Source organism: Robbsia andropogonis (assembly GCF_000970345.1).
Taxonomy (GTDB): Bacteria; Pseudomonadota; Gammaproteobacteria; order Burkholderiales; family Burkholderiaceae; genus Robbsia; species Robbsia andropogonis.
Genome location: NZ_LAQU01000016.1, coordinates 57,672 through 115,342 on the forward strand (window position 1 = coordinate 57,672; position 57,671 = coordinate 115,342).

Below are 57,671 nucleotides of genomic sequence, written 5' to 3' on the forward strand. Positions count from 1 at the left end.
CCAATCCATCGGGGAGGTGCTTGCACGTGGACTCGAGGTGCCGGTTGGCGCGCAGTGGCTATGGGTACGTGAAGCGCCATTGCGTATGCATGGTGCAGCGCCATCTTATGATGCGGGATTGACGACGATGAGTCTTGTCGATGCGACTGATATGCGACGCGCGTTAGATGAGCGGATGGCATCGTTGCGTTTCATGTCGCACGATTTGCGTTCGCCACAGAACGCCATACTTGCGCTGACGCAATTGCATGACCAAGATCGTCAGGCGTTTGACGAATGTGGCGGGTTGCAGCGGATCGGCGAACTTGCCCGTTTCGCGCTATCGCTTGGTGATGATTTTGTCTTCGACTGTGTTGCCAGCGGCTGGCAGCATCGGGATGCCGCCCGTTTCGATTTGTGCGCGTTGCTGAAGACGTTGGTGCCGCAGTGGAACGTGGCTGCCGTGTATCGCGGCGTGTCCCTGCGCGTGTGGCTGGCGGACGGGCACGCTGCCTGGATGCACGGTGTGAAAGTGTTCGTTTCACGGGCTTTGCAAAATCTCGTCGACAACGCGATCCAGGCCTCGCCCCGGAATGCGGTGGTGGCGCTCTCGGTCAGCACGCGCGAGAACACTGTGGTGGTCACGATTCAAGACGAGGCCGGGGGTTTGCCAGGCCTGGCCGCCTGTCGGGACGTACCGATGACGGATTTCGAGTCGATGGCGGGGCATACGCGCACGGGACAAGGCCTGGGTCTGCGACTCAGTGAAAAGGTGGTCCGGATGCATGGCGGCAAGCTATGCGCGCGTCCGGTATGGGACGACGATACCCGGCCGAGCGCGGATGTGGACGTGGTGATGCGGAGCGGGAGTGGCCGATGCGTTGGTACGGTCTTCGAAGTAATGCTGCCGGCGTTGGCGGTCGGGCGCATGGCCCGCTCCCGAATGGCCGCGGCACAGGTTGGAACGCAGGGGAGCGGGGCGGGGCCGCGGGCACGTATCAGCGGGCTTGAGGCCCGCGATGCGCGTCGCGGTAGCTGAAGCCTGCGGATCGGATATCGATGATATACACATAACGAAGCGCGGCCGTTCAGCGGACGCCATCAGACCAGCGAGGCTGCACGGACGGTTCCGACGGTTTCGCATAGCGGGAGCCACCGTGTATCGGCGGAGCGACGCTTGCACGCGTCGGGAAGCGCGCGCCGGTCGCAAGTAGACAACCGAGCCCATGGCTCAGAATCGATTGACGGATATGATGCGCAAGTCGACACGGATTTTATTGGTTGAAGATGATCTGGTGCAGCGCTCGCTATTGACTTCCTGGCTAAAAGGCGAGGGCTACCAAGTGGAGGCGTTTGAAAATGGGCTGGATGCTCGCGCGCACCTTTCGGATCACTGGGCGGACCTGATCATTCTGGATTGGGACATTCCAGGTATCCCCGGCGACAAGCTGCTGGCCTGGATTCGTGGCCGGTCGAGGTCGATGGTGCCGGTAATCTTCCAAACGGTGCATTCGTCGGAGCACGACATCGCTCGCATCCTGGACACGGGTGCCGACGATTTTCTGGTCAAGCCGTTTGACAAGCTTGTTCTGCTGGCTCGTATTCGCGCGTTGCTGCGACGTTTCACCAATCAAAGCACCGAAGGACGGCGGATGATCGTTGGTGACTATTCGCTCGACAAAAGCAACTTGACGATCTCCGGATGCGGGCACACCCATACGCTCGGGACGAAGGAGTTCGAGCTGCTGTGGTATCTGGCACAGCATCAGGGAACAGCCGTGCAACGCCAGGACATCCACTCGGTGGTATGGGGCTGGGATGGCGGCGCGCAGAGCCGGTCAGTCGATACGTACGTCAGCCGTTTGCGAGCGGCGTTGAAGCAGATAGGCGTCGACTGGACGATCCAGTCGGTCTATGCCAAGGGATATCGCCTGCATCTCCCCGAGCGACCTTTCTCAGCCGACGCGGCGGGCGGCGCGGGCGGTGATGGCGGCATAAAGGACCTCTCGGCAATGGATCGAAGGCCTGACGGCGACGAACCTGCACGGCGGAAGTCCCTGGACACCACGCTCGCGGGACGTAATCATCGCAATGCGCAATGGACGGACATGGCCACGCCTGTCCCAACGTATTGATCCGTGCGGGCTTGGAATATTGCCCTGCTGAGCGTGGCGTTCGTATCCGCATGGGTGGTGCCTTCCTTTGGTGACGAAACCGGCGCACGGTTGCCACATCGATCTCCGGCGTGGCAGGTCTCGCGGTTTCGCTATACCGCGGCGCATACCCCGCTACATGAAATGCTCGACGTCCTGTCGGCACTGACGCATGTGGTCATCGATCAGGACGCGGGCTTGCGCGGTTTCGTCGATGGCCGATTCGACATGCCGCCGCAACGCTTCCTCGACTGGTTGACGGACCATTACGGTCTTGCCTGGTATGACGATGGCGCTGTGCTGCATATTGGCGCACGTGCCAACGATCACCCATTGCTGGTGCGACTCAACTATGGCAATGTCGGCGATGTACGCGCACTGTTGCGTCGTGCCGGGCGTCTTGATGCGCGTTATCCATTTTCAGATGGGCCGATCGATGCGCGCGCCGTTGCGACGAGGGTGATACAAGCGGACAGGATGCCGGACGACAGACTGCTTCGCATCACGGGACCTGCCGCCTATCAAGCCCTGGTGCTGAATGCGGCGCGCTTGGTGGAGCAGGCCGCGCAGCTGCGTGCGATCGACCGGACAGGGGCAGGCGCCGCGATGCCGCCGCTGGCGGTCCGCGCCATTACGCTACGCTATCGGTCCGCGGCCGATCGCATGATCATGGTTGATGGTCATCGCACGACGATCGATGGTGTCGCCAGTCAAGCACGGCGGGTGTTGATTCCTTTTGACGCGGCCCGGCAGGGTGTGATCGAATTCTCCCCGGCGTTGCCGGCATTGGCAGCCGATCCGCAAACCAATACGGTGCTGATCCGAGACCGCGCGGACAAGCTCGACGTGGATCAGGCTGTCGTCCAGACTTTCGATCGCCCCGGTGGAACAGTAACCATCGATGTCGTATCTGTGCGGGTTGCCGATGACGACATGGTGTCCATGTTGCATGCGTTGATGCGATCCGGCGATGAAAAGGACGGTACGTCGGAGGCCACAGCGCTCGCCAAAAATGACGGCGACGATATGGCCGCTGTGGCCCATCCGTCGAGCGCGTTGCGCGATGAGGCGCATGCATCTAACGATGACGTACCACACCCGCCCGATGCGGTGCTGCCGGGAATCGCCGATCCGGCGGCCGGCGCGCAGAGCAGGCATTGGCTGATTCGTGCGGACGATCAGCGCCGTGCGTTGCGCGCGCGGATCGCTATGCTGGTGGCGCGGCGCCACGCATCGATCCAGCTCGACGATGTGATGATTGCCTCGGATGGTGTCATGACGGCGCTGGAACGCATAATGCCGGCGTCAACGTCAACGTCAACGTCAACGTCAACGTCAACGTCAACGTCAACGTCAACGTCAACGTCAACGTCAACGTCAACGTCAACGTCAACGTCAACGTCAACGTCAACGTCAACGTCAACGCGTGGCAATGGCCAATCGCTGGCACCTCCGATTGATACGGTGTCACTGCGCGTGGTTTCCACCGCTCCCCCGAGTGCGAATGCCTCCGTGGTGCAGTCTGTGATGGCTCGGCGCACGACTGACGTAACGGCGTCGGCTGCGCGATTGGCGATCGAATTACGAGCCGGTAATGTCATTCATGTCATCCGCTGCGTCGTGCCTGAGAAACAGACTCTGGTGCTGTTGGACCCGGCGGGCGAAGGTTACATGCGCGTTACGTTGCTGAGGCCGCAACGGCAAGGTTAGCGCCGGCTCTCCGCATCGGTTTGTCATGCCCGCAACCATGTGTAGTCGCCGTTGATCAGGCCGGTAAACATTTCGTCGCTCGATTCGATGATGTTGGATCGCCAATAACGGCCGTGCTCCGCATAGTGCGTGAACAAATCAGCGACAACCGTGCCATCGACATCATCGCTCAACGGCAGACGTAGTATTAGCACAATGCTGCCGGTATCGGTATCCAGTCCCAGTTGTGCCTGGTCCTGTGCGTAGATCAGAAGATTTGCTTCCAGCAACAGCCGGAACACGAGCAGGGTACGGCCCGCTGTGACGGTGCCGTAGTGAAAGTTCACATACATTGCTTCCGGGTCGTTCTCGAAATGATCGAGGCGAACGTCAAAACCCTCCACTGTCAACGTGCGCGTTTCCAGCACGTAGTCGGGATCGGGAAGATCGACGACGGCGCAGACGTCTTTGACCACGTCGGCAAATAGTTCGATGCTCATGTAGACCTCGCCGATCGGGCTAGTCGCGTCCCGACACGCCGAATTCAAAAATGGGAAACCGCGGCGGTGATGCGCCGGGTCTTGGCCCGGAGCCTCCCCGCCTGGTTTCCCGGCAAGGGCGAGACCGCGAGGCGCCAGGCAAGCCAAGCACCCCACGAGCAGCCTGTATCAGCCCTTTTTGGACATGTCCTCCGTGTCCGACGCGCCGGTTTTTGCGACATTCAATACGGAATCCAGCATCGACATCTCGATCTGTGCATTGGCCGCGGCCATCATGGTCGGAATCATTGTCGACAGTTCGCTGGAGATACCGGCGGTTGCACCTGCTGCGGATGAGGAACCGAATGACATAGTGATGCTCCTTGAAAGTGAAGAAGTAAAAGCGAACGATATGGCATGCCCTATTTCAGGGGTCATGACGCAGTCATCTCGTTCTGGTCTACACCGGCTTTTTTGCCGATGTCTTGTTTGCGCGTTACCGCGCGAATGCATCTACATCATGCGTAACGTTGCCCGAGGCGCGGTACAGGCCGTCAGTGCATCGGGGTGTCGCCGTACGCCAGGTCGGCCATCCGTTCCACCATGCGCTGCGCCGCCACCATGCCGCGGTACAGCGTTTGCATGTCCGCGCGCTCGCTTTCGTTGCGGGCCTCGTGGGTCTTGTCGCTTATCCGCTGCGCAGTGGCCGCGAATGCGGCACGGATGGTGCTCACTCGTTGATGTGCATCAATCGATGTCAAAACGCTGGGCAGTTGCTTCAGTTCATGGCGTACGGCTTCGATCTCTTCGTACATGCTTTGCTCCGTTGTTTGGGTGGACAGCGTTGATGGCGATGTCCGGGGTCGGGGAACGTATTGTCAGTAGCGCGGTGTTTGTCGTACGGGTCAGTCAATGCGTGATCGCGCTGGAATGAACGACTCCCGCAGCGATGGATTGGGGGTCTCAAGTTCGTTCGACGCGGTGAACAGGTGCTTTACGCCGTCTTCTGTCTGCACGTATCGTGTGTCGCCTATGACAATCATCTCGGAATACACATTGAGGCCGGTGGTCGGGGGCAACTCGCCGACGTCCACGTCGATCCGCGTCACGTTTGCGTCCAGGTCCGCCTGTACGCGGTTCAGGTCGTCACGGAATTTCGAGATGGACGGCACCTTGCCGGTAATAGCAAACGCACCGTTGCCGATATAGCCAACCCGCAAACTGTCCGTTGCCAACGACTCCGAGAGGTTGGCGATATCGGTTTGCGCCACGTCGTACTGCCGGGCGATATCGGCGCCGGGGAACTGTTTGAAGACGTTGCGTGCGGTGATGTCATCGCCCGCCGTGCTAACCATCCCTTCCACAATCACGGCTTTTTCCCCGTGCGCCCGCACGTGCAGGCCTGCCAGGCGGGCTGCAAGCAGGGCACTCTGCACGCGTTGCGCCAGTGGCGTGCCGGTATCAGCGGAAGCAGGCGGCCGATGAAGCGTCTCGTACAGTAACGTAGTCAACACCACAATGACTGCGGCACCCATGGCGCCGGTGCAGACGTTGCGCAACCAGTGCTGCGCGCGCGTGGGTGGTTGCAACCAGGCGGTGCCGCCTGCATGGTTTTGGTCATCGTTGTGTGCGGACGTGGACCCTAATTGTTCGTCCGGCGCGTCGTCATCGTTCGCACTGTATTTGTTCGTATACATGCCGGCCAGCAATTGGATATCGGGTGGCCAGGGTTGATCTTCGTCACCGAAACACAAGGCGGTGTTTCCGAATGGGAAAGGGACAAAGTCCGGGATCAAAATGACGGACGGATCGAACGCATCGGCGTCATTGGCAACGGTGTCTTCATGAATTGCATTGTCGGAATATTCGTCTTCGCCATATCCCCTGCCGTGCCTGCGCGCGTTGGCCAACGCGCCGTACGTGTCATCGGCGTGCGGTGCCGCGGCTTCGTGATGTGCATCGAGCGCAGCAGGGCGGTTGTCAATCCGCTTGGCGCTGATGACACCATCGTCGCGCAACGAAATCAGCACTTCGTCGTCGTCCCAATCCGTGATGCAGATATCGGTATCGTCCGATCTGCCGACGCGATATGATCCTGGCGTCAGTCGCGCCTGGATGCCCGCGTGGGTGCCGGTCAGAATGCGAAGGATCTTCATGCCGATCTTCCAATTTGGTTAAGACTACGAATTTAAAATGACTGTGCTTTGACGAAGGCAGTGTACGGCGTCGATATCGTGTTCCAAGACCTTGATGCGAAGCAATTACATTGTTCACGAAGTAGCCTTTGACCGTCTCGTCATTCCCGCTGCTTTTCATCTCCATGCAAGCGAGCGGAGACCCGTTCGGGCGTTTGCCGCGATGCCACGCCGCTCATCGTGTTGCTGACCTGGCGCAACGACCGTTGCAGCAATGACGGTGGCAATGCGCGGCCGCCACTGAATAAAAGCAACGGTAACAGCGCATGGTATGTTGCACATCCGGGCGCCGCGGCAGCACTGGCCCCTTCAAGCGGAGAGGGCGCATTGACGGTGAATGTTGCAGCAGCCGGTCGCGTGTCGCCAGGCTGTCCGTGCCACGTCGATGGTGATACTGGCCTGGTGATTGGCTTGCTTGCCGATCTTTGTTGCAAGTCGCGATAGACATCGGCAATTCCGTTTTCGTAAAACGCACCCTGGCTGCCCAGCCGCAGCCGCGCTTGCAATGCGTCCCGGGTCAGCGCCAACGCCGGTAGGGTAGTCCGTGCGGCTGCATTGCCTCGTGCTTGCTCGCCGAGTAGGCGATGTTGATCGACCCACGCGGCGCGCATTCGGCCTTTCAGTTCGAGCGGACGATCGGACCATTGCGCGGCAACCGACTGCATGATTGAACTGGACGGCAATATGGGTGCGGCGGAGGAGCCCTGCCTGAATACGGCTGTCCCGCTATGCGGCAGCCGGTTATCGGCGGACGAAAGCGGGGAAGGCCTAGAAAACGGTAAAACGCGACTGTTGTCGTCCTGCTTGCGCCCGCCTTGACGATCATCTCCGGCGTTGGAGCCTTGGTGTGATCCCTTGCCCGACTGTTGTCCGCGACCTTGGCCTTGACGGTCGTCGTGCGCACCGTTTCTGGATTGTTTTCCACCTTGCCGATTGCCGTGAGATGGCGATCCGTTTCGCGACTGCCCGCCATAGCCGGAGATCGGACGGACACGACCGCGGCGGGGGCCCTGGCGGACGCCGTGGCCGTCGTCGTCGGGTCCGTTCCCGTGTCCACCGCCCTTGCCTTGCCCTTGATTGCCATTGACACGTCGGGGTACGACGCCGGCTGCCGCCATTCGTTGCATGATTTCACCATGCCGCGCGGCACGCGGCTCCGGGTCATGGTCGACATGGGAAAATACGACATGCCGGTAACTTCGGGCTTTCGTGCGATGTGCGCGTCGGCGACGTGCCTGGTGCGCTGATTCTTCGGTGAGCCCTGCCACCCGCTCCACAGGCTGATGGGTCGGGTGTCCGGTGCGATCGATACTCATGATGGGATGGCCACGGTAACCAGTTGCTGCGCGAAGCGCAAAATCGATGCACCGCCCCACGCCGCCGTCATGGCTACGGTGGCACATACTGCGATCAGCTTCACGCTATGCGAGATCGTCTGGTCCTGCAGCGATGTGATTGCTTGCAGGAATGACACCAGTAAGCCGGACACCGCCGATACGATGATGACGGGAAGCGTCACGTAGAGGCAGAGCAACATACCCTGCATCGTCAGGCTAATCAAAGCATCGGTATTCATCTCGTATTCCGGTAAGAGGCCGTGTCGGATAGCATTGCTATACGCGATACGTCATGATGAGTCCGTGTATCAACTCGGACCAGCCGCTCATTGCCACGAAGAGCAGTAATTTGAACGGGATCGCGACGTTGGTCGGCTGTATCTGGTTCAGGCCCATCGCCAGCAGAACGTTCGCGACGATCAGGTCGACGACGATGAAGGCGATGTACAAAAGAAAGCCAATCTTGAACGCATCGGTCATCTCTGTCAGCGTAAAGGCCGGGGCCAGCACGATCAAGTCGTCTTCGCGTAGCTGCGACGCCATGGCGGCAGGCCAGACCACTTTGGCTGAACGCAGAAAGAAGCGTTTCTCGCGTTCCTTGGCATGCTTTTGCAGAAATGTACGAAAGGGCTCGCGCGCGGCGCCGAACGCCTGGATCATCATCTGCGAAGGCTCGTTGGATACCTGCTCGTGCTGCAGCGTATCGAATGCGCTCATGCCGACGGGTGCCATGATGTAGATGGATACCAGAATGGCAATGCCGTTGAGCACCATGTTCGGGGGCACTTGCTGCACGCCCATCGCGTTGCGAAGCAGTCCGAGCACGACGACGATTTTGGCGTACGACGTGACGACCATGGCGATGAAGGGGATCATGCTGATCGCGAGAACCGCGATCAGCATCCCGGTAAAGTCACTGAACTGGATCATGGCCGTTTGCGATATCGAGAACGCGTACGCCGAGATGTTCGCCAATGGTCACCAGTTCGCCGGTGCCGATCACCTGGCCATATGACACCATTCGGACGCGGGCATCGGCCAAGGTCGTGGGTAACTCCAGCACGTAACCGCTGCGCAACGCCGACAGTTGGACCAGCGGCAACGTGACGGTCTCGATTTCGAAGCGGATTGGAAGATCGAGGTCGTCGAGAGACTTCGTGGCATGCTCTTGCCGGACCGCATCTTGCTCCTGTGCGCCGTCCTCGCATGTCGGCTCGTCTGTCATATCGCGGTCTTCTAATGGGTCTTTCCAGTCGCCGTCGCCCGCTTCGTCGAGATTGTTCAGACGGGCCAGGTCATCGGCGCGGCTGACCTGGTAAGCATTGGAACCCTTGTGGCCAAGGGTTTCGTCACGTTCCGTTACGTCGCGGGAGGAAGGATGCGAAGGCATGAAGGGGTCCTGGTTGAGTGTGATACGGGTGCCGGACAGCAAGATGGGGGTTACCCACTGGCGCGCGCCAGGGACGCCCCATTCGATACGTGCGGCAATATCGCGATGCGGGGTTGCGTGTTTCGCGTCGACAGCGGTGTCGTCATTCCGCCATTGCGTCGATTGCGCGCGAAACCATGGTGTCAGCGATTGCTGTATCGCACGAAGAACAATGTCGCCGGGACGCAGGGCATTCAGCTGGCGCACGGATAGGGTGCGCGCACCCAGTACGAGATAGCCGGGAATGCGCAGCGCACTGATCACACCGCCAAACGGGATGCGCTGTTGCGAGAACCGGTGTTCGAGGCGTTCGAGCCAGCGCGACGGGATATGATCGATCACGCCTTTGTGATGATGATCGTCGAGCGTGAAATGAAGGTGTAGACGCGCAAGGTTTTGTCGGTCCACGGTGGTGGCGCTGGTGCCGTGCCGGATATCGTTGACAATGAGGTCCTCGAGTCCCAATTGTCCGAATGCATCAAGCAGCGGGGCCAGTATCATAGCCGTTACCGTATGGCGTAGCGCGTCCGGCATACCGATAAAGGACGCCGTGGACGTGCCTGTCTGCCAATGTTGCTCCGGTGTCACGTCATGCCTGGATGCAGGCGGCATGGTCGGCTGAGCGATGGTGGCTGCGCTGGCCAATGCTGGATAAAGATGCGGATCAACGCCGATGCGGGCCGTCCCGCGCTCGTGTTGCAGCGCTATCCACACCCACGATGGCGCTTGCGTCCCTGAGCGCGGTGATCCCGCTGTGCCGTTCGTGTCCGCTGCGTTGGCATTGCTGCCATTCAAGACGAGGCGCCATTGCGAGATGCCGAAGTCCTGTGCCAACGTAGCCGGAACACGCGCGTCACAAAGCAGGCGGCTTAGTCGCGCGCTGTTGGGCGTGAAGCGCGGTAATTGATGGGCGCTGTCACGTAACGGACGCCATGTGCAGACCGTACCGCTGGCGATATCGATCGTGCGACCTTGTCCGGGGCCTTCTGCATCGGGCCGATGCACGCCTGTCAGCCATTGGCCTTCGGTACACGATTCGGTCGCTGCGTTGCCACGATGCTTGGCGAGGGTATTCGTGGGACGGTTCGCGGTGCGGTTGGCCAGTCCGATTGAGCTTGTCAACGGTGCGGGGAGAGTCGCGCCGCCGGAGAGGGCGAGCGGCAAGCCCTTAGGCTTGACGTAGCGTGGCATCGAAGTCATCGCTTTGGTGTGTCCCAACGTTAATGTGGTTGGCTTTGGCGTGCTTGCCATGATTAGCAATTGCCGCGAGATCGCAAACTGGAAGACGCGTCAGGTGATATCGATCTGGACGTCACGTGGCGTGGCGAGTTGGTTCAGCAAAGCAACCAATCGGTTTCGCAGCAAGTGTTTGTGCAGCAAGAGTATCTTTTGGGTCATCTGATCCGATACCTTGAAGCGAAGCATCAAATCAAAATGCGAAAGCGTCAGACGCAAGGCGCAATCCGGCAGCAACGTGGCGGCAAGCTGGATATCGATGGTCCAGTTACCATTGGCGATGATCGCTTCGTCACAGCAGAAGTCGGCGAGCCGGTCTGCAAGGAAGTGCATCAGTCGCGCAACTTGCGCTTGCTGTCGCGCCAGTTGCGCGAGGACCGGCGCGGACAAGCCAGAAAGCCTCTGCTCACGCGCCAATGTAGCCAACCGCAGTGTTTCCGGGCCACCTGCGTGAACCAGGGTATCGAAGTCTCCGGCGTAAGCATAATCGGGATCGCTTGCAAGCTTATTTTCGAGATGACATACGCTATCTGGCACATGATCTTCCGCTGGATTCGCTGCTGTGTCTTGCTGCCTCGATGCGTCGTGCTGCATGTCTCGAGGATCGGCCTTTGTCCCCGACGCGTTGACGTCTGCCAGCCCGCCGGACGATGCATCGCATTTTCCCAGTAGGCGCGCGGCCCGTTCATTGCGTTCACGTGCGACACGAAGCAACCTTTCATAATCGATGCCTGCGCGGCGCAGTTGGGGCGATACGCTATTCGCGGGCGCGTCGCGCCGACCCCGCCCCAATGCGACGTCGACAGCACCGTCACGCGCAATGGACAATGCATCCGCGCCATAAACTGAAGGACCACTGTTGGTGGCCACGTCTGACGGCGGCACGATGCGTGGACGAATGGGTTGGCTCACGCCTGCCTTCCAAGGTGGAGATATGCGCTGCGTCGCATCACGAACGTATGCGACGGTCTAAAAAAAGGCGAATCAAAGGGTGACGCGCCCCAGTGGACGCAATTCAACATGTTCGCCCAGCTCTTGATAAGAGAAGACCGGTAGCCACGCGATCCGGCTTTCAATCATCCGGCGCACATACCGGCGTATATCCATCGATGTCACCAATGCGATGTCATCGCGCGGCATGCTGCCCGCATAGGCGGTGATGCGCTCACATAAGGACTGGATTTGATCCGGTTGCAAGGCGAGGAAGTTGCCCGTCGGCGTTTGCTTGATCGACTGCCGGATATGCTGTTCGACATCGTTTCCGAACAGGACCGCGTCGAGCGTCGCGTTACCCCGGGCCGCCCGGTAGGCGACGTAACGGGACAGGTCGCCTCGCACGTATTCCGCAAGCATCAGCATATCTTTTTCTTTCGGACCCCATATAACAAGGCTTTCCATGATGCTGCGCGCGTTGCGGATAGACATCGACTCTTCGAGCAAGCGGCGCAGCACATCGGCGATCCTCTGAAGCGGCAAGGCTTTCTGCACTTCAGCCACCAACCCGGGGTAATCCGCCCCGAGTTGATCCAGGACCCACTGCGTTTCCTGAATGCCGACAAACAGGTGTGCACGAGCACGCAGTTGTGCGATTGTCTCGTTGGCAATGATTTCTTCGGACCGCCATACGGTGATTGTTGATGGCAATTGCCGTTCTCCGGCCCAATAGCCTTGCGACAATCCGCCCGCAGCCGGTCCCGGTTCGCAGGCGGCGGCTAATTGCGGGTCTGTCGCGGCGCCGGGGACCAACACCTTGCCGGCCGGGAGGGTTACCCGTGATGCTGGTACGTCGTGAATCAGGATTTCGTACGTATCGGCGGGCAAGTCTGCACCGGGCCACATCAGGATGCCGGGAAAGGGCAAGCCCAATAATTCCTGTAACTGCTGGCGTTGCGCATCGAATGCGTCGTTCAACAAGCTGGGCGACAGTCTGCCGATCAGGTCAGGAGACAATCGCACACCTAGCGCACTCGTGAATTGCGGCGCCTGTTTGAGAATGGATGGCGTATCCGCTTTTGCACCTGCTCGTTGCAACGCCGTGACCGACTCGCCGCGGGCGGGCTGCTTCCCGCCCTCTTTGTTCTTTAACTTATAGCCGCTAAACGCCAATACACTAGCCAGCAACAGGAACAAGGGCCAGGGGAAGCCCGGGACTGCGGCAAAGCCGCATAGCATGACCGCGGAGAAATAGAGCGCACGGGCATTGCCGGCGACTTGCATCAAGATTTCGTTGCCGAGGGAGCTGCCGCCATCCTGGCTTTCATCGGAGACACGGGTGATCATCACGCCCGCCGCGACGGAAATAAGCAAGGACGGAATTTGCGACACCATCGCGTCACCGATGGACAGGATGGAGAAGCGGTTTGCCGCCTCCCCCGCCGTCATGGCGTGATAGGCGACCCCAACGGCGATCCCGGCGACCATGTTGACGAGTGTAATGATCAGGCCTGCGATTGCATCACCCTTGACGAACTTCATGGCGCCGTCCATGCCGCCATAGAGCTGGCTCTCCACGGCAAGGCGCGCGCGTTTGCGGCGTGCTTCGTCCGCGGTCAGGATATTCGCGCGTAGATCGGCATCGATGCTCATTTGCTTTCCTGGCAGCGCGTCCAATGTGAAGCGGGCGCCTACCTCGGCAACCCGTTCCGACCCCTTAGCGATGACGATGAACTGCACCGTGGTGATGATCAGGAATACCACCAGTCCCACTACCAGATTGCCGCCGACGACGAGTTCCCCAAAGCTTTCGATGATCGTGCCCGCATCGGCATGCAGCAGGATCGATTTCGTTGAGGCGATGTTTAGCGAAAGCCGATAAAGCGTGGTGAATAACAGTATCGAAGGAAACGACGACAGCAGGGTGATCTGCGGGATATACAGTGTCACCATTAATAGCGTGACGCTGACGCATATATTGATCGACAGCAAGACGTCGATGGCGTCAGGCGGCAGCGGCAGAATCATTAAACAGATGATCGCGATCAACAGAAGCGCTACGCCTATTTCACCGCCACCCGGCAGTTTCAATGTCTTGAACATGCAAAGACTCCAACGAAGACGTTATAAGGAGATGTTAGAAATCGGCGCGGTGGGGATGGTTTCACCGGCGGCGTGCCGTGCCGTGCAATGAGGCGCGACGCTGTCAACCCATCGCAGGATGGCCGCCACCACTTCGAACATCGGTTCCGGTATGGCCGTGTTGGTATCAACGGCATGCAGCGCTCGGGCGACCGGCGGATTGGCGACGATCGGGATGTCATGCCGAGTGGCCAGGCGTCGTAGAAATGCCGCCTCGGCGTCGATGCCTTTCGCGAGCACGACCGGTAGTGGATATTCTTCAGGTGCGTAGCGGATTGCCACGGCATAGTGCGTGGGATTCACCACCAGGACATTCGCGCGCGCCACTGCCGCGGGTCGGGGATCACCGCGCATCAACTCCTTCGCGAGCTTCTTTCGTTCGCCTTTTATTTTTGGGTCACCGTCCGTATTTTTCCGTTCACGCTTGACCTCGTCCTTCGTCATTTTCTGCGAGTGCATGAATATCAAATGCTGCAATTTCCAATCCGTGGCGCCGATCACCAGGTAAATTAGGAAGGCGACGCCGATCAATTTGAGAAAAGCACTCCACAGCATCGCGGATAGTTGCGGCAAAGGTTGGTATAACGCATGCGTGACAATCGGAAAAAGATCGGTAATCGTTTTCCACAGGACGATGCCGAGAATAATGGCCTTGATCGTCATCTTTGCGATGTCGAGCAGGGATTTCCATGAGAAAAGGCGCTTGATGCCGCTGGCCGGGTTGACCGAACTGAGTTTGGGCATCACCGGCTCCATTGAAAACCGGACACCCACCTGCGTCATCGTTCCCGACACGGCTGCCAGCATGCCGATGACGGCAATAACGGTACTGATAACCGCACAGACACCCAGAATATGAAATAGCGCGGACATCATCGCCTGCGTGGATCGGTCTGTTGACATGAAACCCAGCGCAATGTCCAGTATCTGGCGCAGTACATCCAGTACATCGTTTCCCCCCAGTTGCAAGGCGACCAACGCCGCTAGCAGCAATGCGGCGGAGACCAGATCCGGACTCTTCGCGTTCGACCCCTTTTTGCGCGCGTCATCGAGTTTCTTCTGGGTGGGGGCTTCAGTTTTTCGTCAGCCATCGTCGCTTTTCAATGCTGTCCTTGGGATAGTGGGCACGTTACCGAACTGCCTTGCCCATGCCGCTGCGTCGGGCGAAGCCGTGCGGGAATTCGCGAAGCCCGATCGGCGCGACGTCCTGCGTTTGCGTGACGCCGCGTTAGTGCAGGGCTCTGAGGGTATTGCGAATGGCCGATAGATTTCTGATCGCGTGGTATCGGTCGTGCGAAGCCGGGAAACGGCGCAAATGGATAATCGATGCCGGCTTCGCAAACGAGCGGGTCGCTTCGGATGCATGCATCTTGAAAAAACTCCCGCTTGCTACCTTTCGCTCGTCCGATCCACACCCCTCACGACCCTCGTCATTTTTAAGAGACTGGATATGAACGCGAAAACGGAATACAAGCAGTGCAGCCATGAACTGATCGGTGGCTTGATCGAAATTGTCCGAATGGCGGTGATTGATCAATTTCCGTCGCCACGACTAGACGTTGCCGATGTGTCGGCATTGCTGGACGCAATGCATGTGCTGCGGCCGACGCTGACGGAACTCAACCTGTTCGATGGGTTTGTACACGTGGTACGTGGCGAATGGCACGACGCTATCGCATTGTTCTCGACACTGGTGTCGCAGGACCGTTGCATGCCAGGCAGCCGTGCGATGCTTGTCTACTGCCTGAGTGCTAGCGGCAATTCGGATTGGAAGATCGAAGCCGAACAATTACTGCATCAAGATAAGCTGACCCCGGAAGCGCGTTCACTCGTCTATGCGGTCATCGCACGCAATGATATGGAGAAGGCCCGCGAAGATGCATACGCCACTGGCGAATTCAACGAGCCCGAATCGCTGAAGCGGTTACGTGACGACTACGCCAGTTATCCGATACACCAGCGCGAGTCGAGGACGAGGCACGATGTGCTTGGGCCACATAGCGCGAGTGGTGCGCCACAGGAGACCGGCATGCAACCGATGGAGACGATCACCAACAGCGACTACAGCCAATATCTGCGCCTGTGATCGGATGTATTCCATTTTATAGATAGGAGATTGATAATGGATGCCGCTCTTGGTGTGTCCCATTTGCACTCGGCACTGATGACGAAGGAGCCGGCCCTCGCCCCGGATGCCCATGGCACGCAATCGGTCCATGAGCAAATGCAGATCAAGGGCGAGCCGGAAATCGCGTCTCTCGCGCATCAGGGAAACAATTTCGCAGAGATGATGCGCACGTCGCGCGTAGGACCGTCCGCACCGACAGGTGACGCGGGAACGGTTATATCTAAACTCGTCGAGGGTGAGGATGAAGCCTTCACCTATGTGTCGAACGATATGCTGTACATGTTGAACAACGCGAACAGCATGTCGATGGGGGAACTGACCACCGCAATGACACAGGTGCAGGTAGAGGCCGCAAGCATGCAGGTCGATTTGCAGATGAAAATGAGCGTGGTCAACTCGTCCAAGGACGCGATCGAAACCTTGATGAAGAATCAATGATATGAGCGCTCCATTAAAGGCTTTCTCACATACGTTCGCCGATGACGTCGATGTGTCTTGCGACGTGGAGGCGATCGATTCTTTGGCATCCCGCCATGCTGCGCGCATGGTGATCAAGTCGCGTCGTGACGGCCCCATGGTTCGTGGCGTCGTTTTCGGCGCGGCGTTGGCGATGGCGTTGACGTTGAGCGGCTGCAAAAAGGAACTGTACGGCAACCTCGGCGAACGTGATTGCAACCAGATGGTTGCAGCGTTGCTCGAGGCAGGTATCGACGCGGAAAAGGTATCGCCGGACGGTGGCAAGACATGGAGCGCGAAGGTCGAGGAAGGTCAGATGGTCAAGGCGATGGATGTACTGCGCCAGGACGGTCTGCCGGCGAATCGCTACGACGATCTAGGCAAGCTTTTCAAGAAAGATGGCCTGGTCTCCACGCCCACCGAGGAACGGGTGCGCTTTATCTACGGCGTTTCCCAGGAGTTGTCGGACACATTGTCTAAGATCGATGGTGTGGTGGTGGCACGTGTTCACATCGTATTGCCGGATAACGATCCGCTTGCCAATGCCGTCAAGCCGTCGTCCGCCTCCGTATTCATCAAGTATCAGCCGGATGCCAATCTGGCGACGTTGACGCCTCAGATCAAGAATCTCGTGGTCCATAGTGTCGAGGGCCTGTCGTATGACCAAGTCAGTGTGACATCGGTGCCGGCCGACCCGATGGATGTCATTTCCGCCACGCACGCCGCCGATACGTGGTCACCGATGCGCATCGCCGTTGGCGTATTTCTGCTCGCCGGTATCGTTCTTTTGCTGACCATGCGCCGCAAGCCGAAGGACGGAACGACCCCCAGGGTGGGGAAAGGCCAGGGTAACGGCACGTCCTCGATGCCCGCGGGTCAACGGATGTCAGACGCGGCGGCGGGCGGTGAAACTGGCGGGGGCAGGCGTCCCAACCGGGGGGCGCCGCGCCGCGTGGGGTGGCGGGACTGGTGCCGAAACTGGATGCGGGCAGGCTTGCGGCGGCCTTGCCCGGCAATCTTTTCAAACGGGACGACGCGGCCGATTCACGCTAGCCGCGCGCGATATGGACTAAACGGTTGCGAATGGTGGCGGTGAACAATGGCGACGACAGTAGAGGAGTGGCGGGAATCGCAGCCCGCCTGGGCGGATCGCGACGACGCGCCCTGTCGCGATGCCGATGGTGGCCATGACGAGTGGGCGCGAGACGCGGCGGGCCCGAATGACCAGCACGTCGCCGACAGATCGGATCGGGGCGATATGCTGCTTGACGACGCACACTTGTCAGGTGGCAACGCGGACACGACGGTATCGGCAAACGATCAACCGCCATGCCAGGCGAGACGATTGCTTTCCTGCATGCGTCACTACCATGCGAATCGTGAGGCGCTGTTCGATTGGATCGATCCGAGCTGGCTGATGCCGGAAGGCGCTGCGAATACGTCGATGCATTGGCTGCTGGCATGGCCCGAAGCATTGCAACGGTCACGCAGCGCGTTGCGGGAACGGGCTTGCGCGGTGGAGCAGTGGTTAGGCGCCAGTGGTTTCCCGCCGCCAGGGATCGATCGCTTCACCACGTCGGTGTCTCGTATCGCAGCGCTACATCTGGACGATGCATTGCGCGCCCTGCGACTGAGGGCATTGCATTTTCGACGTGCCGAGCTGCGCTACTGGGTTGACCGGGAGAGTCGCGTCACGCTGGGGCAATGGCTTGGCGGCGATACCTCGACGACCGTTCGCTGGTTGTTGCAACAGGCGCATGCGCCGGCAGTGGCGCCACTGATGCGGGAGCATGGCATGCCGCCTCTCGACGAGATAAACGATGTCGCGCTGGCGTGGGAAGGCTTCGCGCTCTTTGCCGCAGGTGGGTTTTGCGAGCGATTCGAACCGATGGCTTTGCTGCGGTTCATGTGGTCGCGAGATGTGCCGACGCTGCCGTGGGTGCACGCGTACGCGGTCGATAATCCGAACGCGCATCGGCATGACGGCTTCCGTGTCATCGATCAATTGCAGCCTTTCTTTGGGGAGCAGACATGGTTATTTGGCTAAGGCGTGCCGGCCTGGAAGGGTGCGGCGACGACGTACCGCAGGGTATTGGCATCGACGACGATATCGTACCGCGCGACGCGGTATCGCGTGTTGTCGCATTGGACGAGGGCTATCTGGCCCTGGAGCGATCGTATCGGGTGGTGCTGGCCGACGCGCATGGAAAGGCTAATGCGGTGCGCGAAGCGGCGGCCAGGGATGCCTGCGACATGCATGCGGAGGCACAGCAAGCATTCGATGCGGCGCGCGAGCGCGGCTTCGAAGCCGGGCGGCATGAGGCATTAGCGCAATGGTATGAACATACCTCGAAGATGCTGGCCTCACGCCGTGAGGTCCAGATGGCGGTGCATCAACGCGTTGCGGATCTGGTCGTCGCGGCGGTGGAGCGGATCGTGGCGGACCAGCCGCCCGCCGTGCTTTTCGGACAGGCACGACAAGCCGTGGAACGCATCATAGACGACAACAGCACATTGCGTATTCGCGTGCATCCGGAGGAATACGACGCGGCTGCCAATGCTTTCAACGATGCTGCCGTTGCATGGCGCGCGCGTGGCCGTTCCGTCAGCGTCGACGTGACGGCAGACCGTTCGTTGATGCCGGGCAGTTGTATCTGCGACAGTGACCTGGGCTTCCTCGATGCGAGCCTGTCAGTACAACTAGAAGCGGTGCGGGCGGCGGTGACACGTGCGGTTGACCAGCACCCGCCCCATGATGACGACGGCGGCACGGATGAACCATGGCAAGTAGGAACATGGGGACACATGCCATCGCCGTCGACGCTATGTCCGGCGCCGCCTCTCTCCAAGGAGCAGATGCAAGGAGCCTTCGCATGACGATGCGGGACCGCGATGAAATCGATCGTGTCGACGATGCTGGCACGGAACCTGATACGACGCAACGCGCCAATCCGCGCGCCGGCATCCACGCGCAGCCGGGCGGCCGACGCCACGCGTCGTCGGGCGCCGGCGATATCAAGGTCCAAGCGCAACTCGCCCGCTTGACGGACGCGATTGCCTGGGAGTTGGACGCACGGCCTGGTTTGACCACCAAGGGCAAGGTGTTGGAGGTGATTGGCACGCTGATTCGAATCGTTGGCGTCGACGTCCGCATGGGTGAGTTGTGTGAACTTCGGGCGCCTGACGGGCAACTGCTGCAACAGGCGGAGGTGGTTGGTTTCTCGCGCGATACGGCGTTGTTGTCACCATTCGGTCGTGTCTCCGACGTCTCCCGTGATACGCAGGTCGTGCCGCTGCGCCGACCGTTGACTATTCCGGTGGGCAATCCTTTGTTCGGGCGTGTGGTGGACAGTTTGGGGCGGCCGATTGACGGCAAGGGCCCAATCGATGCCACGGAGACGCGGCCCATCCACGCGGACCCGCCAAATGCGATGAGTCGTCCTTTGTTGAAGTCCCCCTTGTTCACGGGCGTGCGCGCGGTGGATGCGATGTTGACTCTCGGGAAAGGGCAACGGATGGGGATCTTTGCGCCGGCCGGGGTGGGCAAGAGCACGCTGATGGGCATGTTCGCACGCGGCACGAAGTGTGATTTGAACGTCATTGCACTGATTGGGGAACGGGGGCGGGAAGTGCGCGAATTCGTCGAGGACATCCTGGGGCCGGAGGGCATGGCGCGATCGATCGTTGTCTGCGCGACGTCTGATCGCTCCTCGATCGAACGCGTCAAGGCGGCGTATGCGGCGACCGCCATCGCGGAATACTTTCGTGATCAGGGAAAGAGTGTATTGCTGATGATGGATTCATTGACGCGGTTTGCCCGGGCACAACGCGAGATCGGCCTGGCCGCGGGTGAGCCTCCGGCACGGCGAGGATTCCCGCCATCGATCTTCGCGGAGCTGCCGCGATTATTGGAGCGCGCGGGGTTATCCGAACACGGTGCCATTACCGCGTTGTACACGGTCCTTGCGGAAGACGAGACCGGTGGTGATCCGATCGCGGAAGAAGTCCGGGGCATTCTCGATGGCCATATGATCCTATCCCGTGATATCGCCGCACGGAATCAGTATCCCGCGATCGATGTTGGCGCGAGTTTGTCACGTGTCATGCCGCAAGTGGCTGGTCGGCGGCAATGCGACGCCGCTGGTCATGTGCGGCGTCTGATGGCGAAACACCGCGATATCGAAACATTGATTCAGTTAGGTGAATATCGCGAGGGCGCGGACCCGGTGGCCGACGAAGCGGTCCGGAAGCAAGAGCCGATCCGTCAATTTCTCAGTCAGCGCACCGACGAATCGAGTGTGCCTGAACAGACGTTGGATTGGTTGGACAGGTTGCACCAGGTTTGACGAACAGGGAGCGTGCAATGGCAGTGCAGCAAGAAGAACGCCGCAGCCGACGGGTGCCACCGAAGGGTGACCGGGGCCGCGAAGTCAAGGGTTTTCACGTCGTGATGCAACGCCTGGAGAGGTTGGCACGGACACTGCGCGAGACACTGGCCACCGAGCGCGCCGCACTGGTTGATGCACGAACATGTGAAAGCGAGCAGCGTGCGCGTATAGAGGACGCGGAGGGCGAACTCGCGGGCGTGGACGCGCGCATCGACATGCTGCTGAGCGGCGCTCAGGCGGTGCGGATCGACGATGTATTGGCTTGGCAGGATCAACGCATGACCCAGGCGAAGAAGAAGGATGCGTTGGTCGCTGATCTGCCTCGCCTCGAAGCGGTAGTGCAGGCGTGCGAGGCCGATGTCGCGCGGACACAGCGTGCGATCTTGCAAAACGAGGCACGACTGGACGTGTGTCGCAAACGCATCGACGCCTTGCATCTGGCGGCCCAACGGGTCGAGGATGACGTCGCGGATGACGAGGCCGAAGAGGGGGCCGTGGTGCGCTATATCGCGCGGCAGCACGCCGCACGCATCGCGGAGGCGATGGGATGAACGCCTTGAACGCGGGCATTCCGCAATGGGGCGGGACGTTCATGCAGTTTTTCACAATGGTGGCACTGTGCGGCCTGCGCTTGATGTTGATCATGATCATCTTCCCGCCTACCGGCGACAAGGTCCTGCAGGGCACGATCCGCAACGGCTTGGTCGTATTATGGAGCGCTTTCATCGCACTCGGTCAGCAAGCCATGCTGCCTGAGCTGCATGGCTGGCATCTTGTGTTTCTCTGCATCAAGGAGGCGGTGATCGGATTGTTGATGGCGTTCGTCGTGTCGCCGGTGTTCTGGGTGGCTGAGGCGGTAGGTACCTACGTCGATGACTTGACCGGTTATAACAACGTCCAGATGAGCAACCCCAGCCAAGGGCAGCAAACGACGATTACGTCCACCTTGATGAGTCAATGCGCAATTGTGGCGTTCTGGACATTGGGTGGCATGACGTTTTTGCTCGGCGCGTTGTACCAATCATACGGATGGTGGCCCCTGGAGAGCGCGACACCGGTGCCGGCCGCGGTTCTTGCGACGTTTGCAATACATGCCACCGATTCATTGATGGTTACCGTTGCGAAGCTCGCGGCGCCGTGCGTGATGCTGCTGCTGTTGGTCGACTTCGGCCTCGGGCTTGTCGGAAAGACTGCGCAGAAGCTTGAATTGAATGCATTGGCGCATCCGATCAAGGGTGCGTTGGCCGTGCTGATGCTGGCGCTGATGATCGGTATCTTCATTGCACAGGTCCGTGATCAAGTGTCGTTGGTCCATGTCGCGGCGCAGTTGCATGGCGCACCTGGGTTGAATGGCGCTGACGCCCATGACGCCCATGACGGCGGTGATGGTGACGTGCAACCCATCGATCGCGGTGCGCGGCCCCGTTCCGGGATGGTGGGGAATGCAAATGGTTGGTAGCAGGCTAACGGAGAACGGGATGAATATCGAATCGCCCCAGGCTGTTCCGGCAAATGCGTCCTGGCCGTTGGCGGAGTCGCCTCTGACGGTATCCGCGCAAGGCGCATCGACGTCCTCGCGCGCGGTGGGGTCGGAGTGTGGCATCCATTCGGTCGCGCATGCTTATCTGGATATCGTCAAACGCTATGTAAGCGGTGCATTAGACGCGCGGACATCGGGCATTTCGCCTTGTGCGGCATTGCCGTCTGGCGTGTGCTTCCACGGTCCGATCACCGAGAGCGATTGCATCGCACGACTCGCCGATGCTGATCGGGTTTTTGCACCGTGGCTGAGCGCCGCCGGCAAGACCGCGGCGGAAGTGGCGGGTTTTCCTCCGGCAAAGATCGCCGTGTCGTTGAATCATATGCATCACGAATCACGATGTCTGACGATGTCGGAAGGGGCGCTGCTCGACAATGTGATCGAACTCGCCGAGGACGTGATCGCGCGGCGAATCCCTGGCGATTTCATCGAGACGGGTGTCTGGCGCGGTGGCATGACGATCTTGATGCGCGCGGCGTTGGCGGCGTTTCGCGATCCTGCCCGGCGCGTCTGGGTGGCGGATTCCTTTGCTGGATTGCCGTCGCCAGACCCGGCCGTACATCTTCGTGATGCCGTCTGGAACCATGTGATGGGCCTGGCGAAATGTCTGGAATCCGACATTGATGCGGTCCGTGCGGCATTTGCTCGAGCAGGGCTGCTGGATGACCGTGTTTGCTTTCTGAAGGGCTGGTTCAACGAGACGTTGCCGAATGCACCCACCGGGCCTCTTGCGCTGATGCGTCTCGATGGTGATTGGCATGACTCGACACGCGATGCGCTGGAGGCATTGTATCCGCGCCTGTCGCCGGGTGGTGCCGTGATCATCGACGACTACGGCCTGCCCACTGGCTGTGCACAGGCTGTCGATCTATTCCGTCGCCAACATCGGATCACCGCGCCATTGATTCGTGTCAATCGTCAAGCCGTCTACTGGCGTAAGCCGTTGCCGATCGCGGACGCGTCATCGCAAACAGGCGCATGTCCATTGCGTCCGGAAAAGGGGTAAAAGATGACAGCCTTGCTCGCCGGTCGTCCGTGGGGGCCTGACATGCGTACGTCACGTACAATGCGCTTTCCCGTTGGCGCGGAGCGGGCGATTACTTCGCAAGAAACGCCAACGCTGTCCGCTCGGCTTGACGACATGTGCGCGCGATTGAACGCCTGCTACGTGCCACCGGTGTCGCCGGCGATTGTTGAATTATGCATCCTGTCCGGCAGGGCGCGACAGACCGTTTGCTTTGTGTTCGGGGACCGGATTTCTATCAAGTGGAATATTGAAAACGCGTCCATCACGGACGAGGTGCCGTCCGGGGCAGCGCGATCGACGATTACGCTTGTAGAGCCCGTATTCGCGATCCTGCTCGATGCGCCGGATCGATTCGACCCCCGCCACCCGGACTGTGTCGCGCTGGGAGGCATCCGCATTGACCAGACGCCTTGGCCGGCAGCGTATTTCTTGCAATTGCTGAAGCGACCGAGCGTCACGCAGCGTGACGCCTTGCAACGCGCCGTGTCTCGCGCGCCGTTTTCACTTTCTGCCGTGGATCAAAGAGGGTGTGGGTCCGCGACTAGGACCGAGGTGGAATACGCGGTGCATGATGCAATCGCTGCTAGTCGCCCGCTCGTCCTGCGCAATCTGCTGCGCTGGCCGGAAACACGCTGGACAGTGAACGATTGGCGTGACCGTGAGGCGCAGACAGCGCTAGGAATCAGCGTTGGTGGTCACGTCTGTCGTACCGTGAAAGCGTTCATCGATGCCTGCTTTCCGGATAGTCGCGAAGGCTTGCGCGACAACGATATCGCCCGCGACCCTGCCGCCACGGCCGGATGGGCCGATAGTGCCTTGTCTCCGGGCGCCGCGGCGACGCGCGTTCGACAGCCGCTTTATACCGGAGGCTGCGCGCTTCCGCCGCAATGGGAGGAACGCTTCGCGATGCCGCTGTTTTCTCCCAAGGTGTTCGGGCCCGCGCAGTGGTGGTTCGGCGCATGGCACGGCGACGCGTTGGCAACACGCTTGCATTGTGATACCGAGAATTCGTTTCTTGCCCAGCTCATGGGCCGCAAACGCATCCGACTTTATGGTCCGGCACAGGCCGCGTTGCTCTATGCGATGGACGCTTTCAATGCGTTTCGCCCGTGCCGCGTCGATGTACAGCATCCTGATCTTGTGCGTTTTCCGGAATTCACCAAGGCGCGAGGGGTGGATGTCCTGATCGAACCCGGCGATCTTCTGGTCATACCAACCGGATGGTTTCATTGTGTATGGGCGATTGACGACACGATGTCGATCAGCCGATTCCTTTCGGATCTGAATGTTCCCGGGCGTGACACGGTTTAAGGCGTTGCCGTACCTGCTTCGTAGCATCGATCGGTGAAAGCAGAAGCAGGGGGGACGTGCGCTACCTATCGCGCGCCGTATTTTATTTCGGTACGCCACGTACACAACCTGTCTGTCAAAGGCTGAATAACGGCATGACGCGGACCCGCTTGTCTCCGCCCGACGTCGTCGGGCGATCAGCCTTAAAGACCGAACATCCCAAGAAGACCCCCTAATACATTGCCGACCTGATTCATGCCCCACTCGAAGTTATCTTGGTTTGTGCCGTCCTTGTTCACATGTGAATCATTGGTGGTCTGGAGCATATGTCCATCTTGCTGAAACTGCGAATAGCCGTTTTTCTCGAAATCTTGCAGTTCCCCCGCCTCGGTACCGTGACGCGCTTCATTATCGGATGTGAAGCCTTCGATGTCGTGGTCACCAGCGGCACTGCCACGGTCGGTACCATCATAGGCTTTGTCCGTATCGATAAAATCGACGACTTCCGAGGCCCGATATGCGGCGTCGGGATCGTGTTGCCAATCGCCAACCTGTTTGTCCAGGTTGTCACGCACCCCACTCTGATTGCCAAGATTCTTTAGCGTCGGGTCATCGTCGATGATCTGCTGCGCGGAGCGGGTGTCCCCGTCGGGACGCTTGTCATCGGCTTTTGGTACAGGCGTGCCGTCGCCACCGCCCAGGATGGAAGACCAGTCGACGCTTTGCATCTGGGTTGACGCATTGTTGTAAACCCCCTGGACCGACGAAATAATCGAATTGGTTATGTCGTCCGAGCCGCTCATGTCCGCCGCGAATACACTGCTGTAATCGAAGCCGGGGGTGCCAAAAGTTGAATAATCCGGTGTGACCATATCACCCATTCATACACCTCATGAGAGAAATGAAGAACGTTCCAACGCAAGATTGAAACGGCTAGCCGTCGTGCCGTCCGATCACGTTCTGTCAGCGGCCATGCAGGAACAGCACCAGGCTCATGAAAGGTAAAGAAAGGGGAAGTGAAGATGGTACGCGTGCACGAAGGGGCTGCGCGGCACGCGAAGATTGGACGGTGGTGCGGTGAAAAGATCGCTACGTCATCAGAGCGTGCATCGCGCCACTGCGAAGCGCACGTCAGGCTCGCTGCGTTCCGCCTGCCGTTTGGTATTGTCGCGATAGTCGCCGGCAACGAGCGTCGCGCCGTTGTCCTGTTGCTTGATCACGATGTCCCAGCCGTTCGATCGAATCAATTGCGCCGGGCCGCGTGGCGTGTCGACATTTTGCGCGCGCGCAAACAATCGTTGCCCCATGCATCGGGCCACGTCGTCGGCCTGACGCGAGGACTGCAGGTAGATCGGTGGTAATTCGGTCAGTGGCGCGCTGCTCATCACCGGGTTACCCGACGTCGCGGCGGGCGGCGTACTGCCACATGCCGAAAGCAGCGTGGCCATGATGACCAGGATGCCGGACGCAAACGAAGTGGTGGCGGCCCGGTGCGTGGCATGGCTGCGTACGGTTGGGAAATGACAGGTCATGGCGTGGTCTAGGCAATGGCAATACGGCTTGCGGGCCGCTGGACACGTTCTGAATGACGTGGTGCCAATATTCTACGTGACGATATGACGTTTGGGGCGGCGCTTTATGCCTCGACATTGCTTGTGCCCGCGGTAAGACCTTGCCGGCAGCCAATGCTGCGCCGCGATAATGTCTACGTTACCTGATTTATGAATGGTTATCGCCTGCCAATTCAATCCGCGATTTCTGTTCCGGACTGCCTTTGACATAGTATTTCCTGGCCCATGCGCCATCGGTTGCCAAGGACAGTCGTGATGATGTCGACGGCGTACCATTGTTGCGCTCGGTCAGCGCGATGGCACGCGCGCGGTAATGCTCGTAGAGTCGCAGGAATTCAGCAAGGTAGATTGCCGCAATGCGCTTATCCCGAATTTCCAGCAGGTTCTCATCGTTGTAGCGCTCGGAATTCTTGCTCATATTTGCCGAACCAGTATAAACAACGGGGTCGTTGCCATCGGCGTCCACGATGACGAACTTGTGATGAATGATCACCGGCGTATAAGGCGGCGCCTTCGCGCCGGGGAAGCGTTGCCACTCGGGTAGAAAGCCGTCGGGGGCCGTGTCCTGGGTAAAGTGCGCCGCATCAATGACATCGCGCTGCCGCTGGCTGCGATGGTAGAGCGCCATGTTTGCAAGCGCCGAAGCGTTCAACGGTGCCGATTGCCCGCTGGCCTTGTCGTTTCCGCCCGCCTTCACCGGGCTAATGTGATTGACAAGGCCGAACATGGTCAGGCCTTTGTCACCGGCATCGAAACACGCCTGCCGCAGCGTGGCGTCGGTGGGCATGAACAGGCAGAACATGACAGAATGTTTCGCTTTGCCGATTGTCGTCACGATGGTGTCGATTTGATTGCGCGCATCGCCCGGCTCTGGCGAAAAGCAGGCGCGTATTCGGGCCGATCCCACGGTGACCGGATCTGACCAACCCGGTTCGGCATTGGCGGTTGCGGCAATGACGGGATTGCTCGCCAGCAATCGTGCTCGTTCGTTATAGAGCGCAGCGAGCGGTGGCGCATCGAAGACATGCAGGACGTTTGCCTGCTCCGTAAGGCCTTCCGTCGTGAAGTTTGCCGAACCGGCAAGCAGGCGCATCGGTTTCCCTGCGGCGTGCGGACCATCGGAGACGATGAACTTGTCGTGCATGATATGGGTTTTGTCTCGCGGCAATAGCGTGACGTTGCCTTCTAGCGTATCAATCGCCATCTGATTTGGCGATGTTGTCGCGGTCTGGCCTTTTTGTTTTCCCTGGTGTGCGTCGTAGACGATGGCAACCGCGTCTTTTCCATGGGTCTTGCCAAATGTCGATAGCGCGGGCAGTGCCCAGAGCGGATCAGTCAAGTGATAGACCGCCCCGACGGCGCGGCTTGCGCCTGACAGAATGGTATCGAATACGTGTTCCATGCCATTCGCGAGCCAGCCGCGCAATGCCAGCGTATCCTGCGCGTTGGGGGCCGTGCCCGGAGGAAGATGTAATGCCGCGATTTTCCGGGAAAATGCTTGCGAACTGACCACGGCACGGTTGAACCAGGTGCCGATACCGTCCACCGTATGAGAGGGCAGTGTCACACTGCATGTCGCCCTGTCCGATGTGCGGACGGTCAATGTGTCGGGCGTGCCGGTTACCGGGTACACGTCATAGCGGAACGTATGTTCGCGATCGGCGTCGTCGAAGCGCGCATCCCACCAACTGAATTTCTGGATGGGGGCGATGTTGCTCGGGGTGTCCGTGTTGACGGATCGGGTCTGCGCCACGTGCGTCGCGGCACCGAACGACAGACGATTTGGTAACCAACTGCTGCCGGCTCGGAGGCCATTCCGATCGTCTCGAAATCCGGGAGTGCGCTTGATGGCAAAACCGAGAAAATCCGGGTGCTGTGGCGCGTCAGGCCAGTCCAACGCAAGTAGAACAAGGGTCGGCGATAGATAGCTGCGGATTTTCACGCTCATGCCGGTACTCCTTCATTGCAGATTCATCAGTCTCGCGATGGGATATGACAAAAGTGCGACAAGCTGCGTCATGGGACAAGGGCCGAGTGCGGTGCCTCGCACATGTTGCCTGCGAAAGTGCTGCAGGGAAGATCGCATGCGGCATGCTTCACGGAACGCAGGGCCGCCGGTACACCCGGAAAAAGGCGGCCATCCTGCGACAACAGCACGCTCCAGGCGACGGATCAGGGGAAAAACGACTGTCCGGACGCCGGATCAGCGTACGGGCCAGCGCCAGCGTGCGAAAACACCGAGCACTTCATAGATAAGCACCGCCAGGGCCGCGATGACAATGGCACCTTGTACGATGAAGGCGGTATTGGATGTTTGCAATCCGGCAATGATCACATCCCCCAGACTGGAAGCCGCGACGGTCGAACCAATTGTCGCCGTGCCAAGGTTGATGACGACCGCCAGCCGGACGCCGTGAAAAATCACAGGCCCCGCCAGCGGTAGCTCCACCTGCCAGAGCCTTTGCCATGCATTCATACCCATGCCAAAGGCGGCTTCGCGCGTCGCCTCCGGAATGCGTTGCAGCCCGGCCAGCGTACTTTCGAAGACAGGCAGCAGCCCATACAACGTCAGCGAGAATAATACCGGCTTGGCGCCGAAACCAAGCGCCGGCACGGCCAACGCCAGCACGGCGACCGGCGGAAAGGTCTGCGCGATGTTGGCGATACTTCGCGCAATCGGCAGGAAGTCCGCGGCAGGGGCGCGCGTCACGATAATTGCCGCGGTGATCGCGGTGCATCCACCGATGGCGCTGGCCTCCACGACCAGCAGCAGATGGGCCATCGTCAGGTTCCAAAGGCTGTCGCGGTTGTAAATCGAGGGGGCGCCGTAGTCGGTGAGGGGCGCGAACCATGCCGCGAACCACTGCGGTTTTGTCAGGAATATCGCCAGCGCTGCAGCCAGCATCCCCAAGGCAGTCACGCGCAGGACCAGGACGGCCGTCGGCCTCACGCTCACGCGGGACGAACGGGCATGGGCCACATCGTCGGTATCGGTCTGACCGGAAAGGGTACGGGGGCCAGGGGGAGGCGTGCGGCGCGCGGTCATGGGCGACGATGGACGAGGTCAGTAAGGCGTTGCGGCGGCATCGTCTTGCGATGAGGAAGCCGCCGCGGCACGGTCGATGCGGTTATCGCTACTGCGACGCGAACCAGTGGTTAGATCACCATCGATGCGACTCATGTCCGCAAAAGCACTGAATAGGATTGATGCAAGCAACGCCAAGGCCAACGTTGGCATGGCGCCGAGCAAGACGAGGTCCGTGGCGGATTGCCCCAAGCCTTGGAAGATAAACGTGCCAAACCCGCCGCCGCCGATCAGGGCGCCCACAGCCGCCAGTCCGATGTTTTGCACCAGCACGATGCGAATGCCGCTGAGCAGCACAGGCAGGGCAAACGGAAATTCGATCATGCGGAGCCGTTGCAGCCGGGTCATACCCATCCCATTGGCAGCTTCAATCAATGTCTCCGGCACTTCGCCGATGCCGGTGACCACGCTCGCGGTCAGCGGCAGCAAGGAGTACAGGAAAAGGGCCAGAATGGCTGGGGCCATGCCGATACCGCGAACGCCGAGCGCAGCCATCGCCGGGCTATGCAGTGCGAGCCATCCAAGCGGCGCCATCAATAATCCGAAAAGCGCCATGCTTGGTATTGTCTGAACGATGTTCAACAGCGGCAGCATGAGGATGCGTAGCGCGGTGATGCGTGTGCAGGCAATCCCGAGTGGCATACCCACCACCAGCGCGGCGCCAACGGCGCCACCCACGATGCTCAGGTGGTGACGCGCTTCATGCCAGAAGGTGGTTGCCCGCGCGGCATATTCCTGTATCACGGAAAGGCGAGCCCAGGTACCAGCATGGAAAAGGAACGCGAGGACGGTGAGCACGCCGGCCAAAACAGCGAGCCGTTGCCAGGGAAGCAAGCTGTGTTTGGCCAGTGCATCGGTCACGAGGATCGAAAACGCGAACACCAAGGTCCACGCACCGGATCCCGGCGACACACGCGCAAACGTCTGGGTCGGGCTTACGAGCAATGCCGGCGCTTCACCAAGGGCGACGAGCACAGCCAGCAGCAACAACCCACCAACGGCGGCCCGTAGCCATGCCCCGCTGCGCAGGCATACGAATAGCAGGCACACGGCAAGGAGTACTGCTGTCAGGATCGTCGCGCCATGCCATGTGATGACGGGTAGGGGAGGCGGGGCCTGCGGCACCTGAAACAGGTTGCCGCCAGGGTCGGCCGAGATCGCGGCGGCTGCGTGATCGGAAAACGCTGGCGGCCAGGCGGAGGTCAAGGCCAGCAACGAGACCTCCTTGCCGGCGGCGATACGGTTTGCACGGAATAGCACGAAGGGCTGGCAAAATGCGGCGTAAGCGATAAGCAGTGTCAACAGCATGCCGACGCGGTCAAGCCGATCACGTGCGAATCTCGCCACCGCGGTTTGCGTGCGCGACCCGGACGCGTCGCGCCGCGTATTCCCAGGAACCGAAACGGTCACTTCAGCAGGCCCTTGGACTTCAGGTACGCGGCGGCGACGACTTCCGCCGGCTCGCCGTTGAGCTGTATGCGAGCGTTCAAGGCTTGTAGTGTCTTCAGATCAAGACCGGCAAATACCGGTTTCAGCCAGTCTGCGATCTGCGGATGTGCCTTGAGCACAGACTCCCGAATTACCGGCGCGGGTGCATACACCGGCTGCACGTGCTTGTTGTCGAGCAGGACGACGAGGCCGGCGGCAGCAATCCCACCATCGGTGCCATACACCATGGCCGCATTGACGCCATTGGTCTGTTCCGCAGCCGCTTTGATCGTGGCCGCGGTATCGCCCCCCGACAAAACAATCAATTGCGATGGCTTCAACGCGAACTGGTAGGCCTTCTCGAACGAAGGCAACGCAGAGGCACTATTGACGAATTCGGCTGACGCCGCCAACTTGGCATCGCTATCCTTGGCCCCGACCCACCGCGCAAAATCGTCGAGTGTCTTCAATTTGTGCGCACTGGCTGCCGCGCTGGTCACCGCAATACCCCAGGTATTATCAGCGGGAGCGGGCGTCAGCCAGATAAGATGCTGGGGTGCATCGAGTGCTTTGGCGGTGGTATAGGACTTCGCGGGATCCTTCCACGCTGGGTCTGATGCCTTGTTATAAAAGAACGCGGCGTTACCGGTGTATTCCGGATACACATCGATTTCACCGGAGACCAGCGCTTTGCGCACGATCGGCGTGGCACCCAGACCGATCTTGTCGTTGACGGGCACACCATGCGCCTGCAGTGTCAACTTGATCATGTTGCCTAGCAAGCTACCCTCGGTATCGATCTTTGACGCCACCGTTACCGGCGTGTCATCCGCCGCCACGGCCGACAGGGGAAATGCGCCAATGCCAGATGCGAGCGACAGGCTTAATAAGACAGCAGACAGGGTAAGACGTGGCCGTGAGGTCATACGCGCTCCTTCGATTTCGCCGATATATCCACCTATCTTATCCGACTTGGACGTCAAACCGCCGAGGGTACGCTCCTGTTCCCGCGGGCACGGCTTTGGCACCGCGGCGGGCGGGCAAGAAAAAATCATGCGATGATCGCGCAGGCATCGGGTTTCCGTCAGGGAAACCGCATTATCAGGATAATGGAGTCGACATGCGTTTCTTGATCATTGGGGCGGGCGGTCTGGGTGGATATTTTGGTGCGAGGCTGGTGCAAAACGGGGCGGATGTCACGTTCCTGTTGCGCGAGCGTCGCGCCGGTCAGATTGCCGCGAATGGGCTGTCGGTACGGAGTGCACTGGGTGACGTGACGCTGCGCGATGTGCGGACGGTCAGTCGGGCACAACTTGCCGAGCGCGGTGCGGATGCGTCGCCGTACGACGTAATATTGGTGGGCTGCAAGGCCTACGATCTCGACGACACGATGGCGTCGTTCGCGCCCGCGGTCGGCCCGGATACGATGATCCTGCCGATACTGAACGGGATGTCCCATGTCCAGGCATTGCAGCAGCGTTTCGGTCCGGTGAATGTGCTGGGTGGGTATTGCAAGATTTCCGTCGCGCTGGACGCCGATGGCACTGTTGTGCATTACAACACGGGCCATCAATTGGCGTTTGGCGAATGGAATGGTGACGTGACGCCGCGTGTACAGGCGTTGGCGGATGCCATGGCGGGCGCGAATTTTAACAGCACGCTGTCGTCGCGCATCCAGGGCGAGATGTGGGAGAAGTGGGTGCAGATCGCCACGCTGGCCGGCATGACCTGTCTGATGCGCGGCCCGGTAGGCACGATCATCGAGAGTGGCGGCGAGGCATTCGCATCGGCGCTATGCGACGAATGCCTGTCTATTGCCGTGGCAAATGGTCAGCAGCCGTCCGATGAGGTGGTCAGGCGTATCCGCCGTACCGCAACGGACCCTACATCGACCGTGACGGCGTCGATGTGCAAGGATCTGGAGCGAGGCGCGCAGGTGGAAGCGCAGCATCTGATAGGCGATTTGATCGCGCGTCGCCCGGCGCATGCGACCTCGCTGACTGTGGCGACGCCCACGCTGCTGGATGTGGTTTTCCTGCATTTGAAAACTTACGAACGACGGCGTTTGGCCGTCTGACGTCGCGTGGTGTGCCACCCACACTGGTCAAGGAAGCGGTCAGAACGTTGTGCGTAAGCCGACGGTTGCGCTGCGGCTCATTTGGGGCGCGATACTCCGTACGACCGAGCTGGCGTAGCGAACCGTCTGGTTTGTCAGGTTGTCGCCGCGTAAATAGGCCAACCATTGCGTGCCGCCAACCTGGAAGCGATAGGTCAACGACAGGCCCACCGTCGTATAACCGCCGGTAATCGTGTCGTTTTTCGGCACCCGTGATTGCCCCCGCGCATGTATCACCGTTGCACGCGCACCGAATCGACCGTAGCCATAGGCAGCGCTCATCGTGATTCTCAGTGGTGAAATGCGCGGCAGGGGCTCACCAGTGGCAGCATTGCGCGCGCGCGTGTAGTCTGCGCCAAAGTCGAGATCCACATGATGTGGCCCGCGCGTGAAAACCCGTTTGGTGACACCGGCTTCCACCCCGTAGAATTCCGCCCGGACGCCCCGATACACCGCTTCGGCGAGTGATGGCGTGGCGTGATCGCATTCATGGTGATGGTGATCATGCGCGGCGTGGACATGCGCATGACCGTGCCCATGTCCATCGGCTATCTGTCTGCCCGTGGTGTATTCGGCCAAGTAATTTGAAAAGCGGCTGTAGAACACGCCAATGCTGGCTTTGTCCTGGCCGCTCGCGAAACGGAGGGCAAGATCGGTGGAGACCGATTTTTCTTTTTTCAGGTTGGCATTCCCGCGCAGATACTGGCCGGTTGCGTCGTGGGGACCATTCGCGTATAGCTCATAGAATGTGGGTGCGCGCTCGGAATACGCAAGGGATGAGGCGATCGACCACGTCGGCGCCAGATGATATAACGCGCCGAGCGAAACGCTGCCGTTGGTAAATGCGCGCTTCGATGCCCGGGAAAAACGCCTGTCGGTGGATGCGGCTGGTGACAACGTCACCCGTTCTATTCGACCACCCACGCTGAGTTTTAGTCGATCCGTCGCCTGCCATTCCTCGATACCGAATAGCGCCACGTGCGCGGTGCGGGTGGTTGGCACCATTGCGTGCGCGCCTGTCGTTGCGAACGTATATTGTCCAAACTGCATTCCTACCGCGCCATTGACCGGCCCGATAGGACGATGTCGCGCTTCCATGCGTGCCTCGTATCCTCGGTTTCTAAACACGCCGTGTTCACGGTTGTTATCAAGCTCCCGATGCAAGTAGTCGGTGGCGGCAATGTCGATTTTCAAGCGCGTGAAAGGGCCGGAGAGATTGCGGAACTCGGATGCCCACGCGACGCGATCCTGTCGCATTCTCAGGCGTACGGTTGGTGCGGCAACCGATCCGTAGTGCGACTGATAGCCGTTGTAAGCCAAGCCCGCATAGCCATCGGCCCAGGTAACCGAGCCGCCGACACTGCCGCCTGACCATTGACCGTCGCTGTTCGGCAGCGTGCCGTTGGGCTGTGGCAGCGTCCTGGCATCGTCGGCGCGCTGTGCCGCGCTACGCGCAAAGCCCGGAATGCGCTGATCAGCCGACTTGCGGGTAAAGACATCCGCATGGAAATTCAGGCGACCATTGCCCGCTTCGATTTGCGCGGCACCGGCACGGGCGCGGTTACCCGACGTATAGTTGACATCGGTGATGCCGGTCACGCCGTCGATGGGTGCGCGTGGAATGCGATTGTCGATCGTATTGACCACGCCCCCCATGGCATTGCCACCGTAAAGAAGCGCGGCCGGTCCACGGACGATCTCGATCCGTTCCACCGAAAGCGGGTCCTGTGGCACCGCGTGATCGAAGGAAAGTGACGATGCGTCGAGGGCGGCAACGCCATTTTGCAGGATACGGATACGGTCCCCATCCATTCCGCGGATGATAGGGCGCCCCACCATTGGACCATAGCTGGTCGTAGAAATGCCGGGCAGACCGTTCAAGGTTTCACCCAGGGAGTGCGTTGCGCGTACCAGCAGAGTATCGCCGACGATGGCGGTAGCCGGTGAAATCAGTGCATTGTCACCCAAAGGATTCGCCGTCACGAAAATGGGCGACATATCCGGTTGGAGGGCCGTGCCCGCTGCCATGGTCGCCGCGTATCCCGGCGTTTTCTCTTCGCGCTCCTCCTGACCCGCGGTCGTCTCGGTTGCAGCGACGGCCCCCATGGGTCCCGACAACAGCAGGGCAACGGCAACACCCATGGCGGGAGAGGCGGTGGTTGACGGCATGAGACGCATTCCTTTCTTCGATCGATTCGGATAAACAATACGCAACCGATGAAGGATATGCATCCTGGCCGAACGTTATAAGATAACGTTCGGAGTGCATAGGAAAACATCCGATAGAAAATCGGAGGTCACATCTCACCTGTTGCCCGCGAGGGGCATCTTATAGCAAGGCGTGCGGTGAAGGTCCAACGTCAGGGCGATTCAGACTATCCTTCGTCTCTGTTGATTCGCACCAGGAAATAGCGTTTCGCATCTTCGACTTCTCGATATTCCGCGTTGGCCGGGCACGTGTGGTGCCCGGCCATTGGATGATCAGAATGTGGTGCGCAAACCCACGGTGACGCTGCGCCCCATCTGCGGCGCGATTTCGCGAACGACCGAGCTAGCGTAGCGCACATCCTGGTTCGTCAGGTTATCGCCGCGTAGATAAGCCAGCCACTGCGTGCTGCCAACATGGAAACGATAAGTCAGTGACACGCCAATGGTTGTGTATCCATCGGTAGGCGTGTCATTGGCAGGCACGCGCGCTTGACGCCAGGCATGGACCACGGTTGCCCGGGCACCGAATGGACCATAGCCATACGCGGTGCTGAACGTGACGCGCAATGGGGCGATACGTGGCAAAGGTTCACCATCATCCGCGTTTCGTGCGTGCGTGTAGTCGGCGTCGATGTCGATGTCCACATGGTGTGGGCCGTTTGCGAAGACGCGCTTGGTCATGCTCGCTTCCACCCCGTAGAACTCGGCACGCACGCCACGATACACCGCTTGGTTCAGGGCGTCGGCGGTACCGTTGGCCACGATCGCGCCGTCGTCGTCGACTTGATTGCCGGTGTTGTATTCGGTCAGGTAGTTCATGAAGCGGCTGTAGAACACACCGACGCTGCCTTTGTCCGGCCCGTTTGCGTAGCGCAGCGCCAGATCTGTCGACACCGATTTTTCTTTTGCGCATTGCCGTTGCCGATCAGGTACTGGCCGGTGGCGTCGTGCGGCCCGTTGGCATACAGCTCATAGAACGTGGGCGCGCGTTCCGTGTAGGCGATATCGGCGGCAACCGCCCACGCCGGCGTCAATCGATACAGTCCCCCAAGCGAGACGCTGCCGGTCGTGAAGTTACGGTCCTCCGCGCTGGCAAACCGCTCATTTCCGGCCGCTGTGGGTGACAGCATGGTGCGCTCGACGCGACCGCCCAGGCTGACCTTCAAGCGTTGCGTGGCTTGCCATTCTTCGAGTCCGAACAGGGCGACGTTCGTCGTGCGCGTGGTGGGCACCAGTGCTTCGTCGCCGAGCGCCGAGAATGTGTTCTGGCTGAATTGCACCCCTATCGCGCCATCGAAGGGCCCGATCTTTTTATGTCGCGCCTCGATCCGGCCTTCATAACCGTGATTACGGAAAGTCGTGCCTGTAACGCCATCATCGATCTCTCGATGTTCGTAGTCGGTATAGCCGAAGTCGAATTTCACGCGCTCGATCGGGCCCTGCAGGTTCCTGACCTCGGACGCAAACGCAACGTGGTCCTGATGCATGCGCAAGCGCACCGTGTCCTCGGCCACGGAGCCGTAGTCTGATTGGAAGCCGTTATAGGAAAGACCGGCATAGCCATTCGCCCAGGTATAGGAGCCGCCTACCGCGCCGCCGGACCACCGTCCGTCACTATTGGGTAATTTGCCGTACGCTTGCGCTGTGTCAGGATCGTCCTGCGCACGTTGCGCGGCACTGTGGGCGTACCCCGGAATGCGTTCGTCGCTGGTCTTTCGCGCGAAGACATCGGCGTGGAAGTTAAACTGCCCGTTGCCACCTTCGATCTGTGCGGCACCGGCTCGCGCCTGGTTGCCGGATGTGTAGTTGACGTCGGTGGTGCCCGTGACGCCCTTGATCGGCTCGCGTGGAATACGATTGTCGATGGTATTGACGACGCCGCCAATGGCGTTGCCGCCGTACAGCAGCGCCGCGGGACCGCGAATGATTTCTACGCGCTCGACGGAGAGCGGGTCCTGCGGTACCGCGTGGTCGTAAGAGAGCGACGATGCATCGTATGCCGCCACGCCGTTTTGCAGCACGCGGATACGATCGCCGTCCATGCCGCGGATGATCGGTCGCCCCACCATCGGGCCATACGTCGTGGTCGATACACCTGGCAGACCATTCAACGTTTCACCCAGTGAACTGCTGTTGGCGCTGCGCAGCGTCAGTGCATCGCCGGAGACCGCGGTGGCCGGCGAGATCAATTCGCTGTCGCCGAGCGGATTGGCCGTCACGAAGACCTGCGATTGTGCTGTGTCGCCAACCGTGCCGGATGCGTCCCGTGCCGTGGCGGTGGTCGTGCCGGTCGTGCTTGTATCGGCCGCGTGAACGCTGGCGGCGTGTCCGGAAACCAACAGTGAAATAGCAATGCCGACGGCAGCGTGAAGGGGCGTGGGACGCGGAAAGAACGGGGTGGTCACGATGGGCTCAGTTTTCGATGGTTACAAAAATGCCGATGCGCCGACGACGCCGATGCAACAAATCCAGACCGAGTTGTGAAATGTTATATCATTTCAATTCGTGGGCCAGTTTTTTGCCCGGGGGCACACGCATGTGGCGCCCACGAGAATCAAGGTTGCCTATGGCATCTTAAAAATTCGTAAGGCAGACCAGCGCGTGATTGTTTCTCGACGCACGTCAAGCGAATGTAATAATATAACATTTCATTACGCTGACAATTATTTTCTTGGCCACCACGCGCGCGCATGGTGGCGGTGCTGCCACAAACCGTTCTCTCCTTACTAAGACCATGTCTTCTACACAGCATCCCCGCCGGTCATCCGGTGCCGCGACAATGCCAACACCGCTTACGGCTGATATGGCGGCAGCAGACCTGCGTCTGCCGGTAACTGTTTTATCCGGATTCCTCGGTGCGGGGAAAACTACCTTGCTGAATCACATCCTGCATAACCGCGAAGGGCGTCGTGTCGCGGTTATCGTCAACGATATGTCCGAAGTCAATATAGATGCGGCTGTCGTGCGCGGCGATGTGGTGGCTGCCCGGTCGACCGAGGCAGCGGAAGCACTTGCAGACGGCACCATGCCTGCGGTGAGCCGGACGAGCGAAAAGCTGGTGGAAATGAGCAACGGGTGCATCTGTTGCACACTGCGCGAAGATTTGTTGGTCGAAGTGGGGCGCCTTGCGCGTGAGGGACGTTTCGATCAACTGGTAATCGAGTCAACCGGGATCTCCGAGCCGTTGCCGGTTGCGGAGACTTTCACATTCGCCGACGAGCAAGGTGTGAGCTTGTCCGACATCGCGCGGCTTGACACCATGGTCACGGTTGTCGATGCGTGCAATTTCCTGCGCGACTATGCGTCGATGGACAGCTTGCGTGCACGCGGGGAGTCGATGGGAGAGGATGACGAGCGGACCGTCGTGGATTTGATGATCGAACAGATCGAGTTCTGTGACGTACTGGTGGTCAACAAGCTGGATCTGGTGGATGACGCGCAGCAGTTGCAATTGATCGGCATCTTGAAAGCATTGAACCCGCGCGCCCGAATTGAGGCGGCCCAGTTCGGACGCGTGGCGCTGGAGAAGGTGCTGGACACGGGGTTATTCGATTTTGAGGAGGCGAGCCGCGCGCCGGGATGGTTGCAGCAGTTGCGCGGTGAACACGTGCCGGAAAGCGAGACGTACGGCATAGGCAGTTTTGTTTACCGCGCGCGGCGGCCGTTTCATCCAGAACGTTTCTACAACACACTACAACGCGAATGGCCGGGCGTGGTGCGTTCAAAAGGGTGGTTCTGGCTGGCCAGTCGGCCCACGCTGTGTATGTCGTGGTCCCAGGCCGGTGCGGTCTGCCGTCACGGCGAAGCGGGATTGTGGTGGGCAGCCGTGCCGCGCGAGCAGTGGCCCGACGATGCCGAATCACGCGCGTCGATCGATGCCGATTGGGAGGCCGACGTCGGTGATGCCCGACAAGAGATCGTTCTGATTGGCACCCATCTCGATCAGGCCGGACTGCGCGCGATGTTGGATCGCTGTCTGCTCGACGATCGCGAGATGGCGAGCGGCCCGCAAGCGTGGCTGACCTATCCCGACCGATTCACCGGATAGTCGGCGGGACTTTGCTGTAGTGGCCTGACGTTGCTGAACGTCACGGATATCACATCCGCATCGATCCTGGCTCGCATGAAAGTAGCCGCCGCCGTGACGCGGCGCCGCAGTACAATCATGGAAGGTTTTTTTGATATATACGCATCGCGTTTAGCGAGGGCGTGATCTTTCACTTCCAAACGGTTGTTTCATGCGAGAGCAGTTGGATGGCGGCACCCGTGCGATGGCATTGCTTCGTCACCCCGCATTCCGTCGATTCTGGTGCGCTCGTGCACTGACGTCGCTATCGTTTCAGATGCTGTCTGTCGCCATTGGTTGGCAGATGTATGCGTTGACGCATAGCGCGTTCGCATTAGGCATGGTCGGCTTCTGTCAATTTCTGCCGATGTTTCTACTGACCTTCGTCGTTGGGCATGTGGCGGATCGCTACGACCGGCGACGCATCGCTGCAATCTGCCAGGCGCTCCAAGGCGTTGGCGCGGGTGTGGTCGGCCTTGCGAGTGTTGCCGGGTGGCTCACGCCAATCGGTCTTTTCATGCTTGCCGGGTTCGTTGGCGGCGTTCGCGCTTTCGAGTCACCTTCGCTATCAGCGCTTCTGCCGCGTCTGATCGAACGGGCGCAACTCGCTAGTGCCACGGCGTTTTCCGCATCGGCGAATCAGGCGGCGCAAATTCTGGGACCGGCATTTGGCGGCTTGCTGTATCTGGCCGGTGCTCCCACCGTATACGCGGTCTGTTGCATGTGCTTTTTCGGGGCGGCAATCTGTGTCGGCGGCATTCGCACCTATCAGGGATCGGCGGTGGCGGCAAAGCCGAAGTTCACGCTGGCGTCGCTGTTCGGTGGGCTGTCGTTCATCCGCCGCGAGAAGGTGATTCTGGGGGCATTGTCATTGGACTTGTTTGCCGTCCTGTTCGGCGGTGCGACTGCGTTATTGCCCGTTTATGCGCATGATGTTCTGCACGCCGGCCCGATCGGTCTGGGCGCGTTGCGCTCGGCGCCCGCGGTAGGGGCGCTGCTGGGTACGATATGGCTTGCGCGGTCTCCCTTGCGCGACAGGCCCGGGAGGACGATGGTGATCGGCGTAGGCGTTTTTGGCGTGGCGACGGTCTTATTCGGCATATCGCATGACTTTGTGCTGTCGCTAGCGGCGCTATTCGTGTTGGGACTGGCCGATACGATCAGCGTCGTTGTGCGTACGGCGCTGGTGCAACTGCGGACACCCGATGACATGCTGGGTCGCGTCAGCGCAGTGAACTCACTGTTTATCGGCACATCGAATCAATTGGGCGAATTCGAATCAGGCGTTGCTGCCGCATGGCTGGGCACGAAGGCGGCGGTGATATCCGGCGGCATTGCCACCCTGGTCGTGGCGGTGCTGTGGCCGAAATTGTTTCCGGCATTGTATCGGACGGGATCGCTCTATGATCGACCGAAGAATGATGCTATCTGATTGATGCGATTCTGCAGGGTGTTACTGTATTAGAACCCGACGAAAATGCCTACCGTGCGTGCGGTAGTCCGTCCACCCTTGTTGATAAGACGAAGACCCGGCGAATCGTCGGTCGTCGATGTCGGAGACGGGAGAGCGGGTACCGAAGCCCAATTGGTTGGCGGCAAAGGCAAGATGTCATTGCCTGTCACGGTATCGATGAATCTTCCCGTCACGCCGATCGGCATCACGCCTTTAGGCCGGCCCTGGAAATTCGGGGGCAGAGGCCCCACTGGTGCCTGCGTAAGGTTCACCTTTTCTACCTTTATCTCGGATTCTCCCACTGCCGTCCCGGCCGAATGCGAAAGAGACGCTGCATTGCTCCCGGACACGCTAGTCGTCATTCCGAGCGTTCGTTTTGTCTTCACCATACCACTTTCGCTTTTTATGATCGGCGAGGACGCAACGGTGGCATTCGCTCCTGCGCTGCTGACGATGTCCGCTTCCAGTTCCGCGATTCGGCGCTGGTACCAGTCTTGAACACATCCATTATCTCGGCAATGCGTTTGTCGCCACCGCCACTCATGATCACGAACCGCCGCGATCGCACGTTTATCCACGGCTGTGGCATAGGCCGTCGCGTAGCGCGACGCCAAGGTATCGTCCAATGCAGATAGGTGCGAGTCGCGACAAACGGCCTTCTCGGAAAAGGAAGCGGCGTTATTGCAGTTGAAACTGGCAGCGTGCACCGACGTCATGAGGAGCACGCCAAGGAGCGCGCCGATGCATCGTACTGGAACAGCAATTGGTGAGCCGTGTGTCATGGTGATCGACCTTGCCGGTTGCGCGTGGTGTGTATCTATGTGTCGCTGTAAAAGCGATTTTTTAGTGCGCCGTTCACTGGCCTCGCTTTCCGCGTTGTCTCGGGCGATTGCCAGTCGCCCGCCGAGTCAAGTTTTTAGTAGACGCTAGTGTCTATTATTTTATATTTAGACAATATTGTCTAGTCCGTGCGCGACGCATCGGACGCGGTCACTTGCTGCCGTGTGCCGTTGCTTGTTGCTAAGTTGCGACGACATTAAATGTCTGACCCGGAAAGGCGACAAATTGGTCTAATATATTTCTAGACAATTTTGTCGCATTGAAGCGTGCGGACGGGGGAAAAATGTCAATGACACGTGCTTTGGATCGATCGCTCGATAAACCGTTCGAGATGGGGGCGAAGTATGTGTTCGTGATGTCGCCGCGTCTCGGCGATTCGCTGATTTCGATGGTGATCGTAGAAAATTTTCTGCGACGCGGCCACTTCATAAAAGTCATCAGTGATCAAATTCATGCGTTGCGACAGTGGTTTCCAACGGTCGATGTAATGCCCGTCCCGGATGAAAAGGACATGCCTGACGCTTTTCGAGATTGCGATGTCATTCTCCATGCCTATGACGCGGACAGATTAGCTGGCACGCCGGAGGGGCCGGCGCGGGTCGTGGTGATGGACGAGTGGCCCGTATATCGACAAGTAAAGAACATGGTCGATATCCAGATTGATATTTGCAGGGAACGCTTTGGTATTTCAGATGCGATTCGTTCGAACGGCATGAAAGTGCCTGATCAGCGACGATCGTATCGCGACTCGAATCTTGTATTGATCCACCCCGTTGCGAGCGATCAGCACAAGAGTTGGCGGCCGCAGCGTTTCGTCAATGTGGCGCTTCAACTGCAGCGCCGCGGTTTTTCCCCTGAGTTCCTTGTGCCGCTCTCAGCGTTGTCGGATTGGCAATGGGTGATCAGCTATGGCATTCCGCTGCGCGCTTATCCATCGTTGCATGAGGTAGCTGAACGCGTTGCGATGTCGGCATGGGTGATAGGTAACGATTCAGGCATCGGGCATCTGGCCTCCAGTCTGGGCATTCCAGCCGTTTCCCTGGCCATGCGTCGGAGTATTGCAAAACGATGGCAACCGGGCTGGGCGCCCTCGACGGTCATCGTGCCGCCGCAACTGATGCCGGGACGGTTTTTAAAAGAGAAAACGTGGAAATACCTTCTCATGCCGTCGCAGGTACTTACCGCTTTTGATCGACTTCGGGAGGAATGTGCGGCCAGGGCGTCGGCGATGCGGCTGAATTCCGCAGGCACGCTTGCAGAGTAGCGCCGTGCCGCGTGAACAGAGGGATGCGATAGGGCCGTGTCGTCATTGCATTCCGCCGGTGTTATATGATGACGTGCTTTGCATTATTGCTTGGCACCATGCATTTGCCGATGGAAAGTGGGATATGGGCATACGGTGATACGCCTGGTTTTTATTGGCAACGTTCTTACTACCTATCAGGAGCGCGCCGCGATGCAACACGACGGTACAAGAATAGACGCGGGATCGACGGCCGAAGCGTCTAAGCGGGTCTTTGCAACGCCGCTTGCGCTATATCGTGTTTTAAGGCGGCTATGGGCGGCTGATACGGCAAGCCCGTCAGGTGCGTGGGCGTTGGCAAATCCCGCTCGGAATCATTGCAGTGTCACCTCGCTGCTCGTACAGGATCATTTCGGTGGTGCGTTGCTGAAAACGCGGACTAGCGGTGGTACCCATTTCTACAACGTGATTGATGGAACCAAATGGGACCTGACTGTCTCGCAATTCGCTGAACCGATTCCCTATGAGGACTTGCCTGCCACGCGGGACGAGGCACTCGGCGATTGTTCCGTTGCCAAATACGAGTTGCTCGCCGGGCGCTTGACAGCGGCGATGGGATAAGCGTTGCGCGGAAAACTGGAAGCCAGCCTGCATATTATGAGATAAGTCCGTGCGCCGCACGGCGTTTTCGCGGCGTGATGTAAGCGTGGCACTTGAGCGATCTTGCTGTACATTCGGCGGCGAAGACGCTTTTTCTAAAATTGTCGGGGTGACGGCCTAGTGCGTCGATCAGTAAATCTCAGGTGACATTCGCTGCAGCAACTTTTCCACAGGTGCAGTGGATAACTCGGACGTTCAACAGTAAAAAATGCCGAAAAATCAATGGGCCTACCGGTCGCGTTAATTTTTAGTCATCGCTTCGTAACAGAACATTTCACAAAATGCCTTGCATGGAAGAATTTATTTGAGCTGTAGCCGTTTTGCCAATCGATTCAAGTTTGCGCGGTCGATGCCAAGCGTGCGGGCCGCATCCGCCCACTGCTGATCGTGGCGAGCCAAAGCCGTGAGTACCGCGCGTTTTTGAAATGCGTCGGTCGCCTCGCGTAGTGACATGCCAGCCGCTATTTGATTGTTGGTAAAGGCGTCGACGCAATCGTCGGGAAGTGCTTGCTGAGGCGACCGGTTATCTTCACTGGCGACGTCACCTGCCCGCCCATCGATATCCAGTTCACTTACGTCAATGACAAGCATCGACGGACGCGCTACGGCATGGCGTGTTGCACGGGACAGCGACTTCAGTGCCGCCCGGCCAATCATATGCTCAAGTTCACGCACGTTGCCGGGCCAGTCATGGCGGAGAATGATTTGTTGCGCCGCCCGGCTCAGCCTGATGCTTCGTAGACCTAACCGACTGCGGTTATCTTCGAGGAAATAGCCGGCCAACAGCAACGCATCATGACCCCGCTCGCGCAGTGCCGGTACATGCAAAGCGTACACGGCAAGCCGATGAAACAAATCTGCACGAAATCGTCCCGCCCTTACTTCGATGGCCAAATTACGATTTGTCGCCGCAAGCACTCGGACGTCTACCCGATGCTCTCGATCGGAGCCAAGGCGTTGTAACTGACCTCCTTGCAATACCCGCAACAGTTTGCCTTGGATCGAGAGCGGCAGTTCACCCACTTCGTCGAGGAACAAGGTTCCCCCGTCCGCCAAGTCGAATTTTCCGCGACGGTCGTGTTGGGCACCAGAGAACGCGCCGCGGACATGTCCGAATAATTCACTTTCGACCAACGACTCCGGTAGCGCGGCGCAATTCAGGCTTACCAACGGTTTGCCTTGACGCAGCGACCGCCCATGTAGCATCTCGGCGACACGCTCCTTGCCCGTACCCGTCTCGCCGGTAATCAATACAGTCAAGTCACTCGGCGCAACGGTGTCAATCTCTTCCAAGAGAGCGTGAAACGCGCGGCTCTGACCAAGCATGCCAGGCCGACGTTGCGCGAGCGCGGCTTGACGATAAAGCTGTGCGGCCTGCTGCTCATCCACGACACGCTGTGCCAACGTGGCAATACGTTCGTTGACGAGGACCGTTGCAGCGGCCAATGCGGCGAATGCGGCCAATGTTTCCAGGTCCGCGGCATCGAATCGACCCGCGTTCAGTGCATCGAGCGTCAATACGCCCCACACCGTGCCGCCGCCATCGATCGACAGACGGCAGCCGACGCAGTCGTGTACAGCCAGTCCCACACCGCTATCGATCAATCCGTCATAAGGATCGGGTAACGCACTGTCAGGCGCAAACCGATAAGGGCCCTCAAAGTCGATCAATGTTCGGAGGCGGGGATGCTGGTCGAGCGGGAAATGGCGTCCCATCGTGTCCGGACTCAACCCGCGAGTTGCCACCGGTGTGAGCGTTTCGCCCTCGCGTCTTAACAGTGCAATCGCATCGCATGGAAGCAGTGCGTACAGTGCGTCGAGCAGACGCGAGAAACGATCGTGTTCGCTCAGTTCCTTCGTCAAATCTGTTATCAAGGGCAATAAAGTTTTGAATAGAAGCGTCATTGCGAGGTGTAGTCAAAAAGACTGCATAAATGCATTCTTGGTCATAAAGACCACGTTACATGGTTGGGTCAATATGACTATATTACATACAAGTTGCTGAAATATATGAATTTATATTGTGGCACGGTCTGTGTTTATGACATGCATACAACCATTCAGGAGAATGACAATGCTGACTCCAGACCAACGCGACATCGTCAAGGCGACGGTGCCTCTACTGGAAACCGGGGGCGAGACGCTTACGCGGCATTTTTACGAAATGTTGCTACGTGAACATCCGGACGTTCGTCCGTTCTTCAATCAGGCGAACCAAGTGGATGGTGCTCAGCAACGTGCACTGGCGCGGGGCGTTTTGATGTACGCCCGGCACATCGACAACCTTGAAGCGCTCGGGCCGCTGGTGTCGCAGGTCATCAACAAGCATGTATCGCTGCAGATACTGCCGGCACATTACCCTATCGTCGGTGCCTGCTTGCTACGCTCGATACGGGAGGTGTTGGGTGCGGAAGTCGCGACCGACGCGGTTTTGGATGCATGGCGCGTCGCGTACGGACAATTAGCGGATGTCCTGATACAGGCTGAGGAAGCGCGCTACCATGCGAATGACACGGCGCCTGGAGGATGGCGCGGCGCGCGCCGCTTCGTGATCTCGAAGAAAGTGCCGGAGAGTAGCGAAATTACATCGTTCCATCTCACGCCCGACGACGGGCTGCCGGTATTAGTGCACGCGCCTGGGCAGTACATTGGTTTGGTGCTTGATATAGAAGGTCAATCGCACCGTCGTAACTATTCGCTTTCCGCCGCGGCGGATGGACGGCAACTACGCATCAGTGTCAAGCGTCAAGCCGGGGGTATCGTATCGACGCATCTGCACGAGCACATGCAGGTAGGCGATGTGCTGAACGTGTTTCCGCCATCGGGCGAATTCGTTTTGCGAGATGCGGCTCGACCATTGGTGCTGTTGACCGCGGGAGTAGGGATCACCCCGGCTATTGCGATGCTTCAGGCGGCCCCAGCCGATCGTGAGGTTATCTTCATTCACTGCGCGAGGAATGGCGCGGTACAGGCATTTGATGCATGGATTCGGGAGCATGGCGCCGGGCGCAGCAACTTCCGCTATCACGTTTGTCTGAGCGACCCCGCCGACTGTGACAAAGCTGATGCGCGAGGCATGCTCGATCTCGATAAACTGGCTGGATGGTTGCCCGCGTCCCGCGATATCGACGTCTACTTTCTTGGTCCTGTCCCCTTCATGGCAATGGTGAAGCGCCATCTCACCGTTCTCGGTGTACCGGAATCACAGGCATTTTTTGAATTCTTCGGTCCTGCGGCACAGCTCGCATAAGGCTACGTGCGTTGCCAAGGGGCGCCTTGAAAAGCGAAGCGCGATGCGTCGCGACGAAACGTGCCGTGCCATTGGTTCCACAGTGCAAAGCGGCGGCGTCAATAGCGCTAACTGGTGGGCAGGACGCCGCGCCCGCGGCGGATCAGCAAGATCGCCGTGACGATCGCGAAAATCATCAGGCATGTGGCAGGCACTAGCATAGGCGCCTTCGCGCTGCCGCTGACTTGGCGCACCCACGGCACGATATTTTGCGCGATGAAGCCGCCGATATTGCCAAGCGAATTGATTGCTGCAATTCCCGCTGCCGCACGCGCACCCGTCAGAAACCGCGGCGGCATCGTCCAAAACAATGGCAACAGCAAATAGAGGCATGGTGCGCCAAGGCATAACGCGACGAAGCGTGAGGTATTGGTAGGAAGGAACACGCTACCCAGAAAGCAGATCATGCCGAGAATTGCCGAAATCAGCATGGCCGGCCCGATGCGATCTCGGCCATCGGTCTTCGCCCGCAGCCTTGAAGGAACGGTGGCCAGAATGATCGTCGCGAGCAACCAGGGAGCGACGTTCAACATGCCGTTGGTGGTATTGCTGACACCAAAGCCCTTGACGAGTGTCGGTAGCCAGTAGGCCACACCGTACACAGAGATGGATAGCATCATGTAATAAAAGGCCATGCCGATCACCCGTGCCTCGGTCAGCACTTGCCAGACATGCACGTCCGTTGTCTCTGCTTGCCGAACCTGCGCGCGCTCGGCTTCCAGAGTTGTTTCAAGCCAGCGTTTTTCTCCCTCACTGAGAAAGCGTGCCCTTGCCGGCGATTCAGGCAGGCAGTACAGCACCACGACGGTCAGCAGAACCGATGGCAGGCCGGTCACCACGAATACCAACTGCCAGCCCTCCAGGCCCAGGAAGCCGCCCTTATCCAGCAGCCAACCGCAGATTGGCGCGCCAATCATATTGCCCATGCTGCTACCCAGCGTGAAGTAGCCAAGCATGCGCGCACGGGATTGCGACGGGAACCACAGGGTCAGGTAATAAATAACGCCCGGATACAGTCCGGCTTCCGACGCGCCCAGCAGGAAGCGCAACACATAAAAGGTGGTGGCGCTTTTGGTGAAAGCGAGCAGGATCGTCACCACTCCCCATGTGAACATGATGCGCGCAATCCAGCGCGCCGCGCCGTATTTGTGCAGCATCACATTGCTGGGTACCTCGAACAGTAGATAGCCGATGAAGAACAGCGACGCGCCCAGTCCATAGGCGGTCTCGCTCAACCCCAGGCTGCCAAGCATTTGCAGTTTGGCAAAGCCGATATTCGACCGATCAAGGTAGGCCACCAAGTAAAGCAGCCCCAGCAGCGGCATTAGCCGCAATGCCAAGCGATTGATCAAACGTCGGGCGTCAATCTGCGGAGTGGCGGTGTTCACAAAATCTCCTGCACGATGAGGGGCGCGACTCCCTCGCTTATGGACCACGACGATTACCGTCAAAGCCGGGGCGTATCTGCGCCAGCGGTGCTGCCGCGTGGATCAGCGCTGGGTCTTCCAGACTTGGTAGGCTGCCAGTGTTTCGTCGTTAGGCGGATAGTTGCCCCGCAAGGGCCGACCTTCGGCGATCCGCGACGTAATGAACGCCTCCATTAGTTCCTGCTCGCCGGCATCTCGTGCGACCTCTTCCGCCATTTCACGCGGGACGATCACGACGCCGTCGACATCGCATACGACAATGTCGCCCGGATACACTGCCACGCCTCCGCACGCAATCGGCACGTTCTGGTCGACCGCGTGATGCCTGGCCAGATTCAATGGCGCACTGGCGCCGGCGCACCAGAGCGGTAGACCCAATTCAGCGATCGTGCCGCTATCGCGCACGGGGCCATCGGACACCATGCCTGCCACACCGCGTTTTGCCAGGCGCAATGCCAGAATGGACCCGACCGAGGCGACCGATGTTTCACCACGGCAATCCTGTACCAGAATGCTTCCTGGCGGTGCGCTTTCCACTGCTTTGCGTTGCGGATGATCCGGGTCCTGGAAAATACCGACGTGATCGATGTCTTCGCGCGCGGGTATATTGCGCAGCGTAAACGCGGGTCCGACGACATTGGGTGTGCCCGGCGATGGCGGCACCAAGGGGCGTACCCCTTGCAGGAAGACATTGCGCAAGCCACGCTTGAACAACTGCGTGGTCAGCGTTGCGGTGGAGACATGACGCAGCTGTTCTAGCGCGGCGTCGCTGACGGGGATATCGGATGAAGTCATGGTGTTGTTCGGTTGAATGAGCAGGTCGCCAATCGGGCGGTAGTCTTAATGGATTTCTGGCTCATCGCGTGCGCCGTGTTGCAGCATCTCGTCGGTCGGGATGGCCGTTACTTTCACGGGTTCCTCCAGGAAATCGAAGTCGCATCCCTTGTTCGCTTGGGTGACATGGATTTGATGCATCACGCCAAAGCCGCGCTCGAACGGGCGCTTTGGCGCGACCCAGGCTGCACGGCGAGTAGCCAATTCGGCGTCGCTGATGTCCAGATGCAGACGCCGCTTCTCTACATCCAATTCGATAATGTCGCCATCCCTGACGAGCGCCAGCGGACCACCGACGAATGATTCCGGTGCCACATGGAGCACGCAGGCACCATAGCTGGTGCCGCTCATCCGCGCGTCGGAGATCCGCACCATATCGCGCACGCCTTGCTTCAGCAGCTTTTGCGGGATGGGTAACTGGCCCCACTCCGGCATGCCTGGTGCGCCAACGGGTCCGGCATGCTGCAGCACGATGACCGAATGTGGGGATACGTCGAGGTCATCGTTGTCGATGCGTGCGGCCATGTCGTTGTAGTCCTTGAAGACCACGGCAGGTCCACGTGCCTTCAATAGATGCGGTTCAGCCGCCGCCGGTTTGATGACCGCACCGTCGGGCGCCAGGTTGCCGGTCAATACGGCAAGGCCATCGCGTTCGAGGACGGCATTGTCACGTTTGCGTATCACGTCGTCATCATGGATGTCGGCGCCGGCGATGTTGTCGGCAAGTGTCTTGCCATTGACGGTCATCTGCGTACCATCGATCAGATCGCCCAATTCCACCAGTAGTGCCCTCAGGCCGCCGGCGTAGTAAAAGTCCTCCATCAAATATTTGCCGGCTGGGCGCAGGTTAGCCAGCACTGGCGTGATGCGGGACAATTCATCGAATCGCGATAGCGTCAGTGGAATGCCGGCGCGCCGCGCGACGGCGACCAAATGGACGATCGCGTTCGTCGATCCGGACATCGCCAATACCGTGGTGATCGCGTTGTCAAATGACTTCGCCGTCAAGATGTCGGATGGCTTCTGATCAGTCCAGACCATTTCGACGATGCGCTGACCCGTCAACGACGCCATCTGTGCATGGCGCGAGTCCGGCGCCGGAATCGAGGAGTAGCCCGGCAGGATCATGCCTAATGCTTCGGTCGCGCTGGTCATGGTCGAAGCGGTACCCATCGTCATGCAATGACCGGGGGAACGCGCGATACCGCTTTCGATGCCTTTCCATTCATCCTCGGTGATATTACCGGCGCGCAGGTCAGCCCAGTATTTCCACGTATCGGAGCCGCTCCCCAATGTCCGGCCGTTCCAGTTGCCACGCAGCATCGGTCCCGCAGGCAGATAGATGGTCGGGAGATCCATGCTGATCGCGCCCATCAGCAGCCCCGGCGTGGTCTTGTCGCAGCCGCCCATCAACACACAGCCATCGAACTGATAAGAACGCAGTACTTCTTCCGCTTCCATTGCCAGGAAGTTGCGATACAGCATCGTCGTTGGTTTCTGGAATGGCTCGGCGAGCGTCATCACCGGCATTTCCACCGGGAAGCCGCCGGCCTGCCAGATGCCACGCTTGACTTCTTCAACGCGCTGTTTGAAGTGGGTGTGGCAGGAATTGACTTCGCTCCACGTGTTCAGGATCGCGATCACCGGCTTACCCATGTAATCGGTGGCGTGATAGCCCATCTGCGCCGTTCGCGACCGATGACCAAATGATCGCAGGTCATTGACGCCGTACCAGCGATAGCTGCGGAGGTCCTCAGGCTTCTTTCTATTGGTGGTCATAACATGTCTGTCTGGCGAGGAAGAGAAGCGATGGTAGCGTTACCATTCCATATTGATAAAGGTGGCATATGTCTTCACCGATGGTCGATGGTATCGCTACCATCTCGAAATGTCGTTGGGGGCTTTCCCTGATCGGGCGCGGTTCACGGAAGAATCGGCGTGGTCGTGAGGGCGTTCAAATTACGTCGTAGCGGGCGATCGGTGCCGGTGCCCGCATTGCCACACGCCCAGCCTGTTACCGCGGCGCGAGGATCTCGATCCAGTTTGCGCCGCGTCCGCCTGGCACTTGCGCCACGCGCTGCAATGCGCCGTCTTCCACGTTGATACGGTAAACACTCACCAATTGTGAGCGTTCTCCGCAGGCCACGAGGAAACGACCTTGCGGATCGATACGAAATCCACGGGGCTGCGTCTCGGTATGCGCGGAATGGAAGTAATCAATGGCCGGTTCGGCCGTATCGTTCCCCATCGCATGCGCATCGGCGCGGTGACGATAGCCAATCAATTGGCTTGTCGTGCGTTCCGATGTGTACACGAAGCGTCCATCCGGCGACACGTGGATATCGGCGGCCCATACGTCGCCTTCGCGGGAGGTATCGGGCACCGGTGCGAATGTATGCGCCCGCGTCTGTTCTACATGGTGATCCTCTGGCGGCAGGCACGTTGCCGGACGCGCCGGCCCCTTACTCGCATATTTGGCAGGTCCACGCGCCGCCCCAGGATGAAGGTGTGAAATCGCGTCGGGTATCGGCGCAACCTGAACGTCGCCGAGCGCACCGCTATCGGGGTTACGCGAAACAGTCGCCAGTGTGCCTTGCAGTTCGCTCAATACCAAGAGACGTGTTTCAGACGCACTTAATCGCAGATGCCGTGGGCCGAAGCCTGCCGGTAGGGTGACAGTAGGGCCCGCTTCCAGGGTTAGCGTGGGATAGGTCTGCAATGCGAATGCATGAATGGCGTCATCACCTAGCGCGGCGATATAGAGGTCTCGACCATTCGCGGAAAACACGGCCGAATGCGCGTGGCCGATGTCGCCGACGACCTGTACCGGATCACCATGACCATTGACGATATCGGTCACCCGATAAAGCACGATGGCATGTTGATGATAGGAGGCGCCGACCAGATAGTGTCCCGACGGGTCCACGGTAAGGTAGGCAAGCGGATGCGCGATGGGCGTATGGTGCAGCAATGAGAAGGGTTCGGCCGCGTCGACGCCCGCAAAGACTGCAATGCCCGCGCCACCGGCCTTTGGCCCCTTTGTGACCGCGAACACGTAGCGTCCGTCGGGACTGGGTGCCAATGCCGAGACGGCATCGCCCGTTTCCAGGCTGGCCCTCGCCGTCAACGCACCCGTCTCACGATCCATCCGATAGACTCCGATCGCACCATCGAGTGCGTTCGAGACCAGCACATAATAAGGCTGGCCGCCCATAGGAGACGCAATGTCGATGGCGGCTGTAGCGGGGGAATCAGGGGCGGAATGGATCATTGCGTAATGGGTCGTTGAGGCCAAAATAGACGCGGTATGACCCTAATCTACACCCAAACCTCGCCCCTGTCCCTCCCGCGCCTATGTGCGGCAATTACCAGCCGCGGTGGTAATCGCGCCATTCTTCGCGACGCCATTGCTCATGGCGCCAAGCGCGTTCTTCATGCCAGCGGCGTGCCCGCCAATCGTCATTGTAGTAGCCGTAGCGGACCGGTACGGGAGCGGCATACACAGGCGCCGGCGCTGCGTACACGGGAACGCCCACGCCAATCGCCACATCCACGTGTGCCGACGCGGCGGTGGATGCTGCCAGCACGCCGAGACCCAGCACCGTGCCGATGATTGCCTTCTTGTTCATGCTTTTTCTCCTGTGATTCCGTGCCGCGCTGTCGGCAGTATTCACACTGCTTTTTCGCGTGGCGATGATCGGAAGCCGTCCTGGCGTGTCGCATCGCGGAGAGATCGCTGCTTGACGTCACACCATCTGGTTTCGATGTGAAGCCAGTGTAGAGCGGCACTTCCGTCACAGGTGCTACGGCATTGCGAGATGAGTAACCTTACGTAACGTTCCTGAATGAGTGGCTGGTGCCAAGTCAGTGCGGATATGTCATACGGTTTGGCGCATGAAGTGATTCGGGTACTTCACCGATGCCGCGAACGGTCGTCACTTTGGATGACCTGGTAATCGATGTGGTACTCGGCGCGATAGCACGATTCACCACAGATGATCGGTTCACCGTCTTGATCGTGCAGCGTGTAGTCACGAATCAGAAGCGCGCTTCCCAATGCCACGTCAAGATGACTCGCGGTGATCGCATCGGCGACTTTAGCGCGAATTTTTCCAAGAACCTGACGGACCGGTCTGCCAAGTTCCTCGAGCATCTGATGGATCGAATGCGTGTGCAGCATGTCGACTGTCATCGATCGACCGATCGCCAACGGAATGACGCGTATTTCAAGGCTGGTCCGCTGTTCCTCGACTAAACGCAATCGACGTAATTCGAACACCTTTTCTACTGGTGACCGGCGAAGGGCCGCGCCATACGCCTCTCCCATCGCGCGCATCGTGAATCCGAGCAACTCATAGTCGACCCGACCGTTTTCGCTTGCCAGCGTGTCTTCGAAGGAGGTGACCTGCGTCAAATGCAACGGGGCACTAATCGAGCGAATCGAAACGAAGCTGCCACTGCCTGGTCGCCGGATAATCAACCCTTCATAAGCGAGTTGCTGCACCGCTCTGGCCACGGTTGCGCGAGCCGCCTGAAACTGATCGCATAAATCCGACTCGGTGGGAATCTGATCCCCCTCGCGCAAGCGGCCGCTGGCGATTTCATTCCGGATGAACTGTTGGATGCGCGCATACAACGGCTGACGTCCGCCGGAGTTATCGGAAGACGGTGCAATCAGCCTGACGGGCGCAGGGCGATTGTCTGAGACATCCAATGCACCAGGCCCCAGCCCCGCGTCGCTGGCGGCATGGGGATCCGGAGGAAAAGGGTGCGAATCGGAGGTTGTCATTAAATGATCAATCAAACAGACAATATTTTCGGTCGCTGCCGCGCTTAGATCACCTTGCCGAAAGGCGATTGCCGCGGCATCCAAATAAGTCGACTATGCTATTTTTCAATCAGATAGGTCAATGCATTATCAATAATAATGCAGCACTATGCCGGACAGTAATAAGTTCCGTCAATCGCGCATTTTTTTCGAGATGATATGACGTAATATGCAACATCATCTATTCGACTAGCCAGTACCGAACATTGAATGATCGTGGCATCACGATGGATGCGCACGTTATTTTTGCGGCAATGTGGCGCGATTACCTGTTCCGCTAGCGTGTAATCGACGTGGAGCGATCGGGATTGCGGTATTGTTGACCGAGCTTGCGTAGGTGCATGTAGCATCGACGGGCGATGAATTGCTTACGTCCCAGCGGTGGGATTGCAAGAGAGGAAAGAATTCCGGAATGACCGAGCGCGCAACGAAGTCGCATCATCCCAAGGGACGACTCGTCCCATCTCGCACTGGTGGCGATCGCACCGTTGCCGACAACATGGCCCCCGAGGGGGAAACACGCGCTTGCGCAGTGCCGAGATCCCCACGCGGTCGCCCGTCGGCGTCGCGGATGCCCGCGGCACTTGGCGCTGCTTCCGTCGTATCGGGATTGTTCGTATGGGAAGCAGTTGCCCGGACGCAATCCGCCGTCTTGCTGGCATCCCCGATGGCGACGTTGCACAAACTAGCGGCCACGATTGGCGACGGTTCGCTTCCGGCCGCGCTGTGGGCCTCGATGGGGCATATGGCGCTAGGGTACTTGATCGCCGTGCTCATCGCGGTGCCTGTGGGATTGGCGATGGGCCGATCGCGCACCGTGCATGCGTTGTTGGATCCGGTCGTCACGCTGATCTATGCAGTGCCCAGCGTCGCGTGGGCACCGTTCATCATGATCTGGTACGGGCTGTTTTTTAAGGCACGTGTCGCATTGGTCGTCATCATGTGCGTTTTCGACATGATCATCGTCGTGGATGCCGGGGCGCGAGACGTCAGTCCTCGGCTGCTCGATGTGGGGCGCGCCTACGGTGCGCGACGGTGGCAATTGATCCAACTGGTGTTGTTGCCCGCATGCCTGCCTTTCTTGTTGACCGCGTTGCGGATTGGTGCGATTCGTGCGGTCAATGCGATGATCACCGCTGAGTTGTTTCTGGCGACGGTCAACCTCGGCGGTATTATGAAGCAGGCTTCTGCCCGCTTCGACAGCGCTGGCGTTCTCTCTGTATTGGTCGTGCTGGCGTTGCTTGGACTGGTGGTCCAGGAAGGATTGCTATTGATCGAGCGGCGTGCGTGCCGCTGGCTTTCGCGGAGTGCATGATGGGTGTGACGCGCATTCCGTCGTGGATATTGAATACGCTGGGCATTTTGTTGGTATGCCTGTTGTGGCAGGCTGCCGGTGCCGGACTTGGTGATGCCCTGCTGGCCACGCCAAGCCAGGTGCTTGGTACGTTGCTGCACGATACCCTGCGTGATGGCACGTTTTGGCGCGGTCTTGGCGAGATGGTCTGGCAGATGCTGATCGGCTATGTACTGTCCGTCGTCATCGGCATTCCATTGGGGATTGCAATGGGCCGGATCCACGTCGTTCGCGCCGTCGTCAAACCGTGGGCCGCCATGTTCGTGGTCACCTCCGCGGCCGCCCTGGTGCCGTTGTTCATCGTGATGCTGGGTCGCGGTCTGTTGATGACGACAGCGATCGTATTCGTGGTGACGGTCTGGTATGTCGTCCTGACGATGTCGGAGGCGGCCCGATCCGTATCCCCAAAATCCATTGATGTCGCCCGCGCCTACGGGGCGACCCGGTTGCAGGTGTTTCGCTACATCTTGTTGCCGGCACTCCATCCGCATACGATGATTGCTATGCGCATCGGCCTGACGCACGCACTGCGCGCGATGGTGACGGCGGAAATGTTTATCAGCACCGGTTTTGGCAAACTGCTGAACGATGCCGGGCTGGACTTGACCACGGCGCCGTTGTTCGCGCTGATTGTTGTTTTGATGGTGTGCAGTGCGGCCGCCACCCGTCTGCTGAAAGCGCTCGCTGATTGGAGCGCACCGTGGTACGCGGCGGCGCGGCGGAAGCGTTGAAGGGCGGCAGAAGTTCACAATTATGCTACGGGAGGAAGTGTGCGATGTTCGATTCGATAAGTCGTCGGCAGATATTGCGTTTGGGTGTGGGCGGTGTCGGGAGTGTGGTTGCCTCGGTGGCGGGGTTGTCCGCCGGCCTGGGGGTCAGTCCGCGTGCGTTCGCCGCGGATGGGCGCGTGCTGAAGATCAGCACGCTGGCGGCGTGCTCCGCGGTCAACGTTCCCATGCAGTCGGCCTTCCGTACGCTGCTTCCCGAGACGGCCGGCTATGCGGTGCCCGATGTCCAGTTCACCGCGAAGATTCCGCAGATCGTGCAGCAAGTGATCGCGGGTACTTCCGACCTGGGTGATGGTGATATCGCTTCGACCTTGGCGGCTGCTGAAGCGGGCGCCGATATCAAGATCATCGGCCTCTCGTACAATAACTGCTCTCAGGTGGTCGTGGTCAACCAGTCGAAGGTAAAGAGTCTGGAAGCCATCGCCGAGAACGGTGGCACGATCGCGGTCAGTGGTATCGGCGACTTCATGCAGGTCATGCTGCTGGGCGCGCTGGAGAGGCGCAAGATCGATGCGAAAAAAATCAACTTCATCGAGATGGGCAGTTCCGGCGATCGTGCGCGCGCGTTGCTCGCCGGGCGGGTTGATGCGGTGCCGATGCAATTGGAGCAGGCTGCTGAGCTGCAGAAAAAAGACGCAAACTTTGTCATTCTGGTAAAGCCATGGGAAGAGTTTGGTAATTGGTACAGCGCCGTGCTGATGGCAACGTCAGCGTGGCTGAAGAAACCGGAAAACCAACGCGCCGCTGTGGACGTCATCAAGGCTGGCCTGACCGCTTTCCGCAAAACCGATGCGGACTTCGCGTGGTATCAGGCCGAGACGGCGAAATATGCTTCATCGAAAGATCTGAAGACGGCTGACGAGGCGACGTTGAAGCCGGTATGGACGACGCTGACCACCACGATGAATGCATTTCCTAGAAACATGGAAACGCTCACCGCCGACCAGGTTGCGAAAGTGATTCCTTATTACAAGTCGGCCGGCGCACTGCGCGGCACGGTTGCTTTACACAAAGTGATCGATCGTACTTATCTCGACCGTGCGTTAAAGGAGCTGGGTTGATATGGCGCAGCTGACCGTCTCCAGCATCTCCAAGGCCTACAACGGTAACCCGGTACTGGTATCGCAGTCTTTGGAGGCGGCAAGCGGTGAGTTTGTCGCGTTGCTCGGGCCGTCCGGCTGTGGCAAGTCGACGATGCTTCAGATCATCAATGGTCTGGTGCGGTCGGACAGTGGCCGCGTGGTGCTGAACGGTGAAGACATCACAGGGAAGACGGGAACCGGGCGCGGCATGGTGTTCCAGGGCGCCGAGTTGCTGCCATGGCGCTCGGTCATCGACAACGTTGCTTTCGGCCTTGAAATAGCGGGCGTGGGGAAGGCCGAACGGCGCGAACGCGCGGCGGAGTATCTACGACTGGTCGGCTTGGCGGGATATGAAGAAGCCTGGCCGCATGAGTTGTCCGGTGGTCAGCAGCAACGTGTGGGCATCGCCCGCGCGTTCTGCATTCAGCCGACGTTGCTATTGATGGACGAGCCATTCGGCGCGCTGGATGTGCAGACCCGGGACGGGTTGCAGGAAGAATTGATGCGGATTTGGGAGGCGGAGCCCAAGACAGTCCTTTTCGTGACTCATGGCATTGAGGAGGCGCTCTATCTGGCGGATCGCATCCTGGTCTATAGCCAACGTCCGGCGCGCGTGCTGCGGGAAATCATTATGCCGTTTGCGCGCCCTCGGCGCGGCGATGTGAAGCTGGACCCGTCGTTCCTCGCGTTGCGCAAGGAAATTGCGGATCTCCTACGCGAGGATGCAAGCGCTGAACGGCGCGCCGCGCCGGATGCGGTCATCCATGACGGGACGCATTGATGGCGCTCGCCAATAAGAAACACCAGTTTGAAGGATAGTGCAATGCCGACAGATCAACAGGCCCCGGTGCCCTACCGGATGCCGGAAGCGCCGGGCCGAACCTTGGCGAAGACGCTCAGTGCATTGTGCTTCGAGGACTTGCCACCGGAGGTCGTCGAGACCGTCAAGGCGTTTACCCTCGATACGCTCGGGGTAATCGGCGGCGCCGCGAAGGCGC

Annotated in this window: 48 protein-coding genes and 3 pseudogenes (2 of these 51 cut by a window edge); 24 read left to right on the forward strand and 27 right to left on the reverse strand. The window is 59.4% G+C overall.

The features are described from left to right. From WM40_RS15565 to WM40_RS30185, 3 genes and pseudogenes are all read left to right on the forward strand, one after another. On the forward strand, positions 1 to 1,018 hold the 3' portion of the coding sequence (locus tag WM40_RS15565) for a sensor histidine kinase (RefSeq protein ID WP_052738355.1). 320 nt of this gene lie to the left of the window's left edge; only the last 1,018 of its 1,338 coding nucleotides appear in the window; its start codon lies off the left edge, out of view; its stop codon occupies positions 1,016 to 1,018. A gap of 187 nt (positions 1,019 to 1,205) precedes the next feature. Further along, positions 1,206 to 1,949, forward strand: a pseudogene (locus tag WM40_RS15570) (response regulator transcription factor); the annotation flags it as partial. Positions 1,950 to 2,117: 168 nt separating this feature from the next. After that, the gene (locus WM40_RS30185; protein ID WP_046153313.1) at positions 2,118 to 3,842 is read left to right on the forward strand and encodes a hypothetical protein; all 1,725 of its coding nucleotides are present in this window, start codon (positions 2,118 to 2,120) and stop codon (positions 3,840 to 3,842) included. 23 nt (positions 3,843 to 3,865) lie between these two features. On the opposite strand, the gene WM40_RS15580 is transcribed toward WM40_RS30185, so the two are convergent. From WM40_RS15580 to WM40_RS15630, 11 genes and pseudogenes are all read right to left on the reverse strand, one after another. After that, positions 3,866 to 4,321, reverse strand: coding sequence for a CesT family type III secretion system chaperone (locus WM40_RS15580; RefSeq protein ID WP_024905054.1), 456 nt, complete (start codon positions 4,319 to 4,321; stop codon positions 3,866 to 3,868). Positions 4,322 to 4,489: 168 nt separating this feature from the next. Next, complete coding sequence (locus tag WM40_RS15585; RefSeq protein ID WP_024905055.1) at positions 4,490 to 4,672, reverse strand: hypothetical protein; 183 nt, start codon at positions 4,670 to 4,672, stop codon at positions 4,490 to 4,492. 182 nt (positions 4,673 to 4,854) lie between these two features. Continuing rightward, entirely contained in the window at positions 4,855 to 5,115 is a 261-nt protein-coding gene (locus WM40_RS15590) for a hypothetical protein (protein ID WP_024905056.1), read from the reverse strand. A 90-nt stretch (positions 5,116 to 5,205) separates the two neighbouring features. After that, positions 5,206 to 6,456: an FHA domain-containing protein gene (locus WM40_RS15595; RefSeq protein ID WP_024905057.1), complete on the reverse strand. Its 1,251-nt coding sequence runs from the start codon at positions 6,454 to 6,456 to the stop codon at positions 5,206 to 5,208. A 140-nt stretch (positions 6,457 to 6,596) separates the two neighbouring features. Next, a complete protein-coding gene (locus tag WM40_RS15600) occupies positions 6,597 to 7,811 on the reverse strand; it encodes a hypothetical protein (RefSeq protein WP_046153314.1) in 1,215 nt (404 codons plus the stop codon). Next, positions 7,808 to 8,071 carry a type III secretion system export apparatus subunit SctS gene (gene sctS / locus WM40_RS15605; RefSeq protein WP_024905060.1) on the reverse strand — a complete coding sequence of 88 codons (264 nt, stop codon included), beginning with the start codon at positions 8,069 to 8,071 and terminating at the stop codon, positions 7,808 to 7,810. The genes WM40_RS15600 and sctS overlap by 4 nt, the downstream gene beginning before the upstream one ends. Before the next feature lie 37 nt (positions 8,072 to 8,108). Further along, positions 8,109 to 8,762 carry a type III secretion system export apparatus subunit SctR gene (gene sctR / locus WM40_RS15610; protein ID WP_024905061.1) on the reverse strand — a complete coding sequence of 218 codons (654 nt, stop codon included), beginning with the start codon at positions 8,760 to 8,762 and terminating at the stop codon, positions 8,109 to 8,111. Then, positions 8,746 to 10,461, reverse strand: coding sequence for a type III secretion system cytoplasmic ring protein SctQ (gene sctQ, locus WM40_RS32310; protein ID WP_157685817.1), 1,716 nt, complete (start codon positions 10,459 to 10,461; stop codon positions 8,746 to 8,748). The genes sctR and sctQ overlap by 17 nt, the downstream gene beginning before the upstream one ends. 90 nt (positions 10,462 to 10,551) lie before the next feature. Next, entirely contained in the window at positions 10,552 to 11,409 is an 858-nt protein-coding gene (gene sctP, locus WM40_RS27980) for a type III secretion system protein SctP (RefSeq protein ID WP_157685818.1), read from the reverse strand. 72 nt (positions 11,410 to 11,481) lie between these two features. Next, positions 11,482 to 13,533 carry a type III secretion system export apparatus subunit SctV gene (gene sctV, locus WM40_RS15625; RefSeq protein ID WP_024905064.1) on the reverse strand — a complete coding sequence of 684 codons (2,052 nt, stop codon included), beginning with the start codon at positions 13,531 to 13,533 and terminating at the stop codon, positions 11,482 to 11,484. 21 nt (positions 13,534 to 13,554) lie between these two features. Next, positions 13,555 to 14,640: pseudogene (locus WM40_RS15630) on the reverse strand (EscU/YscU/HrcU family type III secretion system export apparatus switch protein); the annotation flags it as partial. Positions 14,641 to 15,022: 382 nt separating this feature from the next. On the opposite strand from WM40_RS15630, the gene WM40_RS15635 reads away from it, so the two are divergent. The 10 genes from WM40_RS15635 to WM40_RS28000 all read left to right on the forward strand — a co-directional run bounded on the left by WM40_RS15635 (position 15,023) and on the right by WM40_RS28000 (position 24,422). Further along, on the forward strand, positions 15,023 to 15,658 hold the full coding sequence (locus WM40_RS15635; protein ID WP_024905066.1) for an HrpB1 family type III secretion system apparatus protein: 636 nt from the start codon (positions 15,023 to 15,025) through the stop codon (positions 15,656 to 15,658). A 36-nt stretch (positions 15,659 to 15,694) separates the two neighbouring features. Next, a complete protein-coding gene (locus WM40_RS15640; RefSeq protein ID WP_024905067.1) occupies positions 15,695 to 16,138 on the forward strand; it encodes a hypothetical protein in 444 nt (147 codons plus the stop codon). 136 nt (positions 16,139 to 16,274) lie between these two features. Continuing rightward, entirely contained in the window at positions 16,275 to 17,252 is a 978-nt protein-coding gene (gene sctJ, locus WM40_RS28840) for a type III secretion system inner membrane ring lipoprotein SctJ (RefSeq protein WP_413783810.1), read from the forward strand. Between the two features lie 3 nt (positions 17,253 to 17,255). Then, positions 17,256 to 18,203 (forward strand): type III secretion protein HrpB4, encoded by a 948-nt coding sequence (locus WM40_RS15650; protein ID WP_046153316.1) that lies wholly within the window; start codon positions 17,256 to 17,258, stop codon positions 18,201 to 18,203. Next, the gene (gene sctL / locus WM40_RS27985) at positions 18,188 to 19,033 is read left to right on the forward strand and encodes a type III secretion system stator protein SctL (protein ID WP_052738358.1); all 846 of its coding nucleotides are present in this window, start codon (positions 18,188 to 18,190) and stop codon (positions 19,031 to 19,033) included. The genes WM40_RS15650 and sctL overlap by 16 nt, the downstream gene beginning before the upstream one ends. A 137-nt stretch (positions 19,034 to 19,170) precedes the next feature. Then, positions 19,171 to 20,502 carry a type III secretion system ATPase SctN gene (sctN, locus tag WM40_RS15665; RefSeq protein WP_046153350.1) on the forward strand — a complete coding sequence of 444 codons (1,332 nt, stop codon included), beginning with the start codon at positions 19,171 to 19,173 and terminating at the stop codon, positions 20,500 to 20,502. A gap of 17 nt (positions 20,503 to 20,519) precedes the next feature. Continuing rightward, positions 20,520 to 21,095 (forward strand): hypothetical protein, encoded by a 576-nt coding sequence (locus tag WM40_RS27990; protein ID WP_024905072.1) that lies wholly within the window; start codon positions 20,520 to 20,522, stop codon positions 21,093 to 21,095. Then, entirely contained in the window at positions 21,092 to 22,003 is a 912-nt protein-coding gene (gene sctT / locus WM40_RS15675) for a type III secretion system export apparatus subunit SctT (protein WP_024905073.1), read from the forward strand. Before WM40_RS27990 ends, sctT begins: the two co-directional genes overlap by 4 nt. Before the next feature lie 19 nt (positions 22,004 to 22,022). Then, positions 22,023 to 23,090 (forward strand): TylF/MycF/NovP-related O-methyltransferase, encoded by a 1,068-nt coding sequence (locus WM40_RS27995; protein ID WP_024905074.1) that lies wholly within the window; start codon positions 22,023 to 22,025, stop codon positions 23,088 to 23,090. 3 nt (positions 23,091 to 23,093) lie between these two features. Beyond that, complete coding sequence (locus WM40_RS28000; RefSeq protein ID WP_051504645.1) at positions 23,094 to 24,422, forward strand: cupin-like domain-containing protein; 1,329 nt, start codon at positions 23,094 to 23,096, stop codon at positions 24,420 to 24,422. A 182-nt stretch (positions 24,423 to 24,604) separates the two neighbouring features. Here the strand turns inward: WM40_RS28000 and WM40_RS15690 are convergent, their stop codons facing one another. From WM40_RS15690 to osmF, 6 genes are all read right to left on the reverse strand, one after another. Then, entirely contained in the window at positions 24,605 to 25,282 is a 678-nt protein-coding gene (locus tag WM40_RS15690; RefSeq protein ID WP_051504646.1) for a hypothetical protein, read from the reverse strand. A 216-nt stretch (positions 25,283 to 25,498) separates the two neighbouring features. Further along, positions 25,499 to 25,933 (reverse strand): hypothetical protein, encoded by a 435-nt coding sequence (locus WM40_RS15695; protein ID WP_024905076.1) that lies wholly within the window; start codon positions 25,931 to 25,933, stop codon positions 25,499 to 25,501. A gap of 187 nt (positions 25,934 to 26,120) precedes the next feature. After that, entirely contained in the window at positions 26,121 to 27,920 is a 1,800-nt protein-coding gene (locus WM40_RS15700) for a phospholipase D-like domain-containing protein (protein ID WP_024905077.1), read from the reverse strand. A 255-nt stretch (positions 27,921 to 28,175) separates the two neighbouring features. Further along, positions 28,176 to 28,877, reverse strand: coding sequence for an ABC transporter permease (locus WM40_RS15705; RefSeq protein ID WP_236693549.1), 702 nt, complete (start codon positions 28,875 to 28,877; stop codon positions 28,176 to 28,178). Between the two features lie 159 nt (positions 28,878 to 29,036). Next, on the reverse strand, positions 29,037 to 30,467 hold the full coding sequence (locus WM40_RS15710; RefSeq protein WP_413783808.1) for an ABC transporter permease: 1,431 nt from the start codon (positions 30,465 to 30,467) through the stop codon (positions 29,037 to 29,039). Next, the gene (gene osmF, locus WM40_RS15715; protein ID WP_046153356.1) at positions 30,464 to 31,411 is read right to left on the reverse strand and encodes a glycine betaine ABC transporter substrate-binding protein OsmF; all 948 of its coding nucleotides are present in this window, start codon (positions 31,409 to 31,411) and stop codon (positions 30,464 to 30,466) included. The genes WM40_RS15710 and osmF overlap by 4 nt, the downstream gene beginning before the upstream one ends. A 194-nt stretch (positions 31,412 to 31,605) precedes the next feature. Between osmF and WM40_RS15720 the strand changes: the two genes are divergently transcribed. Further along, positions 31,606 to 32,562, forward strand: coding sequence for a ketopantoate reductase family protein (locus WM40_RS15720; protein ID WP_046153317.1), 957 nt, complete (start codon positions 31,606 to 31,608; stop codon positions 32,560 to 32,562). A gap of 39 nt (positions 32,563 to 32,601) precedes the next feature. Here the strand turns inward: WM40_RS15720 and WM40_RS15725 are convergent, their stop codons facing one another. Continuing rightward, positions 32,602 to 34,770, reverse strand: a complete 2,169-nt coding sequence (locus tag WM40_RS15725) for a TonB-dependent receptor (protein WP_413783809.1) — start codon at positions 34,768 to 34,770, stop codon at positions 32,602 to 32,604. A 312-nt stretch (positions 34,771 to 35,082) separates the two neighbouring features. Continuing rightward, positions 35,083 to 37,151 (reverse strand): annotated as a pseudogene (locus tag WM40_RS15730) (TonB-dependent receptor). 437 nt (positions 37,152 to 37,588) lie between these two features. On the opposite strand from WM40_RS15730, the gene zigA reads away from it, so the two are divergent. Next, positions 37,589 to 38,857, forward strand: a complete 1,269-nt coding sequence (gene zigA / locus WM40_RS15735; RefSeq protein WP_036012233.1) for a zinc metallochaperone GTPase ZigA — start codon at positions 37,589 to 37,591, stop codon at positions 38,855 to 38,857. Positions 38,858 to 39,047: 190 nt separating this feature from the next. Continuing rightward, positions 39,048 to 40,307 (forward strand): MFS transporter, encoded by a 1,260-nt coding sequence (locus WM40_RS15740; protein ID WP_024905085.1) that lies wholly within the window; start codon positions 39,048 to 39,050, stop codon positions 40,305 to 40,307. Positions 40,308 to 40,336: 29 nt separating this feature from the next. On the opposite strand, the gene WM40_RS28005 is transcribed toward WM40_RS15740, so the two are convergent. Next, a complete protein-coding gene (locus WM40_RS28005) occupies positions 40,337 to 41,044 on the reverse strand; it encodes a lysozyme inhibitor LprI family protein (protein ID WP_051504648.1) in 708 nt (235 codons plus the stop codon). 413 nt (positions 41,045 to 41,457) lie between these two features. On the opposite strand from WM40_RS28005, the gene WM40_RS15750 reads away from it, so the two are divergent. Further along, positions 41,458 to 42,432 carry a glycosyltransferase family 9 protein gene (locus tag WM40_RS15750; protein WP_024905087.1) on the forward strand — a complete coding sequence of 325 codons (975 nt, stop codon included), beginning with the start codon at positions 41,458 to 41,460 and terminating at the stop codon, positions 42,430 to 42,432. A 192-nt stretch (positions 42,433 to 42,624) separates the two neighbouring features. Continuing rightward, a complete protein-coding gene (locus WM40_RS15755; RefSeq protein WP_051504651.1) occupies positions 42,625 to 43,032 on the forward strand; it encodes a YunG family protein in 408 nt (135 codons plus the stop codon). A gap of 339 nt (positions 43,033 to 43,371) precedes the next feature. Here WM40_RS15755 and norR read toward each other — a convergent pair whose 3' ends face one another. Continuing rightward, the gene (gene norR / locus WM40_RS15760) at positions 43,372 to 44,976 is read right to left on the reverse strand and encodes a nitric oxide reductase transcriptional regulator NorR (RefSeq protein WP_046153318.1); all 1,605 of its coding nucleotides are present in this window, start codon (positions 44,974 to 44,976) and stop codon (positions 43,372 to 43,374) included. A gap of 169 nt (positions 44,977 to 45,145) precedes the next feature. Here norR and hmpA point away from each other — a divergent pair, with 169 nt between their 5' ends. Further along, on the forward strand, positions 45,146 to 46,321 hold the full coding sequence (gene hmpA / locus WM40_RS15765) for an NO-inducible flavohemoprotein (RefSeq protein WP_046153358.1): 1,176 nt from the start codon (positions 45,146 to 45,148) through the stop codon (positions 46,319 to 46,321). A gap of 107 nt (positions 46,322 to 46,428) precedes the next feature. Here hmpA and WM40_RS15770 read toward each other — a convergent pair whose 3' ends face one another. The 6 genes from WM40_RS15770 to WM40_RS15795 all read right to left on the reverse strand — a co-directional run bounded on the left by WM40_RS15770 (position 46,429) and on the right by WM40_RS15795 (position 53,410). Beyond that, a complete protein-coding gene (locus tag WM40_RS15770; protein WP_046153319.1) occupies positions 46,429 to 47,748 on the reverse strand; it encodes an MFS transporter in 1,320 nt (439 codons plus the stop codon). Positions 47,749 to 47,850: 102 nt separating this feature from the next. Continuing rightward, on the reverse strand, positions 47,851 to 48,582 hold the full coding sequence (locus WM40_RS15775; RefSeq protein WP_024905092.1) for a ribonuclease activity regulator RraA: 732 nt from the start codon (positions 48,580 to 48,582) through the stop codon (positions 47,851 to 47,853). A gap of 45 nt (positions 48,583 to 48,627) precedes the next feature. Continuing rightward, positions 48,628 to 50,400 carry an L-arabinonate dehydratase gene (gene araD, locus WM40_RS15780; protein ID WP_024905093.1) on the reverse strand — a complete coding sequence of 591 codons (1,773 nt, stop codon included), beginning with the start codon at positions 50,398 to 50,400 and terminating at the stop codon, positions 48,628 to 48,630. Between the two features lie 235 nt (positions 50,401 to 50,635). Beyond that, positions 50,636 to 51,892 (reverse strand): lactonase family protein, encoded by a 1,257-nt coding sequence (locus WM40_RS15785; RefSeq protein WP_081765123.1) that lies wholly within the window; start codon positions 51,890 to 51,892, stop codon positions 50,636 to 50,638. Between the two features lie 94 nt (positions 51,893 to 51,986). Beyond that, positions 51,987 to 52,250, reverse strand: coding sequence for a hypothetical protein (locus tag WM40_RS15790; protein ID WP_024905095.1), 264 nt, complete (start codon positions 52,248 to 52,250; stop codon positions 51,987 to 51,989). A 284-nt stretch (positions 52,251 to 52,534) separates the two neighbouring features. Beyond that, positions 52,535 to 53,410: a GntR family transcriptional regulator gene (locus WM40_RS15795; protein WP_157685819.1), complete on the reverse strand. Its 876-nt coding sequence runs from the start codon at positions 53,408 to 53,410 to the stop codon at positions 52,535 to 52,537. A gap of 451 nt (positions 53,411 to 53,861) precedes the next feature. Between WM40_RS15795 and WM40_RS15800 the strand changes: the two genes are divergently transcribed. The 5 genes in view from WM40_RS15800 to WM40_RS15820 are tightly spaced (at most 44 nt apart) and all read left to right on the forward strand, a layout consistent with a single transcriptional unit that may run on beyond the window. After that, positions 53,862 to 54,764, forward strand: a complete 903-nt coding sequence (locus WM40_RS15800) for an ABC transporter permease (RefSeq protein ID WP_024905097.1) — start codon at positions 53,862 to 53,864, stop codon at positions 54,762 to 54,764. After that, positions 54,764 to 55,534, forward strand: coding sequence for an ABC transporter permease (locus tag WM40_RS15805; protein ID WP_024905098.1), 771 nt, complete (start codon positions 54,764 to 54,766; stop codon positions 55,532 to 55,534). Before WM40_RS15800 ends, WM40_RS15805 begins: the two co-directional genes overlap by 1 nt. A 44-nt stretch (positions 55,535 to 55,578) precedes the next feature. Then, entirely contained in the window at positions 55,579 to 56,652 is a 1,074-nt protein-coding gene (locus WM40_RS15810; protein WP_024905099.1) for an ABC transporter substrate-binding protein, read from the forward strand. A gap of 1 nt (position 56,653) precedes the next feature. Next, complete coding sequence (locus WM40_RS15815) at positions 56,654 to 57,454, forward strand: ABC transporter ATP-binding protein (protein ID WP_024905100.1); 801 nt, start codon at positions 56,654 to 56,656, stop codon at positions 57,452 to 57,454. Between the two features lie 42 nt (positions 57,455 to 57,496). Further along, positions 57,497 to 57,671, forward strand: partial view of an MmgE/PrpD family protein gene (locus WM40_RS15820; protein WP_081765124.1) — the start only. The gene runs 1,271 nt beyond the window's last position; 175 of the gene's 1,446 nt are visible here — the first part of the coding sequence; it begins with the start codon at positions 57,497 to 57,499; its stop codon lies beyond the right edge, outside the window.

Bases quoted from the DNA above. Each gene is read 5' to 3' on its own strand.
- WM40_RS15580 (WP_024905054.1), bottom strand. From the start codon at position 4,321: ATGAGCATCGAACTATTTGCCGACGTGGTCAAAGACGTCTGCGCCGTC.
- WM40_RS15585 (WP_024905055.1), bottom strand. From the start codon at position 4,672: ATGTCATTCGGTTCCTCATCCGCAGCAGGTGCAACCGCCGGTATCTCC.
- WM40_RS15590 (WP_024905056.1), bottom strand. From the start codon at position 5,115: ATGTACGAAGAGATCGAAGCCGTACGCCATGAACTGAAGCAACTGCCC.
- WM40_RS15595 (WP_024905057.1), bottom strand. From the start codon at position 6,456: ATGAAGATCCTTCGCATTCTGACCGGCACCCACGCGGGCATCCAGGCG.
- WM40_RS15600 (WP_046153314.1), bottom strand. From the start codon at position 7,811: ATGAGTATCGATCGCACCGGACACCCGACCCATCAGCCTGTGGAGCGG.
- sctS (WP_024905060.1), bottom strand. From the start codon at position 8,071: ATGAATACCGATGCTTTGATTAGCCTGACGATGCAGGGTATGTTGCTC.
- sctR (WP_024905061.1), bottom strand. From the start codon at position 8,762: ATGATCCAGTTCAGTGACTTTACCGGGATGCTGATCGCGGTTCTCGCG.
- sctQ (WP_157685817.1), bottom strand. From the start codon at position 10,461: ATGACTTCGATGCCACGCTACGTCAAGCCTAAGGGCTTGCCGCTCGCC.
- sctV (WP_024905064.1), bottom strand. From the start codon at position 13,533: ATGTTCAAGACATTGAAACTGCCGGGTGGCGGTGAAATAGGCGTAGCG.
- WM40_RS15635 (WP_024905066.1), top strand. From the start codon at position 15,023: ATGAACGCGAAAACGGAATACAAGCAGTGCAGCCATGAACTGATCGGT.
- WM40_RS15640 (WP_024905067.1), top strand. From the start codon at position 15,695: ATGGATGCCGCTCTTGGTGTGTCCCATTTGCACTCGGCACTGATGACG.
- sctJ (WP_413783810.1), top strand. From the start codon at position 16,275: ATGGTTCGTGGCGTCGTTTTCGGCGCGGCGTTGGCGATGGCGTTGACG.
- WM40_RS15650 (WP_046153316.1), top strand. From the start codon at position 17,256: ATGGCGACGACAGTAGAGGAGTGGCGGGAATCGCAGCCCGCCTGGGCG.
- sctL (WP_052738358.1), top strand. From the start codon at position 18,188: ATGGTTATTTGGCTAAGGCGTGCCGGCCTGGAAGGGTGCGGCGACGAC.
- WM40_RS27990 (WP_024905072.1), top strand. From the start codon at position 20,520: ATGGCAGTGCAGCAAGAAGAACGCCGCAGCCGACGGGTGCCACCGAAG.
- sctT (WP_024905073.1), top strand. From the start codon at position 21,092: ATGAACGCCTTGAACGCGGGCATTCCGCAATGGGGCGGGACGTTCATG.
- WM40_RS27995 (WP_024905074.1), top strand. From the start codon at position 22,023: ATGAATATCGAATCGCCCCAGGCTGTTCCGGCAAATGCGTCCTGGCCG.
- WM40_RS28000 (WP_051504645.1), top strand. From the start codon at position 23,094: ATGACAGCCTTGCTCGCCGGTCGTCCGTGGGGGCCTGACATGCGTACG.
- WM40_RS15690 (WP_051504646.1), bottom strand. From the start codon at position 25,282: ATGGGTGATATGGTCACACCGGATTATTCAACTTTTGGCACCCCCGGC.
- WM40_RS15695 (WP_024905076.1), bottom strand. From the start codon at position 25,933: ATGACCTGTCATTTCCCAACCGTACGCAGCCATGCCACGCACCGGGCC.
- WM40_RS15700 (WP_024905077.1), bottom strand. From the start codon at position 27,920: ATGAGCGTGAAAATCCGCAGCTATCTATCGCCGACCCTTGTTCTACTT.
- WM40_RS15705 (WP_236693549.1), bottom strand. From the start codon at position 28,877: ATGCTGGCTGCAGCGCTGGCGATATTCCTGACAAAACCGCAGTGGTTC.
- osmF (WP_046153356.1), bottom strand. From the start codon at position 31,411: ATGACCTCACGGCCACGTCTTACCCTGTCTGCTGTCTTATTAAGCCTG.
- WM40_RS15720 (WP_046153317.1), top strand. From the start codon at position 31,606: ATGCGTTTCTTGATCATTGGGGCGGGCGGTCTGGGTGGATATTTTGGT.
- WM40_RS15725 (WP_413783809.1), bottom strand. From the start codon at position 34,770: ATGCCGTCAACCACCGCCTCTCCCGCCATGGGTGTTGCCGTTGCCCTG.
- zigA (WP_036012233.1), top strand. From the start codon at position 37,589: ATGCCAACACCGCTTACGGCTGATATGGCGGCAGCAGACCTGCGTCTG.
- WM40_RS15740 (WP_024905085.1), top strand. From the start codon at position 39,048: ATGCGAGAGCAGTTGGATGGCGGCACCCGTGCGATGGCATTGCTTCGT.
- WM40_RS28005 (WP_051504648.1), bottom strand. From the start codon at position 41,044: ATGACGTCGGTGCACGCTGCCAGTTTCAACTGCAATAACGCCGCTTCC.
- WM40_RS15750 (WP_024905087.1), top strand. From the start codon at position 41,458: ATGACACGTGCTTTGGATCGATCGCTCGATAAACCGTTCGAGATGGGG.
- WM40_RS15755 (WP_051504651.1), top strand. From the start codon at position 42,625: ATGCAACACGACGGTACAAGAATAGACGCGGGATCGACGGCCGAAGCG.
- norR (WP_046153318.1), bottom strand. From the start codon at position 44,976: ATGACGCTTCTATTCAAAACTTTATTGCCCTTGATAACAGATTTGACG.
- hmpA (WP_046153358.1), top strand. From the start codon at position 45,146: ATGCTGACTCCAGACCAACGCGACATCGTCAAGGCGACGGTGCCTCTA.
- WM40_RS15775 (WP_024905092.1), bottom strand. From the start codon at position 48,582: ATGACTTCATCCGATATCCCCGTCAGCGACGCCGCGCTAGAACAGCTG.
- araD (WP_024905093.1), bottom strand. From the start codon at position 50,400: ATGACCACCAATAGAAAGAAGCCTGAGGACCTCCGCAGCTATCGCTGG.
- WM40_RS15785 (WP_081765123.1), bottom strand. From the start codon at position 51,892: ATGATCCATTCCGCCCCTGATTCCCCCGCTACAGCCGCCATCGACATT.
- WM40_RS15790 (WP_024905095.1), bottom strand. From the start codon at position 52,250: ATGAACAAGAAGGCAATCATCGGCACGGTGCTGGGTCTCGGCGTGCTG.
- WM40_RS15795 (WP_157685819.1), bottom strand. From the start codon at position 53,410: ATGACAACCTCCGATTCGCACCCTTTTCCTCCGGATCCCCATGCCGCC.
- WM40_RS15800 (WP_024905097.1), top strand. From the start codon at position 53,862: ATGACCGAGCGCGCAACGAAGTCGCATCATCCCAAGGGACGACTCGTC.
- WM40_RS15805 (WP_024905098.1), top strand. From the start codon at position 54,764: ATGGGTGTGACGCGCATTCCGTCGTGGATATTGAATACGCTGGGCATT.
- WM40_RS15810 (WP_024905099.1), top strand. From the start codon at position 55,579: ATGTTCGATTCGATAAGTCGTCGGCAGATATTGCGTTTGGGTGTGGGC.
- WM40_RS15815 (WP_024905100.1), top strand. From the start codon at position 56,654: ATGGCGCAGCTGACCGTCTCCAGCATCTCCAAGGCCTACAACGGTAAC.